The following is a 56,442-nucleotide window of genomic DNA, read 5'->3' as shown; positions in this document are numbered from 1 at the left end:
ATCCGCACTGAACACCTGCAACAGGCGCCGTTCCACGTCATCGGTGAAATAGCCCGGACGCGTGCATACGTGCAGCGCCACGTCGAGCGAGACATAGCGCGGCGCATCGAATTCCAGGTCGTGCCCCGCCAGCCGATGGCTTTCCACGAAGGCCGCCAGGCTTGCCTCGTAGACGGGATCAAGCGTGCCGGCCGCCCCGGGCGCGATGCCCGCGCGCGGGTCCACGGTAATGAACATCGTGTACCAGCTGCCGGTCCACCGCCGCGTCTCCACCGCGCGCTGCACCCCAGGGGCCCGCGTGACACGGTCGGCGTAATCGTGCGCCGTCACGGCCCGCTGCTGGCGCCGGAAGGCCTGCGGCGCATACAGGATCGCTTCATCCAAGGACTGCGGATCGACGCCGCCCACCGCCGGCATCGGATTGCGCACGCGAACCACATCGCCCGCCTGCGCGGCAACGTGCGCAAGCGACTCGGCACCGATATTGCCCTTCGCGCCATTGCCGGTCCGCACCCGCGCCAGCAGGCCTTCGTGCGCGGCTGGCGCGCTGCCGTTCACATCGTCGCCAAAACGCAGCATCGCCACGCCGGCATTGTCGGTTTCCACCACGAAGTCTCGCGCCATCGGACCGCTGCCCAGCAGGTCCCGCTGCGGCGTCCAGGACGGCGCCTTGCCGTCCCGGCGCGCACCTTCCGTGCGCACATCGATCGCCGGCCGCGCATCGCCCGTGTCCCAGACCAGGGCCGACACCGCGCTGCCTTTGGCATCGATCAACACCGGGGGACCGGCGCGGCCATCTGCCCGCAAGGCGCGCACGCGGCTTTGTCGGGTCAGGGGACGCACCTCGGTCTGCGGCAGGCGATAGGGCGCCGCGCGCTGGCCGATGCGCAGCCGTACCGCGGGTGACAAGCGGTTGGCCCGCGGCGCGCTCAGGCCATGATCGGCCAGGCCCACATTGCCGCACGCGCCCGACATGTCGCGCACCAGCACCCCGTCTATGCGCTTGGACAGGCACAGCGCAAACGGCAAGGCGTCGGCGGCGGCCCACCGCACGGTCACATAGGCCTGACCCGTGACCGGATCGCGGCGCAGGGGCCCGGCCTGCCGCGACGTGCCCGCGGTCTTCGCCGCCGGATCCACATGTGTCAGGCGCACCACCCATCGGCGATGCGGATCGGCATCGGCCCGGGCGCCCGTGGTGTCGCCCGCCCGCGCTTCCAGCAGCAACAGATCCCCCGGCATCAGCCGCAAGCGGGCGGCATCGTCATCGCACAAGGTGGCGTCGGTGGCGCCCGCCGGCAGGCAGCCTTCATCGTCGCTCCAGGTGTAGAAGCGCAAGTCGTTGTGCGCCGGGAACACCGTCACCGGCGTGACGAGCTCGAAGGGCTCGGCGCCCGCGGCCAGGGCGGTGCGCAGCGCGTCCGCGGCGGACGAGCCCCCCGCAGCGCCCGCCCCCGCCGGCACCCCGATCGCCGGCGCCAACCCCGGCACCGCGGTCAACAGCAGGGTCCCGTCCATTCCGGTATCCGGATGGCAGCCCTGCAGCGTCAACCCGTCGCCGCCCGGCCCGGCTTCGAACGCCACCCACACCCGTGCGTTGTTGCCATCGTGCAGCGTGTAGTCCAGCAGCCGCGCATGCCGGCGCACCGACACCCGCTGCCGCGCGGTGCCCAGGTAGGCCTCGGTCGCGACGGCGTCCTGGTAGTACGACAGCTCATCCCCCCGATAGGCCAGCGCTTCGGCCAGCGTCACCCACAGGTCCGCCGGATTGCGCTCGGTCCAGTCCGGCATCAGCGTGGCCAGCCGGTCCAGCACCAGCCGCCGCAGGCTGGGATAGTCGCGCGCCAGGTAGTCGATCGGCGGCGGCGCCTCGGTGGCATCAACGCAATTGCGTTCGACCCGGCAATCGAAATCGCTCGGGCAATCCACCTTGAAGCGGAAGGTGATGCGGGCCAGCGCCGGGTCGATGTCGTCGGGTGGCGCATCCGACCCCGGGCCCGCCACCAGCCGCAGCAGGTAGTCCGAAAAATCGCCTTCGGTCGCCAGGTCCACGGTCAGGACCTTGCCGTGCCATGCGATGCCGGTCACGGCCGGATCGCGCACCCGGCTGCCTCCACGCACTTCCACCTGGAAGCGTTTGAGCGGCTGCGCCGGCACCCGATCGAGCGGGTGCACGAACACGACGTGCAACTGCTTTTGCGACGGCGCAACCTCCAGGTAGTCGATGCCATTGATCCAGCGCGGTGGGGTTTCCAGCGCCGCGGCACGTACCGCCGCGACCCGGCCGAGGGTGCTCATGCCGGCACCTCGCGCACGAAGCTTGCGATACGTGCGGACTGCGTGCGCAGCACCGTGTAGCGCACTTCGACCGTCAAGGTCGCGTCCAGGCTGTGCGCCGTCACGTCGTCCACCCGGATCCGGGTGCCCAGCGTCTGCTGCAAGGCGCCCTGCACCAGTGCCTGCAGCGTTGCGACCAGCGCCTCGCTGTTCGGCGCGAACACCAGTTGCAGCAGCCCGCAGCCAAAGTCGGGCCGCATCACGCGCTCGCCGGGCACCGTGAACAGCACCTGTTCGATCAGGTCACGCAGGTGCGCGTCCTCATGCTCGGCGGCCGCGGTGCGGCCCGTGCCATCGACCCGATACGGAAAGGCGATGTCCATGGCCTCAACTCCCGATCACCCGGGTCTGCATGGCCACGGGCAGCAGCGGCGTGCCGGTCGGCGCGCAGATCGCCTGGCTGTCGGCCAGCACCACGGGCATGCCGCCCACCAGCACCCGGGTGGCAGCCGTTACCCACTGCGCCGTCACGCAGGGTCCGTTTCCCGCCGGTGGCACGAAGGCGCAGCCGGCCACCACGTACGGCGCGGCCATCGTCACCACCGGCTGGCCCGACACCATCACGCGCGGGTTGGGGGCGGTCGGCTGCGCGGGCCCGCCATGCATGCACATCACGGTGGCGCCCAGATGAAGCAGAGGTCCTGGCATGGCGGTCTCCTATACGACGACCAGCGCGCCGGCATTGACGGTGACGGTGGGGCCGGTCATCACGATCGACGCGCCCTTGCCGTTCTGGATAGTGATGCCTGTGTCATTGACGATCAGCGTCGCGCCCGTCGTGCTCTTGAGCATGATGCCGCCCGTGGGACCGGGCACGTCACTGATCGTCAGCCCGTTCTGCAGGGCCGTCTGCATCGTGATGCTTTGCACGCCCGGCGGCGCGGCGTTGGCGAGCAGGGGCACTTCGACCGCGCTGCCCCAGAAGCATCCGACCCAGATCGGATAGTCGGGGTCGCCCTGTTCGAACTCGACCCACACGCCCGACCCGATCACGGGCAAGGCCACGAAGCCATTCTGCAGTCCGGCCACCGGCACGCAGGGCATGGCCCACGTCACCGGCAACACGCCGGCCACGTCGGGCACCTGGACCTGCAGCCGGTTCAGCCGCATCGGATCGATGTTGTTCAGCACCATTCCGCGATACTTGCCCAGGTATTTCTCGCTCATGTCGGCACCCGCGGTGTAAGGGAAACAAGTCCGTTGCGGGTCAGGTCGAAGCTTTGCTTGAACTCGCCGCGCTTGAGCGTGCTGGTCACGCTCTTCACAAAATACAGGCCGTCGTAGGCCACCCCCACGCCGCGCACGCCCACCAGTCCGCGTGCCTTGAGCAGACGGCCGTAGCGCAGCACGTCCAGGCTGCCATGCCCGCTGACCGCGTCCTGCGAGGCCCTGGCTTCGGCCAGGCCGCGCGACAGCGCCTGCATGGGCGACAGCTTGGCGGTGTCCTTCAACAGCTTCAGGTTGGCGATCGGCGCGGGCAGCGCGCCAAGCGGCGGCTGCAGCGGATTGAGGTTCGGCACCGGGATCGGAATCGGCAGGCGCGTCAATGCATTCTGGATGAACACCACGGGCAGCACCCCCTTGGTCGGCTCGAAGTTGAAGGTCAGCGACTCGACATTGGTGCGCGCATCCATGTCGACATTGAGCGCGGGCTGCGGAATGCCCAGCTTGAGCTCCGGCCCGAAATACGCGATGTTGATGCCCGGCGCCGGACCGGGTTCGATGTAGAACACGTAGCCGACCGCATCGGCCAGCTGCCGGATGTAGGCCAGGTCGGTGCCCTGCTGCGCCGGGATCTTGTCGATCGGCATCGGCACCTCGGGAAACAGCACCGGGATGGGCAAGGGGATCACCCCGAACGCGGCGTACTTGGCGCACAGCAGCGCCACGCGTGCTTCGATCGGCATGGCGGGCAGCGGCAGCCCGCTGAAGTCCTGCATGTCCATGACCTTGCTGACGTCCTCGCCCGTGACCGTCAGGCTGCCCGCTGCCCCCTGGGTGCCAGGCTGCACTTCCACATTCGTCATGACCCCGTCGAACAGGGCGTGGGGCGTACCGTCCAGCGTGACGACCATCAGGATGCGCAGCGGCGGCGTGCCCATCGACGTGTTGTTGCCCGCCGCCAGCACGAAGATGGCATTGAGCGCCGACCGCGCCGTGATCTGGAAGGTCAGCTGGAACCCGCTGGCGCTGCCTGCCGAGGTCTTGACCTCGACCTTGTCGAGCGCATCGAGCACCACGCGCGGCACGGGCAGCGGAATGACCGGCCCCATCGACAGGCTCAGCTGGATGCCCTGGTTCAGCATGGCTGCCCCCGGTCATTCCGCATCGCCGGCTCCAGCCATGCCTTCGGGCAGGGTGATGGCCAGGGCCGCGGCAGGCTGGCTCGCGACGTTCGCAACCAGGGCTTCGGGCAGCATCGCGCCATTGCCATCGGCGATCCGCCACCATTGCAGGGGATCGCCCAGGTGCTGCGCGGCGATCGTGTCGAGCCGGTCATCCGGCGCGACCGGCACGGTCTTCAGCACACTGAAGGCCGAGGCGGGAGGCAGAAAGCGCCGCTTCAGATAGACCACGGCAAGGCCATCGGGCATCGTCATCTGCGCCGTGGGCACGCCGTAGTAGCGGCTGCCCGGCGCATGCGGCGCGGGTGTCAACGCGTTGGCCTGCAGGAACGCCTGGACCGGATCCATCAGCCTATCCCCCCGATTCCCATCGCAGCGAACGTGCCGGGCTGCGCCTTGGACGCCAGGGCTTCCTTGCCCTGCAAATAGGCCAGGAACAGGCCACCCCCCTTCGATGAAAAGCCCAGGTCGTCCACCGACATGACCCGCATGCCCAGGCTGACCCGCGCGCGGATCGGATTGAGCGACGGGTCGAACGCTTCTTCGGTAATCGAAAAATCGCTGAGCCGCACTGGCACGATCCGGTGCTTGCCCCACACGAACAGGGTCAGCGGCGCCAGCATGGGCGCGATCTCGAGCACCCCGGAATTGGCCGCCCGCTCGACGCCGCTCAGTTGCGACGCGGCCGGCTGCACCAGCGATTCGAGCAGGGCCAGCTGCGGCGCGATGCCATGGGCGGTAGCGGACGGATGCTGCCCGGGTTGCTCGAGCTGATCGGTCGCGTCGATGTCGGCATCCAGCTTGATCGTCTCGACCGCCGGCCCCTTGAAGCGCAGCGGCTCGGTGCGCCCGCCACTGTCCGATCCGGCCGCCTGCGTCTGCAGGGTGCGGGTAAGGGAATCGGCGTTGTACTGCAGCGAGATGATGCGCAGCAGCGCCGCGGTCTTGGGATCCACCAGCACCAGGCCACCCTTGACCACGCGCGGCGAGTTCGGAAAGCCGGTCATGACAAACCGCCTGCCGGCCACAGCCCGACGCCCCGTTCATGCCGGTAGCGGCCGGCCATGAGGTCCCCTGCCGCCTCGTCGATCCAGTCGGCCAGCCCGGCATACAAGGTGCGCCGTTCGGGCGCATCGTGGGCGTACAGCAGCAGCTGCCCCACCGTGCCGCCCGGTGGTGGCGCCTGGTCGATGCAGACCAGATCCCCGGTGCCGCACTCGCACAACGGAATCCACCCGTAATCCCACCAGACCGCCGCCACCGGTCCTTCGGCGCGCACCGGCACGACCGACAACAAGGATCGCGCCACCTCGGACAGCCGCTGCGCCTCGGCGGCGATCTCGGCCGCCGACAACATGCGCCAGCAAGTCGGTTCGGTTGCGCGCATCGGCAACGGAAACCGCCCGTCGACTCCGCCATCGTGCCGCCGCAGCAGCATCTCGACCGATTCGGGCACCAGGCTGCCCAGCTGCTGCACCAGCATCGACAACCCGGCGACCGACACCGGCGGCCGAAAGCCGGGGTCCAGCGGAGGATCGGTGGCGCCGTACCACTGCTCGATGCGCTGCCACGCATCGATGAGGCGGGCGGTGTCGTCGGGGCGTCGATCGCCATCGGGGCGGGGAAAGTCGTCAAGGCGCATGATGATTCTCGTAATAGTCCAGATGCCGGCCGGCGCGGATCGCGTCGATACTCCAGCGTTCGCCGGGCATGCCGGTATCCAGACGAACCTCGTCGAAAAACAGAACCTGGTTGGCCAGCGACGGATCGACTGCGACCTGCCTGGCGCGCTCTTCCTGGATCCGCCATCGCATCTGGGGTCCCGACGACGCATTCGCCGCCGAGTCCAGCAGCTCGAAGTTGTCGGGTCCGTTGAAGTCGCTGCGCATGGCGGGCGGCGCGATTTGCAGTTCGATGATGTGGTCGACCTGCATCTGGACCGACCGGGTGGCCGACCAGTTCGGCACACGAATGCGCGCTTCGCCGCGGGCGCCCGTCAGACCCAGGGCGTGCCCTCGCTCGTACACCGACATCGGGATCGCGTGCGAGCCACCCGCGCGCAGCGCCCTGTGCCAGCGTCCGGACTGACCCGGTTCACCCCGGTCGTAATGCGGGTCCGACCGCAATTGGCCCAGCCAGCGGCGGTACCTCTGCAGATGCGGGGCCTTCTGCAAGGGCAACCACAGTACGAACGGCGGCCGATGCTGCCCTGGCGGATCCGGCTGCGGTTGCGGCAGGGGTTGCGGCAGGGGTTGCGGCGAAGCCGACGGCCCGGCGCCCGCGCCCGGCGCCAGCGGGACAGGAACGGTCTGCTGGTTGGCGGCCGGGGGCGACTCGACCGCCGGCGCAGGCTCCACGGGCGCCGGGCGCGGCTTGGGCACGGGCAGATGGCGCAGATTGTCCGGGACGGCCGGCTCGGCGGGCGCGGGGTGCACCAGCCTTGGGCCAGGTCGTGCCGGCAGGACGTCAGCGTTCGGATAAAACTGGACCGCCTCGGAACCGCCGCCCGCCACCGGGCCTGACGATGCGCCCGACCTCGGGCCCGAGGTCGGCCGGCGCGGCGCAGAGGGCGCTTCAAACGGCATCAGTTTGCCCATGGGCGTGTCCAGAACGACACCGCCTTTCGGTGCTGCCGCCAGCACCTGCCTGGCGTCGGTCAGCGCCTTGGCCGCCGGCGGCAAGCCCTTGGGCGTCGGCAACTTCCCACCGATCAGGAGCGACGCAAGAAAGACCAGCAGGTCGACCGTGACCGCGCCCATCCGCTTGCCGAACTGTTCCCCCGCCTGCTCGATCTGCGCGTCGGTGGTGGCGGCCTCGGATGCCGTCATGACATCGCTCCAGGCTTGCGCCAGGTTCAGGATGGCCGACAGCGTGAATGCGCCCGTCGACAGCACCGCGATGGTCGTTGCCGCGGCGGCCAGCTTGGTGAACACGGGTTCCGGGAACGCCCATAAGGCAAGATAGACGCCCACTGCGGCCACCAGACTGCCAATGAATAGCTTGTCGGTCAGCAGCGCCAGCAACTGGTCGCCCGCACCGGCCGGCATGTACTTGACCGACCGCCGGATCGCATCGGCCAGCCGCGCGGCCGCGGCCCGCTCGCGCGCGGTGTCCGGGTCGCCGCGTGGGCACTTGGGCGTCTGCAATGCGATGCGGTCCTCGGCACTCAGTCCCACATCGGGGCCGATGTAGCCCGACTCCCTGCGGCACGATGCGTTGTACTCGGCCATCTGGTCCGGCGTCTCGACACCCGAACGATCGCCATTGAATCCACCCACGATGTAGACGCACAGCTTGTGCTGGTACAGCGGCGAGCACTCGTCGGCGTCCTTCTGGGTCAGCTCGCCGGGCGTCGCGATCGGGGCGGGCTGCGCGGGCGGTGCCGGCGCCGCGGCCTGGGGTCCCGCTGCCGGCTTGTTGCAGGCGTCGGCCACGCGCTCGCCCGTGGCGGCGGCCGGGCCTCGCTCCTGCAGGTAGTCCGCTTCCGTCATCTGCCCGATGTTCGAACACAGTCCCGGCCACCTCCGCGCGGCTTCGTGCAACTTCGCGCGATGCGCGCGCGACAGATGCTTCAGGACCTGCCTGATCGACGTGGCCGGCTCGCCGTTCAAGTGCTCAGCGGCTGTGGCCCAGTCGGGCTCCGGCTTGCGGTTCATTGCCGCCACATAGGTCTTCATGCTGAACAGCGTGCGCGGCGCGGCGGCGGATCCCGCCCAGGGCGATTGCTGCACGACGTGCGCCAGTTCATGCGCCAGCACATGCCGGCTCGCCGCGCTGTGCAGGTCGGATGCAGACTGGCCGAGCACGATGTCGGCCCCGTGCGCAAAGGCGTGCGCCCCCGCCATGCGTGCAAGCGCGTGCGCGTCGGCGCCGCGGTGCAGCCGGGCGTGGGAAAGATCGGGCCGCAGCGCCGGTGAAAATGTCTGCAGGACACCGTCCGGCACAGGGTCGTGCGGCGTGGCCACCGCGGCGGTCACCGTCGCGGTCATGAGCGGATTGGTGTCGGTGGAGACGTGCCGCGCGGCGCCGCGGGACAGGGACGGCGTGGAGGCGGTGGCGGCGGTAGCGGCCGGGGGCATGGGCGCCGCGGTGGTGGGTGCGGTCGTGGTGGGCGCTGCGGCGGGCCCGGTGCCAGGCAGGTCGGCGACCGGCCCATCATGGACATGCGCGTCGGCAAACCGGTCGGCTTCACGTTCCAGTGATGTCACGCTGGCTGGACGTGGCGCGTGCAACGGCATCGAAGCAAATGACCGGCGCGCGGGCGGGCTGCACGTGGTGCAGGCGCTGGCCGTGGCTGCGGTCGAAGCCGTCCCTGACCTGTTGCCCGAAACGTGAGCCTGCGCGCCGTCCCGTGTCGATGACGAAGGCGTCGCTTTGCCCGCCTTGGCCGCGCACGCACGGCATGGCCTGGCCGCCAGGCCGGATGTCGTTCCGGATGTCTTTCCAGATGTCGTCACCGATGTCTTTCCGGATGTCGCTGCGGATCTCGTCACCGATGTCGTTGTCGATGACAACGACGCAGCCTGCGCCCGTGCGGGCGCACTCACACGCCCTGCCGCTGCGCCGCTCATGGCAACCACCCCCGCGCGATGCCCTGCGCCACGCTGGCGCCCAAAGCGGCGGGTGAATGGCCGGCCGTGACATGCAGGGTGCCGCGCCCTTCCCTGGATGCCCCGGACGCACTCGCCTGCAAGGCAGCCACCACGGTCGCCGCCGACGGCATGGCATCGACGCGTTCCCGCAATGCATGCGCCAAAGTGTCCTGCAAGGCCCGCGCCACGGCCTCGCCCTCGGACGCGTCGATGCCATGCAGCCTGAGGCGGTCGATCCGCAGCACGATGCGTGTCATACCCACCCCCGCGTTTCCGTATCCGACACCGGACGGTCGAACCGCGTGCCATCCGTGCGCACCGCAGTAAGCACATGCGCCATCCTGACCGGCCCGCCCTCCGCGGCCGCCAGGAACGCCGCGCCCAAGGCCATGTTCTGGATCTGTCCGCCCGAGGCTTGCAGCCGGGCCAGCTTCTCGAAGGCCAGGCTGTCGGTCGGGGTGGCCTGCGGAAATGCGCGGCGCCAGATCGCCTCGCGCTCGGCGGTTTCGGGAAACGGAAACTGCACCACGAAACGCAGCCGCCGCATGAACGCACTGTCCAGTGCCGCCTTGTGATTGGTCGTCAGGATGGCAAGACCGTGATAGGTTTCCATCCGCTGCAACAGGTAGCTGACTTCGACATTGGCATAACGATCATGGCTGTCGCGCACCTCGCTGCGCTTGCCGAACAGCGCGTCGGCTTCATCGAACAGCAGGATGGCGCCGCTTTCCTCGGCGGCGTCGAACACCCGCCGAAGGTTCTTTTCCGTCTCGCCGATGTACTTGCTGACGACGCCCGACAGGTCCACGCGGAACAGGTCCAGCGACAGCTCGGTGGCCAGCACTTCAGCCGCGAAGGTCTTGCCGGTGCCGCTGTCCCCTGCGAACAGCACCGTGATGCCCAGCCCGCGCCCGCCTCGATCGGCAAAGCCCCAGGTTTCAAGCACCTGGCGCCGATGCCGCACGTGCGCCACGATCTGCGCCAGCGTGGCCTTCTGCGCCGCAGGCAACACCAGGTCGTCCCAGGTCGCGCGGTCGGCGATGCGATGCGCCAGTTCGCCCAGGCTGGCCGAGGCGCGCTCGCGGCATGCCCGCCACAACGCACCGTCGGCAAGCGATGGGGCGGCCAGGGCCGCCGCTGCGGCGCCCGCAATGCCGCGAGCGCTCAACCGGAACTGCCCTGCGACGGCCTCGACGTCGGCCTCGATCTTCGCCTCATGCCCTGCTGCGGCATTACCCAATGCGGCCGTCCACAACGCACGCTGCTCGGCGGCGGACGGCCGGTCCACCGCGTGCAAGCGCGTGTCCCGCCGCAGCGCCACCGGCGTGCGGGCGCCCATGAAGATCAGCCCGCCCACCGCTTCGGCAAACGCCTTGGCGCGTGTCATGACCGACGGGTCCGTCGCGGCCGCAGAGCCGCCCGCTATCTGCCCCAAGCCACCGCCCACCTCCTCGTCACAGTCGATCAACAACGCGCCCGCGCCAAGCGCCGCTTCCCGTTCCCACAGCACCGCGACATCGGCCAGTTCCGCAAAGCTGGCCGGCAAGGCCTGCGCGTTCAACGCATGCATCCGCAAGCCGAGCACATCCGCGCACCGCGCCGCGACATCTTCCCGGCCCGACGCATCGTCGCCATGAAAAAAAATCAACGGCGCGGGGGTTGACCTGTCGGCCGCACCCGGCTCCTGCGTTCCCTGTGCCTGCGTCCCCTGTGCCTGGGCACCCTGTCCCTGCGTCCCCTGTGCCTGGGCACCCTGTCCCTGCGTCCTCTGCTCCTGCGCCCTCCCCTCCTGCGCCGTCTCCTCGGGCCCCGCCAACTGGCGCGCCACGGCCTGCGCCAGCGCCTCGTGCGACCCGGCCATCCGCAGTGGTGGCGACACCGCGCGGAGCAAAGGCAGCAGCCGCGCATCCATCAGGTTCATGCCGGCCAGGTAGTGCAGCACCCGTTCATCCAGCCGCAGCCGCGCGGTGACCAGCGCCGCGTCGGCATCGACCTCGATCAGCCGCCACCGGCGCAGCGGCTGCGTGCGCGCGAGCGCGCTCCAGTGCGGATCCGGCAGCAGGTTCAGCGCCAGGCCAAAGGTGGCCCACGGATGCTGCGGCTGCCCGACGGCATGCCCACACAGATCCGCCAGTTCCGCATCCATCTCGGCGCCGGCCACCAGCAGCAGCAACGACCGCTCGAACGCGCTCAGTGCAAACGCGTCGGTCAGGGTATCGATCGGCGCGCGAGCCGGCATGGCGTCGTGCGCGGCATGCAGCGCGGCTTGCGCATCGGCCTCGGCAGCGTCGGCATCGGTGGCGTCCACCCCATTGCCATCCACTTCCCCCAAACGCGCTTTCCATACGCCAAACTCCGCCGCCAGCAGGGCCTGGTTGGCGGTGGTCCACGCGTGGAGTCGGTCGTCGGCGCTCATTGAATGGCTACCCGTTGATCCAGGAACGTGGGCGTTGCAGGCGGGTCGGCCGACAGGTCGACGATCGGGCTGTCGATGCCATCGATCCGCAGCCGCGCCAGGTGGTTGCCAACGGGCGCATCCGGAATCAGGAAGCGCAAGGTCCGGGTCGGCAGGGTGCTTTCAAGCGGCAGGTACTGTGCGCTCCCCAGCACCAGTACCGCTTGCTGGCCGGCGCGCAAGGCCGGCATGAAGTCGATGGCGAACGCGGCGCTGCCTGCCGCGTCACGCGTCACCGTCATGGGTAGATTGGCGATGTGCGGCGCAAGCACCAGCGCCACGTCATTGGTCGATCGCGGCCGCGATTCTGCCGGAGGTGTCACGCGCACCCGCACCCGGTACATGCCTGCAGGCAAGGCCTCCGCCAAGGACGCATCGAGCACGAACCGCACGTGCGTGGCGGCGTCTGGCGTAGCGGCCATCGCGGGCACGACCTGATCGATGTCATGGCGGTCATGACTGAGCACCACCTCGCGCGCGCTGCCTTCCAGGCGCTGCCCCTGCAGTTCGATCACGTCGCCGATGCGTGCAACGGGTTGCCGCAGTGGCGGCACGGCCAGCGTCAGCATCGGCGCGGGCGGGGCCAGTGTGGGCGTCACCACCACCCCGCGGTCCCGGCCCGAGACCGGATCGACCGTGCCGCGGCTCAGCACCGGCAAGGGCGAGCGCGTCGGCTCGCTGGCTTCGATCAGCACGACCGACGCCAGGTACCCAGCCGTCGGCCGAAAATGGCTTTGAATGGCGGACCAGATTTTTGACGAGTCCTCGCCGGTCAGATACTCGGGCGTCAGCTTGACCAGCTCCACCTGATCCGCCAGCCCCGAGGCCGCCAGCGCGCGCAAGGCCGGGGTCGCCGCCCCGCCCCCCGCGGGCGTCAGCGCGGCACGGATGCGCTCGCGCGTCAGCACGGGGGTTTCATGCAGCACCTGCATGGCAACGCCCAGCAGCATGTCGGCATGCAGATCACCGCCGCTGTAGGCCGACACCAGGTAATGCAGATCAAGCGCCAGGGGCGGGTTCGACAGCCGCGTCCTGCCCGACACGTCCCGCGACGGCAGCGCGTCATTGCGCCACCCAAGGTTGGGCGTGACCGCATACAGGAACAGATTGAGCTGCGACGTCTCGGACGCGCTTCCCGACACCACACGGTCGGGCGCCAGCACACTGACGGTCGCCGCACTGCCCAGCACGCCACTCAGGTTCGCGCGGATCAAGCCGTCGTTGAGCAGGTCGCGCAGCACGGCCGTGACCGCCGCGATGGCCAGCGCGGAGCTCATGTCCCGCTCCGTTGGCGACGTGACAGATAGGCGTCGAGCGACATGGCCGCGGCCGATGCGGCCGTCGCCTGGGCCGGCTTGGCGGCAGGCGCGCGCACGGCCGTCACGTCGATGCGGCCGATGTGAATGGTGATCTCGGTTTCGGCGCCGTGGGCGTTGGACGGCCCGTGTGCCGCAGCGATGTCGGTGGCCAGGTCATGGGCGATGGCGCGCACGGTCGCCTGCATACGCGGATCCGAAAGCCCACTGATCGTTGCTGTCGACAACGATCCGTTCGACGCCAGCAGGCGTGGCGGGTAGACAGCGCCGCGAGCAGACGGGTTGAACGCCGCATGATCGTCGGCACCTGACCAGATGCTGTCGACACCCTGGCCGCCGCCCGCCGCATTAGACATGCCACCCGCGCCATTCCATGGCCCCGACACGTTGCGTGGCGACACTGCCCCATCCGTGCCTGCATCGCCCGGTGCGGCCACGACTGACGGTGACACGTTGGTTGTAAAGGACAACGATCCGCTTCCGGACTGCGACCCGGCGCGCACGCCAAGCAACGGTGCAGGCACCGCCCTGCCGTCATGTGAAGACGCACGCGACGCGTTGCCGTTGCCGTTGCCGTTGCCGTTGCCGTTGCCGTTGCCGCTTCCCAGGCCGGAACCCGTGCCATTGCCGCCGGCCGATGCATCCGTGCCATAGGCATCCCTGCCATAACCCTCCGTGCCGTACCCATCGGTGCCATAGGGATCAAACCCAGACGCTTCACGCCCCTGCCCATCACTGCCCAGCGCACCCAATCCGCGCACATCATCCCCCCGCGCCAGATCCCCCTGCCCACCAACGCCCCACGCATCGACCCCATACGCCGCAGCCTGACCACCGTGTCCTGCACCCCCGGCCCCTTGCCCACCCCCGCCGCGCCACCCGCCCCGCCACCCGTCGCGTCCAGCCACCGCTCCACCCGACGCAAGCCCGGGGATCCTTCCGCCCAGCCGCGCATCCGACCGCGCCGTCACGGCAGTACCTGCCGCGCGCGTGGCCAGACGATGCAGGATCCCGTTCATGGCGACACCATGGCCATATAGGCCGCGCGGCGCACCGGACTCAGCGCAAGGGTCTCGCTTTCGGTCCACCCGTACGCCACCGCCAGCACGTGCACCATGCGCAGCAGCGCCTTGCCCTGCGCTTCGATCTCGTCCCACAGCACCACCGTGGCATCCAGCGTGGCCAGCACCGGCTTGCCGCACTCCGTGCAGATCACCTGCAGTCCCACATCGGCGTTGGGGTCCAGGGCTTCGAACAAGGCTTCGATTTCCGCCAGGTCCGCGTCGAGCAAGGACGCCGGCGCCGACGCCGTCATGCAGCGTTGCAACAGGCGCCGCGCACCGTCCTCGGCATCGGGCACGTCAGCCACCGCCGCCAGGTCGCGTAAGGTCGGCGGCCGCAGTCCGTGCGCGGCGTCAACCACCTGCGCCGCCGCGTCCCCGGGCAACACCTCGGAGGTCATGACCGACACCGCCAGCCGCGCGCCGCAGAATGGGCAATCCACATGGCTGTCGATCCGCCCGCCAAAGGTGGCTTCGCGCAGCCGCAACACGCTGCGGGTGACTTCGCCCAGGGGCAGGTCGACGATCGTGTCGGCCGGCAGATCGCTGCGCGCCCGAGCGCATAGCAGCGCGCTGCGGTCGAGCGGATGCCGGTGGGCGCCCTCGTCCCACAAGGCAAGCACATCGTGCGGCGTCAGGGCGCGCATGGCTCATGCCTTCAGACGGCGGGTTCGGTGTAGGTCGGCTCGGACGGCTCGACCACGTCGTAGTCGCGCTCCCACCCTTCGTTCTCGAGCTTGATGTGCTGGATCGCAATGGCACTCGCACTGGCGTCCAGGTCGGGCAGCGCCTGGTATTCGGACACCCAGCAGCGATACACCTTGTAGGCCAGCACGCACTGCCCGGCCTCGTTGTAGACCTCGATGATCAGGTCCTTGCGAAAGTCCTTGAGCGACACCTCGGCCCCCAGGCCCGACCCGTAGTTCCAGACCTTGTTGGCCCACTTTTCGAACTCGGTGTCGTGCGTCACGCCGCGTTCCAGTGTGATCGCGTCGTACTTGGTCCGGCCGGGCGACTTGCGGGTGGTCGACGGATCGCCCCCCTCGCGGTGTTCGACCGGCTCCGTGCTGCGCTTGAGCGCACCCACCTTGGTCACGCCGGCCACATAGCGGCCATCCCACTTCACCCGGAATTTGAAGTTCTTGTAGGGGTCGAAACGTTGTGCGTTGACGCTGAACTGGGCCATGGCGACCGCCTCCCGGTTGGGTCCGAATCAAACATCCTGCTGACGGAAACGTGCATGGATCCCCTCGCGCTAGGTCGCGATCTGCCCGGCCATCTGCTGGATCTGGATGACCACGAATTCCGCCGGCTTGAGCGGCGCAAAGCCGACCGCCACGTTCAGCACGCCAAGGTCGATGTCATGCTGGGTCGTGGTCTGGGCATCGCAACGCACGAAGTAGGCGTCACGCGGCGACGCACCCTGAAACGCGCCCTGCCGGAACAGTCCCTGCATGAAGGCCCCCACGTTCAGGCGAACCTGTGCCCACAGCGGTTCGTCGTTCGGTTCGAACACGACCCATTGCGTGCCGCGATACAGGCTTTCTTCGATGAACAACGCCAGCCGCCTGACGGGCAGGTACTTGTATTCGTCGGCGCTTTCATCGGCGCCGCGCAGCGTACGCGCGCCCCACACGATCCGGCCGTTGACGCCGAACGATCGCAGGCAGTTGATGCCCAGGGGATTGAGCTGCCCGTTTTCCAGATCATTCATGTTGATCTGCAGGTCCTGCACGCCGGTCAGCGAGGCGTCGAGCCCGGCCGGCGCCTTCCACACCCCGCGGGACGCGTCGGTGCGCGCGATGACGCCCGCGATGATCCCCGATGGCACGAAAGTATCGATGCGGCCGTCCAGCAGCGGATCGGCCTGGCGCACGCACGGAAAATACAGCGCCGCGTTGCGTGCCGACGGGCCGGTCAGGTTGAGCGCATTGCGGCCCTGCATGGCATTGCGGATCGACTCGTCAACCGGCGTGGCCCAGGCCGGGTCCGGATCGACGATCAGCACGGCGCGGCGTTCCACGCAGTAGTCCAGTGCCGCGCTGTACACGGCCGCCGAGGGCATGACGTAGGTCGATGGCAAGGCAGACGTATCGCGGCCCAGCGGCGGGATGCACAGCAGGTTGAACAGGTCGGCTTGATCCAGGGCATACAGGCCGGTCTTGGGATCGCGTTCCCCCAACACGTGGCTGTCATCGAGCTCGCCGCCATCGTCGCCCGATCCCGCGTCGGCATCGACCCACACGGCCTTGCGCTGTACGCCGGTGCCGGTGGTGAACTCCGGTGGCCGGTCCGCCGGCAGGTCGCCCTTGACGCGAACGTAGATCGACTGGCGCTCGAGCAGCTGCGGCAGATAGCGCGGGTCGCCCGGCGTGAGCGAGACGGACCCGAAGCGCTCCGTCGAGAATTCATCCCGTCCGGGCCTGTGCCGATATCGCACGATCAGATTGAAGGTGGTGGACGGCGTGGGGGGCGACGTGACCGGCATGGCCAGGTCGGTGTCGTGATCCACGGTAGCGCTCAGCCGGTTGCCCCATGCACCCGGACTGGACGCTTCCAGCACCAGCCCGACCGGCGGGCTGGCGTCGTTGCCCAGCATGATCGTGGCCGCGCGGGCGGTATCCGGTGCCACCCGAACCACCAGCGCGAGCGAGCCGCCGTTGGCATAGAAGTCGCGCACGGCATAGCTCATCGGGCAGGTCAGGTCGAGACCGCCGAATCGCCGTTCGAAATCCGCGAATCCGGTCAGCATCCGGGGGGCGTCGACCGGTCCGGCAACGGCGCGTCCGACGAAGGCGGTGACCGACGTCGCCACGCCGGTAATGGTGCGAACGCCGCTGGGGACTTCCTGGATGTAGACACCGGGATAGGACAAGGCCGCTGGCATGAAATGCTCCCTCAAAGGCCAAACCGGCCTATAGTCTCCCTCAGCTTTGCGCCGACGGGCACTCCCATTTGGGGGGGAAATGGACGGCGACCTGGGGGTGACCATGACGCGCATCGACACGGTTCATCGGGCGATCCGGCACATCTATGAAGCCGCGCTGGCGCCCGGGCAATGGCCTGGCGCCGTCACCGCCGTCGCCCATGCGATCGGCGGCCACAAGGCCATCCTCAGCGCCCAGGGCAGCGGCGTGCCGGGCATGGCGGTGATGTCGGGCTGCGACGCACCGCCGCCCTGGATCCGGCGGGAAGTCGAACATGGACTCATCCGCTGGACCCACGCCTGCCCGCTGGGCAAACCGCTGCGCCAGCACGCACTGATGGCCGACGCGGCCTTCCGGCGGTCCGCCCTCTACAACGACATCATCCGGCCGGCTGGCGGCTTCTATGGCATTGCCGCGCCGCTGCTGCGCCTGCCCGACCACCAGGTCTATTTCGCGGCAGGCCGCGAACTGGGCGCCGTCGATTTCAGCCCGAACGATGTGAACGCTGCCCGCCGCATCGTGCCGCACCTGGCTGCCGCGATCGAGGTGCAAAGCCGGCTCGACCTTGCCGACCGCCGCGCCCGGGACGCGTACGAGGTGATTGCCCGGCTGGACTTCGGCGTGATCCTGCTCGATGCGCGGATGCGGCCGATTTTTGCCAACCCGCGCGCCGAGCTGCTGGCACGCGACAGCGACGGGCTGGTCCTGACGCGGCACCAGGTGTCGGCCATGGCCGCGAGCGACGCCCGCGCGCTGCAGGATGCGATCGCCGCGGCGGTAGGCATCAACAGGCGGTGCAGCAGCGCCGACGGCATGCCGGCCGTGCCGCTGGCGCCGATGCGCCGTGCCGTGGCCCGCCGTCCGCCGCTTGCCCCATTGGTCGTGCGCATCCTGCCGGTGGACGCGTCCGATGTGCCGGAGGGCATCAGCACGGCCACCCGCGTGATCCTGTTCGTAATGGAGCCCAACCGGCCGCCCGGCATCGACCCGGTGCTGCTCGCCACGACTTTTCGTTTCACGCGGCGCGAGGCCGCCCTGGCGATCCTGCTGGCGCGCGGCATGGACCTGGCCGAGGCGGCCGAAGAGCTGGGAATTGCCAAGGGGACGGCGCGAAGCTACCTGAAGCAGGTGCTGGCCAAGACCTATACCCACCGTCAGGCGGAAATGGTGTCCGTGGTGCTGCGGGTCGGGATGGAGGTGTCGCGCTGATGTGTCGCTGATGTCGCACAAGGTCTGGCGACGGATGACAAGCGGCTGGCTGCGGACCCGTCGATATCTGGATGAATATCTGACGAAAATCCGAGAAATTGGTGCGCCCGGCTGGGATCGAACCAGCAACCCCTGCCTTCGGAGAGCAGTACTCTATCCATTGAGCTACGGGCGCTAAGTCGACTATTGTAGCTTGCATTCGCGCGTTCGTCCTGCGGTCCGATCCGGCTTTGCAGATTTCCTGTCGTGTCGCGGCTGCAACGCCACTGCGCAAGCGGGCTTACCCGGGGGAACACCAATCAAGCACCCCGTGAGTCCATCCCGCTATAATCAGGCGGTTGTGTGCAAAAAATGAATCGGCCGCCATGCTCGCGCTCTGGAAGGAGACCCCAGAGCAGCATGCCCTCGGCGCCGGAATAAAAGCAGTCAAGACCGTATCATTCCCCCGTAACCGTCCCGTGCCGCGCTCCCCTGTCCCGGCCGGTGGACCTGCAGGATTTCGCAATGAGCAACGCGCATCACGACCACACGCAAGATCACCAATCGCCGATCCGGACGCCTCGTCAGCTGATCACGGTGATCGTTCTGTCCCTTGTGGCACCGGTCATCATCATCATCCTGCTGGTCCACTTCGTCGTGAACGGCACGCGAACCAACGCCGGTGCCGATGCACAGACGCCCGCCGCGATCGACGCGCGCATCGCGCCAGTGGCCGGCTTCGAAATTCGTGACGCCAACGCGCCGCGGGTGTTCCAGACGGGCGAAGCGGTCTACAAGGCCGTGTGCGCCACCTGTCATGCCGCCGGCGTTGCCGGCGCGCCTAAATTCGGCGACAACGGTTCCTGGGCCAAGTACATCCAGACCGGCCTGGAAGAGATGGTCAAGGTAGCCATCGCAGGCAAGGGCGCCATGCCCGCCAAGGGCGGCAACCCCGACCTGGATGACTTCGAAGTGGCGCGCGCGGTGGCCTACATGGCCAATGCCAGCGGCGCCAGCTTCAAGGAACCCGAAGCGCCCGCCCCTGCAGCGCCTGCCGCCACGGCCGATGCGTCGGCGGCTCCCGCCGCGGCAGCTGCTGCCCCGGCCGCGGTGCCCGCACCGGCTCCGGCAGCGCCCGCCACGCCGGCTGCGGCGCCAACGTCCCCCGCCGCGGCTGCCGCCCCCGCTGCTGCCGCTCCGACTGCCGCCGCCTCCACCGGCGACGGCAAGAAGCTGTATGACAGCGCCTGTTTCGCCTGCCACGGTACCGGCGTTGCCGGCGCACCCAAGTTTGGCGACAAGGCCGCCTGGGCCAAGTACATCGCCACCGGCATGGACACCATGGTCGCCACGGCAATCGCCGGCAAGGGCGCGATGCCACCCAAGGGCGGCGCCGCCAATGCAACCGAAGCCGACATCCGCGCCACCGTCCAGTACATGGTCGACGCCGCCAAGTAAGCCGCTCCGCGCCTGGCCAGACCGGGCACCGGGCACGCAGGCAACAAAAAACCCCCGACGGGCTCGCCCTCGGGGGTTTTTTTATCTGCGCCTGCAACCCAGCAGGGCAGACGCCCTCACGCCGTACCCGTGTCCCCCGCCTTCAAGGCCGCCACATCGTCCGCCCCCCAGCCCAGCACTTCCTGCAGCACCTCGTCGGTATGCTGACCCAGCACCGGCGGCGCCGCGCGGTACTGCACGGGCGTGTCCGAAAAGCGCAGCGGGCTGGCGACGCTGGGGGCCGTGCCGGCCGCGGCGTGCGGCAGGTCCAGGCGCAGTCCGCGCGCCTGCACGTGCGGGTCGGCAAACACCTGTTCGATGGTGTTGATCGGACCGCAGGGCACGCCCACTGCCTCCAGCCGCTCCAGCCAGTAATCCCGCGGCCTGGAGGCCATGATCTCGGCCAGTTGGGGCACCAGCACGTCACGGTTGATCGTGCGTGACTGGTTGGTCTGGAAGCGCGGGTCGGACGACAGATGCATGGCGTCCATCGCCACGCAGTAGGCGCGAAACTGCGTATCGTTGCCCACCGCAACAATCAGGTGCCCATCGGACGCCGGAAACACCTGGTAGGGCACGATGTTCTGGTGGGCATTGCCGGACCGCCCGGGGGCCTTGCCCGTGGTCAGGAAGTTCATGTTCTGGTTGGCCAGCATGGCCACCACGCTGTCGAGCAGCGCGATGTCCAGCCGCTGCCCGAGCCCGCTCTGGTGGCGCTCCTGCAAGGCCGCCAGGATGCCCACGCTGGCGTACATGCCGGTCACGATGTCGACCACCGCCACGCCGGCCTTCTGCGGTCCCGCGCCCGGCAGGCCGTCACGTTCGCCCGTGATGCTCATCAGGCCGCCCAGGCCCTGGATCATGAAGTCGTATCCCGGCCGGCTGGCGTAGGGGCCGCTCTGGCCAAAGCCGGTGATCGAGCAGTAGATCAGCCGAGGGTTGATCGCCTTCAGGCTCTCGTAATCGAGGCCGTATTTGGCCAGTCCGCCCACCTTGAAGTTTTCCACCAGCACGTCACTGACCGCGGCCAGCTCGCGCAGCACGCGTGCGCCCTCTGGCGTTGCCAGGTCCACCGCCACCGACCGCTTATTGCGGTTGGCGCACAGGTAGTAGGCGGCGTCGCGGGTGTCGTTGCCTTCGGCGTCCTGAAGGTAAGGCGGTCCCCAGGAACGGGTGTCATCGCCGCTGCCGGGCTTTTCGATCTTGATGACATCGGCGCCCAGGTCGGCCAGATTCTGGGTGCACCAGGGGCCGGCCAGAACCCGCGTCAGGTCAAGAACGCGAATGCCCGCCAGGGGAAGGGAACGTTGAGTCATGCGATGCCCGATTGCGCCAATAACGGGCGTAACGATATCAGAGCACCGCGATCCGGCCCATCACCGCTTTGCGAACGCGCGCCGCGCCGACGTCCGGAAGGTGATCGAATAGCGCAGTGATCGGGTGGGCGAGACGCTGTGCTGCCAGTCCCAGCGCGCCGGACCCCGCAGCAGATAGATGGATCGCGGGGCCAGCGTTTGTTTCAACACGACGGGCTTCACCCCATCGGCCCGAGGCATGGGCTGCCCATCCCGCCGATACGGCCGAAAGCGCATCGTGGCTTCAGCGGCCAGCGACACCCCGACCACGTCTTCGAAATCGGGCACGTCGCGATGCCATCCCAACGGGGTCCCTACGGAATACTCCGCCACCAGGATCTGCGTGAACGCGTCGGCCGGCAGGCCCACCCACGCGGCGATACGGTTCCGCAGCGGCAGCACCCATGGGGCCGGCGCATCGGTGTCTTGCAGCTGGTTGCGATCGAAGTCGAAGCGCCCGCCATAGCTGACGACGCGCCGCTGCGCGACATAGCTCTTGTAGCGCATGGCTTCGAACGGCAAACCCGCCATCTGACCAAGCAAGTCAGCTTCTTCGTCAGGGCTCAGAAACCCGGCTTCGTAGCGAAAGCCCGGCGGGCCAGGAAGCGGCGGGGTGGGCGCGCCAAGCGCATCGTCATCAAATAGCGATGCCTGGCCCATTGGTGAGGTTGGCATGACGGCTCCACCACGCCTGACACGCTCAGTCGTCGCCGTCGCCGTCGCCGTCGCTCTCGCTCTCGCTGACGCTATCGCCCGCACCGGGCACGCCCGTGCCGGCGGCATCGGTGCGGATCGAGGTATGGTCGCGATGATCGCGCACCTTGCCCAGGGCGCTGTCCAGCGCGCGACGGGCCTTGCTCTCGGCGCCGTTCAGCGCCTGCTCGAGCGTCGGCGCATTGTGGCTGACGGCAACCGCTTTCTGTCCGATGACGTGGGCTTCGATCATGCAGCGCTTGTCGTCCGCGCCGCCCTTCTGGCTGTTCTCGTCCGACAAATGCACTTCGATGCGTCGCACATCGTCGGTAAAGCGGCCCAGATTCCTGCGGATCTCACTGTCGGCCCACTGTTCGAGCTTGACCCGGTTTTCCATGCCATTGCCAGTATTGATATGAATTTCCATGAGGCTCTCGTGCTGGGTTTCGGGAAGACACTCCCCGCAAGCCACGTGCCCGAAGGCAACTCAGCAGTAAGGCCTGGATACCCCTGGATATGCGGCGTCACGGCTCCATGGCGCCGGGGCGCCGCATGTAAGAACTGCATGGCCCGGACAGCCCTTCGTCATCCGTTCAGCGGGCAAGCGTCAATTGCCGCACCCGATCCAGCAGGTTGTCCACCGTGAACGGCTTGGTCAGCACCTGCATGCCGGGCTCCAGCACCCCGTCGCCGATCAACGCGTTCTCGGCATAGCCGGTAATGAACAGCACCTTCAGGTCCGGACGCTGGGCGCGCGCGGCATCGGCCAGCTGCCGGCCGTTCATGCCACCGGGCAGGCCCACGTCCGTCACCATCAGATCCAGCGCCACATCGCTCTGCAGCACCGTCATGGCCGACGGGCCGTCTTCGGCCTCGATGGGCAGCATGCCGGCATCCTTCAACACCTCGGTCACCAGCATGCGCACGGTGATCTCGTCATCGACGACCAGCACGCGCGCGCGCCGCACCGGAACGGCGGCTGCGGCGTCCCCGGCGGACTCGCTGCCTTCGCTCGAGGCGCCGTCAACACGCGGAAGGAACAGGCTCATGGTCGTGCCCTCGCCAAACGTGGACTCGATGCGCAGCACGCCGCCCGATTGCCGCGCAAAGCCGTACACCATCGACAGGCCCAAGCCCGTGCCCTGCCCCAGGGGCTTGGTCGTAAAGAACGGTTCCACCGCGCGCGCCACCGTGTCGGGCGTCATGCCGATGCCGTCGTCGGTCACGCTCAGCGCGACATAATCCCCGGCCACGAGCCCCAGTTCGGACGCCAACCCGGGCGCGATCGACCGGTTGGCGGTGGCGATCGTCAACCGGCCCCCATGCGGCATGGCGTCGCGCGCGTTGATCGACAGGTTCAGCAGGGCGTTGTCCAGCTGCACGGCATCGACCATCGTCAACCACAGCCCCGGCGCCAGCAGCACCTCCACCGGAATCGCCGGACCGACCGTGCGGCGCAGCAGCTCCACCATGTCGTGCACCAGCCGGTTCATGTCGGTGGGCTGCGGATCCAGCGTCTGCCGGCGCGCAAAGGCCAGCATGCGATGCGTCACGGACGCGGCACGCTGCGCGGCGCCCTGGGCGGTGTCGATATAACGTTCGGTACTGGCGCGGTCCAGCGTGCCCAGGTGCAGCCGTCGCCGCATCAGTTCGAGCGACCCGCTGATACCCGTCAGCAGGTTGTTGAAGTCATGCGCCAGACCGCCGGTCAGCTGGCCGATTGCTTCCATTTTCTGCGACTGCCGCAGCGCCTCTTGCGCCCGCAGCAGTTCCGACGTGCGCTCTTGCACCCGATGTTCAAGCGTCTCATTCATGAGCCGCAACGCCTCTTCGGCGCGCACGTTCTCGGTGACTTCATAACCACCGGTAAAGATGCCGATGATGTCCCCGACATCGTTGCGCACGGGGTGATACAGAAAGTCCAGATAACGGGGCTGCGCCTCGCCGGCCATCTGGATGGGAAAGCCGTGCATCACGATGGGCTCGCCGGTGGTGTAGACCGCATGCAGCAGCTCGTAGAAGCCCTGGCCTTCCAGCTCGGGAAATACATCGCGAATGGCCTGGCCGACGAAAGGACGCGGCCCGAACAGCGCCTGGTAAGAATCGTTGACATAGTCAAAGATGTGCTCGGGCCCGTACAGCAGACCGGCAAAGCCCGGCATCTGCTGCAGCAGTAGACGCTGGCGCTCGCGCTCGCGATCGGCCTGTGCCCTGGCCTGCACTGCGCTCGTCACATCCACCACGGTGCACATCATGCCGACGATGTTGGCGTGGTCATCCCGCACCGGCATGTAGGTAAAGGTCCACCAGGTCGGCTTGCGCACGCCATGGCGCACCATGGACAGGGGCATCTCTTCGATGCGCGTGCCCTCGCCCGCCAGCGCCCGGATCACGATCCATTCGATGTCGTCCCACACGTCGGACCACAGCTCATGAAAAGGACGGCCCATGGCTCCTTCGACCCGCTCCAGCAGCATCGGCGCATAGGCATCATTGAAAAAAAAGCGCAGGTCCGGCCCCCATGCCAGGAACATGGCCTGGGGCGAATCCATCCAGGTGGCAAGCGTGCTTTTGATGACGGTGGGCCAGGAATCGACGGGCCCGAGCGGCGTGGCCGACCAGTCGATGCGCGTGAACCGGGCGCACGTGGCGTCGCCGTTGTTCAGAAAGGCGGACAGGCCCTGGTCAACCATAGTGCGGATCTCGTAGAGGCGGCTGGCGACATGCCGGCGCAATCACCGCGGCATGGCCGGGCGTGGGCTACTTTACCGCTTTTAGGGTCGTGTCCGGACCGCGTCTCCCCCATCCGGGGGTTGGGATGCGGCCGCGCCGATGCCATACTCGGCACTTGATATCCCGGCAACCGGCCGCCTGCCACCGCCTTCAGCAAGGAACGTCATGAGCTCGTCCTGCACGCATACGTCCAGCATCGCCCACGTCACCCCCAGCGCCCTTGGCTGCGAAGAATGTCTCCAGTCCGGCAGCATGTGGGTTCATTTGCGCCTGTGCCGCACCTGCGGCCACGTCGGCTGCTGCGACGACTCGCCCAATCGCCATGCCCGCGCGCACTTCAACGCCACGCAGCATCCGATCATCGAAGGCTACGATCCGCCCGAAGGCTGGGGCTGGTGTTTTGCGGACAAGGTCGAGGTCGACCTGCCGGATCAGACCCCGCACAACGGGCCGATTCCGCGGTACGTGTAAGGGCGCTGGCCGGGCAGCCCGGTCAGAAGGCGGCGGTCAGGCAAGGCGGGTTCCTCCAAGCCGTCCTGGCTGCCTCAGCCGCCTTTGTTCAGCAGCGCCTTCAGCATCCCGAGCCGGTCTTTCGCGCTCATGGCAGGCGTGGTGTCGACCATCTTGTCGCCGCCCAGACCCATCTCTTCAATGAATCGCGACGGCTCGCGCGCGACGTCTTCCCGGCCGCGCTTGCGCTTCTTGCACCACGTCACATGCAGGCTGCGCTGCGCGCGCGTGATGCCCACGTACATCAGCCGCCGCTCTTCCTGCACGCGGGCGACCAGCGACTCCGCCGCCTTGGCCGGGTCGCCTTCCTCGTCGTCCTTGCCCAGGTGCGGCAGCAGGCCTTCTTCGACACCCACCAGATACACGTGGGGGTATTCCAGGCCCTTGGACGCGTGCAGGGTCGATAGCCGCACCACGTCCGGATCTTCTTCGTCGTTCTTTTCGAGCATGGTGATCAGCGCAATGTGCTGCACCAGTTCGACCAGCGTCATGTTGTCTTCTTCGGCTTTGCGGCGCAGCCAGCCGGTCAGGTCCAGCACCGTCTGCCAGCGCGTCTGCGCGCCGCGTTCATCGAACGTGTCGTACAGATAGCGTTCGTAGTTGATGGCGCGCAGCAGGTCGTCCAGGATCTCGCCCGCGGGCTCGGCCGACGTGATGGCCTCGCCACTGGCGCCCCGCCCCGCACGCCACTGCATGCGGTGGATGAATTCGCCAAACTCGCGCAACTGGCCCAGTTGCCGCGCGGCCAGACGCTGCTCCAGGCCCGTCTCGAAAATCGCCGCGAACAGCGGGATCTCGCGCTCGCCCGCATAGTTGCCCAGCACTTCCAGCGTCGCCTGTCCCACGCCGCGCTTGGGCGTGGTGATCGCGCGGATCATGGCCGGGTCGTCTTCGTCGTTGGCGATCAGCCGGAGATAGGCCAGCACGTCCCGCACTTCGGCCTTGTCGAAAAAGCTCTGGCCGCCCGACACCATGTACGGAATCTTCAGGTTGCGCAGCGCCTGTTCCATGACCCGCGCCTGGTGGTTGCTTCGGTACAGGATCGCAAAGTCCTTCCACTGCGCCTTCTTTTCGAAGCGCGCGGCCGAGATGCGCACGGCCACCGATTCGGCTTCGGCTTCCTCGCCATCCATGGGCACCACCATAATGGGATCGCCCGCGCCCAGGTCGGACCACAGCTTCTTGTCGAACAGCTTGGGGTTCTTTTCGATCACCCGGTTGGCGGCGGCAAGAATGCGCTGCACCGACCGGTAGTTCTGTTCGAGCTTGATGACCTTCAGGTTCGGATAATCGGTGGTGAGCTTGGCCAGGTTCTCGATCGTCGCGCCGCGCCACGCGTAGATGGCCTGGTCATCGTCGCCCACCGCCGTGAACATGGCGCGCGGCCCGGTGATCAGCTGCACCAGCCGGTACTGGCAGGCATTGGTGTCCTGGTATTCGTCGACCAGCATGTAGCGCAGGCGGGACTGCCAGCGTTCGCGCGCTTCGTCGTCCCGTTCCAGCAGCTGCGCCGGCAGGCGGATCAGGTCGTCGAAGTCCACCGACTGGTAGGCCCGCAGCGTGGCGTTGTAGCTGCGGTAGGCACGCGCGGCTTCCCGCTCGCCTTCGGTGGCGGCAATCCGTTCGGCTTCATCGGGCTCGACCAGCGCGTTCTTCCACAACGAGATCGTGTTCTGCACGGCGCGCAGGCGGCCCTTGTCGGTGGTGGCGATCAGGTCCTGCACGATGCCCAGTGCGTCGTCGGACGCCAGGATCGAAAACGCCGGCTTGAGCCCGACCTTCTTGGCTTCTTCGCGCAGCAGCCGCACGCCCAGCGAGTGGAAGGTGCTGATCGTCAGGCCCTTCAACTGGTTCGGCGCCGCGACGGATTTGACCCGCTCGGCCATCTCCTTGGCCGCCTTGTTGGTAAAGGTCAGCGCGGCCACGTTGCGCGCGTTGTAACCACAGTCGCGCAGCAGGTAGCCGATTTTCTGGGTGATCACGCGCGTCTTGCCGCTGCCAGCGCCCGCCAGCACCAGGCACGGACCGTCCAGATGCCGCACCGCCTCGCGCTGGGCATCGTTCATGCCCCCGGCCACGGGCGGCAGCACGAACGGCTCGGCCGGCCCGCCCTTCGCGTCGAGCTGCGACTGCGCGCGGTCCAGCTTGCGGACCGTCGAGGACACGGGAGGAACGTCGGGAGTCGATGGAGCAGTCATGCGGGTACACCAGAGGGAAAGCTTGCGTTTGCCCCGTCGCGCGGGGCCGGGTCATCACTGTGCTGGGGTCATCACGTTGCCGGGGTCAGATTTCCAGCGGGTCGACTTCCAGATGCCACCGCACCCGGGCCGCTGACGCCAGGGCCGGCAGGCGCGCGCCCCACACGTGCAGGAAGTGCTGCAGCGCCGGCCGGTGATCGCTTTCGATCAGCAGCTGCGCCCGCTCGACATTGGCCACCCGCACCACACGCAGGGGCACTGGATCATAAAGCGTAATCCGGGCCAGGGCCGCGCGGGTCGCTTCGTCGGCGCCGTCCAGCATGCCGTCTTCGGACTCGGCGCGGGCCTGCCCCAGAAAGCCCACGGCCTGCGCCAGCTCGGGCGCTTCGGCCGTCAGCAGGGCCTGGAAGGCGAATGGCGGCAGGCCGGCCGCCTTGCGCTCGTCCAGCGCGTACCGCGCAAAGCCGTCGTAATCGTGCTTGATGAGCGACTGATACAGCGGCTGTTCCGGATATCCGGTCTGCACGAACACCTCGCTGGCGACGCCACTGCGCCCCGCGCGCCCGGCCACCTGCATCAGCTGCGAAAACAGCCTTTCAGGCGCCCGGAAATCGTGCGAGAACAGCATCGCGTCCGAATTGAGCACGCCCACGAACCCCAGGTTCTGGAAGTCATGCCCCTTGGCTACCATCTGCGTGCCGACCAGGATATCGATCTCTCCGGCATGCATCTGCGAAAACAGCGCGTGCGCACTGCCTTTGCGTCGCGTGCTGTCGGCGTCGATCCGGGCGATCCGCGCGGTTGGGAACAATTCGGCCAGGTGTTCCTCCAGCCGCTGCGTGCCGCGGCCCATGGGTTGCAAGTCCTGGTTGCCGCAATCCGGGCAGGCCGGCGGCACGCGTTCCTGCCAGCCGCAGTGGTGGCACCGCAGTTCATGCCGCGCGTGGCTACCCCGTTGCGATGCCGACCGATGCAGCACCATATAGGCCGAACACCGCTTGCACCCGCTGACCCAGCCGCAGGCCTCGCAATGCAGCACCGGCGCATAACCCCGGCGGTTCAGGAAGATCAGCGATTGCTCGCCCCGCGCCAGTCGCTCGCCCACGGCGGTCAGCACGTGCGGCGACAGCCCTTCCTTCAGCTTGATCTGCCGCGTGTCGATCAGCCGGATCTTGGGAGGCGCGGCGGCCTGCGCGCGGTCGGGCAAGGACAGTTTCAGGTAGCGGCCGCTTTCGGCGTGCTGCCAGGTTTCCAGCGACGGCGTGGCCGACCCCAGCACCACCGGAATACCCAGGTCGCGCGCCCGCCAGATCGCCAGGTCCCGCGCTGAATAGCGCAAACCTTCCTGCTGCTTGTAGGACGGGTCGTGTTCTTCGTCCACCACGATCAGCCCCAGGTTCGGGATCGGCGTGAACAGCGCCAGGCGCGTGCCCACCAGCACCCGCGCCTGCCCACGCACGATCCGCAGCCAGGCCGACAGCCGCTCGCCATCGGCCAGGCCGCTGTGCAGCACCGCCACGCCGTCCTTGCCCGCCGTCGCTTCCAGCCGGCGGCGCAGCACGCCTTCGAGCTGCGGCGTCAGGTTGATCTCCGGCACCAGCAGCAGCACCTGGCGGCCCGCCGCCAGCACCCGTTCGGCCGCATGCAGGTAGACCTCGGTCTTGCCGCTGCCGGTCACGCCATGCAGCAGGACGGGCTTGAAACCTTCCAGCGTGGCCAGGGAGTCGACAGCTTCCTGCTGTGCCCGGCCCAGCACGGGGCGCGTGATAGCAACGGGGCTGCCGGCGGGATCGAGCGGAGGATCGCAGGCTGCGGAGGCTGCGGGGGCGGTCCTGTCCACAGGCGCATCCACAGGGTTGTCCACAGCTTCGGTCAAAGGGACGGATGCCGACGACGTCGCAAGGTCTGCCGTGCGCGCCGGCACCTCGGCGACCGCGGCGTCAGACAGGTCGACAATCCTGTCGTCGGCCACGTCGGGGTTGCCTGCGCTGTCTTGCGCGTCGGCATCGCGCTCGCTCGCTTGCGCAATAGCGTCGCCTGCGCCTTTTTGCGCACCAGCATCGCCCGGGCCTTCTTGCGTATTCGCATCGCCTGCGCCTTCTTGCGCATTTGCATCGCCTGCGCCTTCCTGCTGCGGATCAACGACGGCAGGCTTGCTGCCGGCCTTGGCGGCGGCTTTCGCTGCCTTGTCAGCCGCCGTGGCCGCCTTCTCGGCCGCCCGCGCCAGTTTGTCGGTCGCCCGAGCTTCCTTCGCCGCCGCCTTGGCCGCCGCCGCATCCGCCCGTCCGGCGCGTTCGTCCAGGCGGGCAATCGGTCCATCACCCGACCGCACGCCGTCGTACGACGAGGGTTTGCGCAGCGGCCCCGGCAGCGCCGGCAGCATCACCTCGCCCAGCGGGCGCTGGTAGTACTCAGCGGCAAAGCGCGCCAGCCGCAGCCAGTCTTCCGGCAAGGGCGTCAGGTCGTCCAGCACCCGGATCACGTCGCGCAGCTTCGATTCGTCCAGCGCGGGCGTGGCGGGCAGATCCACCACCACGCCGATCAGGTCACGGCGCCCGAAGGGCACCACCACCCGCTGGCCGACCTTGACCGCCTGGGCGACGCGGTAGTCGAACAGTCCCGGCACCGGCACATCGAGCGCAACACGCACCCATCCGGTTGAGGATTGAGCCTCGGAATCCGCAGAAATCGATAACGCACTGGTTTGGGTCATTGCGAGTCGGCATAGAGCAATCGACGGGCAGTCACTCATGCATCAGGAGGATGGGAAAAAAAGGCCGTAGGGGGTTCAAGCTTGGCCTGGCCCCGAAACCGGCATCACACTTAAAGTAAAACCTCGGAGTGCCCCCTAAACCACTGCGTGAACGGCACATTTTGTTGTCCCCAATCCGCCTGTGGACAACTTTGGGGACAACACCGGTGCAACTCTCGGGCTAGCGTCCGGAAGGCTTAGCACATCCTCCGGCCAGTCTGGAAAACTTTTTTAATTTCCCTTATCGATCAACAACTTAGGCTTGAAATTAATAGGCTTCGCACATATTTGTAAGCGTGCATGAAAGACGTCAACAATGTGAATAAGTCACCGCCCGCATATCCCGCCGGCCATACCACGGGGCAGACCGAACTGCAAATCCGTGCCATCCCCCGAGGTGTAGGCCGCCTTGGGACACGCCGGCATGGTCGCTACCCGATAGCAGCGCGGGTCAGCTCGTTAACCCGTTAACCCGTTAGCCCAGCAACCCTGCAAACCCTGCGGCAACCCGCTGCACCCCGGTTGCGCGGGATCAGGCGCGCATGGCCCGGCTGTGCCTGTGCACGGCATCGACCAGCGTCACCACCGCTTCGGGCGGCGTGAACTGCGAGATCCCGTGCCCCAGGTTGAACACGTGCCCGGGGTGGTTGCCGAAACTGTCCAGGGTGCGGATCACTTCGGAACGGATACGGTCTTCACCGCCAAACAGCGTCATGGGATCCAGGTTGCCCTGCAGCGCCACACGACCGCCCACCCGCTCGCGCGCCTTGCCGAGGTTGACCGTCCAATCCAGCCCGATCGCATCACAGCCCAGATCGGCAATGTCGTCGATCCACAAGCCGCCGCCCTTGGTGAACACCACGGACGGCACCGACCGGCCATCGTTTTCGCGAATCAGCCTCGCCAGCGCCTTGCGGGTATAGGCCAATGAAAATTCCTGGAACAGGCCGTCGGCCAGCACGCCACCCCAGCTGTCGAAGATCATGACGACCTGGGCGCCTGCCTGGATCTGCGCGTTCAGGTAGACCGCCACCGCTTCCGCATTGATCTCAAGGATCCGGTGCATGAGGTCGGGACGCTGATACATCATGGTCTTGACGGTGCGGTAGTCGCTGGACCCCGCGCCTTCCACCATGTAGCAGGCCAGCGTCCACGGGCTGCCCGAGAACCCGATCAGGGGCACCTTGCCCGCCAGTTCGCGGCGGATCTGCGTGACCGCGTCGAACACATAACGCAGTTCGTTCATGTCAGGCGCGGCCAGCGCCGCCACATCGGCCTCGGTGCGCAGCGGGCGCGCAAAGCGCGGGCCTTCGCCGGTCTCGAAACTCAGGCCCAGGCCCATGGCGTCGGGGATGGTCAGGATGTCCGAAAACAGGATGGCGGCGTCCAGCGGAAAGCGCGCCAACGGCTGCAGCGTGACTTCGGTCGCGTAGTCCGGGTTCTTGGCCAGGCCAAGAAACGAGCCGGCCCGCGCGCGCGTGGCGTTGTATTCGGGCAGGTAGCGGCCGGCCTGGCGCATCAGCCAGACGGGCGTGTACTCGGTCGGTTGGCGTGCGAGGGCCCGCAGGAAAACATCGTTCTGGAGTGTAGGGGCGGACACGGAAGAGCCCTCGGCTTGGGGAAAGACGGGGATTTTACCCTTGCGCAGGCGCCCGCCTGCATCGGGGGAGGACAAAGCCGTCATACCGTTACGTCTTGACCAGCTGCGCTCAGGCAAACTTCATCATCAGCAGGCCGCCCACCAGCAACCCGATGCCTGCCCAACCTGCCAGCTGGATACGCTGGCCGAACATCCACCAGCCCACCAGAGCAGTGGCCAGAATGCCCAGGCCGCCCCACGTGGCGTAGGCCAGCGTAAGCGAAATACCGTCCAGCGACAGATACAGGCAGCTGAAGGCCGCCAGCACCAGCGCGATCGACAGCACACCGTAGCCACGCCGCTTGAAGCCTTCGGACAGCTTCAGGAAGATGTTGGCCGTGACCTCGAACACCACGGCGCACAGCAGCATGGCGCCGTGGAACCAGGTGTAGGTGTCAAGCATGGCTGGGGCTCCAGGCCAAAGGCAGCACGGCGAGCGGGCCTGGCCGGACCTGCGGCCCGGGCTGATCGACGCGTTCCTTGGCCACCGCACGTTCGCTGGCAATACCGCGCTTGAGCAGCACGATGCCGCCCAGCACCGCGGCAATGCCGAGCGCCTTGCCGGCGCTCAGGCTTTCGTTGAACAGCAGCAGGCTGATCAGCGCGATCGACACGATGCCAACCCCTTCCCAGATGGCGTAGGCAACGCCCATGGGAACGCGTTCGACCGCCAGCGACAGCGCGTAATACGACAGGGCCAGCAGCACGAACATGCCAAGCAGGCCGCCGGGGTGGCCACTGGTGCTGCCCCATTTCATGAGGCTGGTGCCGGTGACTTCCGCCGCGATGGCGAGGAAAAGAAAAAACCAATGACGCATGACAAACTCTCTTTCTAATTATGGGCAGTGCGGCCAGACCCGTAGGCCCGGCGAGGGAACTGCAGCCGCGCAAGACGCGCGGCATGAACGCCGGCGCGCGATAAACGCATGCAGGCGATGGCGCCAGACGGTGTGTCCGGCTTTTGCGTTTTGACGGATTGTTACCCGTTCAGCAACAATATTGCAGCCATGGCGGCGTACGGCAACAAGACGATCGCTGCGGCGCAGAGACACTGGCGCAGGGTCGGCTTGAAGGCGGCAACGGGTGCGGATACCGACGGCATCGCGGAGGTGTTGACGGTGGTCATGATGAGTCTCCCAAGAACACGCACAGGCGCAACGAAGCAACGCACAGGCATGCGGGACGTGGTTCTTCGAACAGGAGTCGTCGTACGGAACCAGGGCGTGCGACATCGAAGCGGGCCCACCTGCATGCAGGCGGCTACCCTCCGACGCAAGGCACTAACGCTCGGGAGACGGCAGCAAAGACGGCAGGAAATGCAGGGCCTGGCGGATACGGGCAGGACGGCCATTGCGGGCGTCGGCACCAGCCAACCCGACGACGGAAGTCGTCAGCGAAGATCCGGCGTAAGCCGGTACTGTCTTGGCAGGGCGCCTTGCGCTCGCGCCGCAACTCAGCGGGCTGAACATGGGGTCGCTCCTTAAATGAGGACGCAGTAATCGATACAAGAAGTATACGTAGCCATTGCTTGCATGCGGCGACGGCATTGTTTGATAAATTTGAACAATGGATAAACTGACTCCCATCCGTGCCTTCCTTGCGGTCGCCGACGCAGGCAGCTTCACGGGCGCCGCCCGCAAGATGGGCGTGTCACGTTCGGCAGTCACCGGCCATGTGCAGGAACTGGAACAGCACCTGGGCGTGCGCCTGCTGAACCGGACCACGCGCCGCGTCTCGCTCACCCGCGAAGGCGAACGCTACGCCGAGCGCGCCGGCCTGCTGCTGCAGGGACTCGCGACACTCGACGCCGAAATCCAGACCCGCAGCGGCCGCACCGAAGGCCATCTGCACGTCGAGATGTCGGAATCGGTGGCCAACGCCCGTGTCCTGCCGCGCCTGCCCGAGTTCGTGCGCGCCTACCCCGACGTCTCGCTGCGCATCTCGCTCAACGAAGGCGCGGTCGACCCCAGTGTGTCGGGCGCCGACATCGGGCTGCGCGTTGGCCTGCTGCGCGATTCGCCGCTGCGCTTCAAGCTGCTGGGCCGGGGCAACTACATCATGGCTGCCAGCCCGTCCTATCTGGCAATGGTCGATGCGCCCCGTCACCCGAACGAGCTGCGGCGGCACCGCCTGATCGACTTCTGGGATGCCGAATCCGGCCGCCCCTTCGACTGGCAGCTGGTCAAGGGCAAACAGACCGTCACCTTCGCAGCCAAGGGCGACCTGACCGTCGACAATGCCCGCGCGGGCCTGACCTGCGCGTTGGCCGGCCTGGGGGTGTATGAAGACCTGGACTTTCTGCTGGCCCAGCCCCTGGCTGAAAAGCGCCTGGTACAGGTGCTGCCCGACTGGCGCCGCCCGGGCCCGCCCATCGCCGCGCTGTTCACCGCACAGCGGCCCACGCCCCCGCACGTCAAGGCCTTCGTCGACTTCCTGGCGTCGGTGTTCGGCTCATCGCGCAGCTGACAGAACACGCACCCGTCTACCGGAACAGATCCGCGCCAATCTCGTGCTTGCGCATCAGCTCCCAGAAGGCGCGCCGGTTCTTGTTCGCTGCCTTGGCTGCCTGCGAGATATTGCCCTGATGCAGCAACAGCAGTTCGTTGACGTACTGCCGTTCGAACTCGGTCACGATGCGCGCCTTGGCGGCCCGAAACGGCTCGCCCGCGGCAGGGGACAAGAAGGTCTGCACCATCTGGTCTATCCTGGCCGCCGACATGCGCGCCCGGTCGACCGCAGAATCGTTCAGCACCGACACGGCCGGACTGGCGGCCACGCGCTGGGCCAACCGGATCTTCAGTTCTTCGGTGCACACCGGATGCCGCAGGAAGTCGGCCATGCCCAGCGCCAGCAGGTCCTGCAAGCCGGCGGCCTTCAGATCGCGCGAGATCCCGACCAGGGGCGTGTCGATCACTTCGCGTGCATTGGCCAGCGCGAGCCGGGTCCATGCCAGCGTATCGAGCGCGATGGGCAGCAGGCAGACGTCGTATCGTTTGAGTTGCAGCGCGGCCTTGCGCAATACGTCGGCCGACCAACCGGTGTCGCGGACCCGACCCGATGGCCATGCCGTGCCGTCCAGCCCCAACGGATGCAGCTTGAACCGCCCGTTTGGCAGGACGTCGGGCGCCAGCAAGGGATCCACCCAGTGTTTGTGCGCCGGCACCATCAGCACTGCGCAATCGATCGATGCTCTCATCGCGTTCTCCTGCCTGTCCAAAACCCCAGACTAGGCACGAACGAAACCCCTCTCAATCAGAGATGAGCACAAAGGGGCCGGCACGTAAGCGCCATTGGGATCGGACCCTTGCTGGCGGGGCCTCTGGCGCAAAAGGGTGCCTTCTGTTGACCGTTGCAAAGGACTTGCCGGGCGCGGATCGACTTAAAACACAGGCCCGGAACCGGACCCTCTCACGGGAAACAGCGCGCGGCAAGCCGGGCCGGGCCCCCCGTCTGCATGATCGGTACACATCGTGCAAATTGCAGGCCGTGCGGGCACCGGTTGCCCAAGGGCAGGCGGCGCCTTCGAACAGCATTCCACCCGCCTATTTCGTCCTGATTACGGATGGATGTTTTTGTCCATGGTGACAAGCGCCAAGACCCCGCGCTCCCCGCACAATGCCCGGCATGACTGCCGCCCTGGCCCTTGCCGCCCGTATCCTGACTGACTTGCATGACCAGCGCGCCGAGCCTGGCCGCCCCTTGCGCGCCCAGGCCCTGGCCGATCAGTGGGGCTTGTCCCGATCGCCCGTCAACAGCGCGCTGGCCCTGCTGCACGCACGCGGCCTGATCGCGCACGCACCCGGCCAGGGCTATGCGGTGGGGCGGCCGTTCATGCGGCATCAAGGCGTCGACCCGGACGCCCACCTGTCCGCCCTGCTTTATCAGCTCGACCCCTCGGGGGCCGGCACGCCGCCATCGCTGACCGACCTGTGCCGCGCCATTGCCGACGACCGGCGTGCTGGCGTCTTGCCAGGCACTTTCAGCGAAGCGCAACTGCAGTCCCGCTACGGCCTGACGCGAGGCCGGCTGGCCGCCCTGCTGGGCCTTCTTCAGCACGACGGCTGGGCCGATCGCAACGCCGGGCAGGGCTGGACGTTTTCGTCGCTGCTCACGTCGCCCGACGCCCTGCTGCAGGCCACCCGCAGCCGGATGCTGCTCGAGCCCGCGGCCCTGAAGGAGCCGGGGTACCGGCTCGCCCCGGACGCCCTTGCCCGATGCCGTGAGGCCGAGCAACGTATCGTCGACCGGCACGCGTCCGCCCAGGACCTGCACGAGCGCGGCGTGCGGTTCCACCAGACGCTTGCCGCGGCCTCCCGCAACCGCTTCCTGATCGACGCGCTGAACCGCATCCACCGCCTGCGCACCGCCCTGCCCCACGGCGCCATCCAGGATCCCGGGCGCACCCGCCAACAGGCTGCGGAACATCTGGCCATCCTGGACGCCATAGAACGCGGTCGCCTGAAAAACGCCGCGACCCTGCTGCATCGTCACTTGCGCGCCGTCCACGACGCGCTGGAACACAGCCTGGCATTGACCGCTGTTCATAAGCCCCTGGACAGCGCCATGCTGCAGCGCAAAACTGTTGACATGCTTTCGGGCACTCGGCAGACTGTGATCGATTATCCGACATAAAGTCGATTTTCTCGACGCGTGTCATTCTTGCTGTCGCCTCGCAGGCGTCCCATACGACAGGTGGAGTGCGGCCACCGTCGTATACGAAATACCAAGCCACTGCGGGCATCTGGAACAGGGGGTGTGGGTGAGTGCCAGCGTCTGCCAGCTGTATCACGTCGTCTCGGAAAACTCCGTATCCGCGAGTCCTGCATGGGCATCGTGATCTTCGATGGGCTTGCCTACGGCATGCTGCTGTTCCTGATCGGCGTCGGTCTGTCGATCACCCTGGGGCTGATGAACTTCGTCAACCTGGCCCACGGCGCGTTCGCCATGGTGGGCGGATACGCCGCCAGCCTGGCCATGACGCACTGGCAGGTCCCCTTCCTCGCCAGCCTTGCTCTGGCCTTCGTGGCCGCCGCCCTGGCTGGCGCGATCCTCGAATGGGTGTTCTTTCGCCGCCTGTACCGCGCGCATCCGCTTGATCACGTGCTGCTGTCGATCGGCATCGTCTTCGTGGCGGTGGCCGGCGCCACCTATCTGTTCGGCCCGGGCATGCAGCCCTTTCGGCCGCCGGTCTGGATGCAGGGGCAGGTCTCGCTGCTGGGGCTCGAGGTGGGCGCCTATCGCCTGTTCCTGATCGGGGTCGGCATTGCCATTCTGTTGCTGCTCATGCTGCTGCTGGAAAAGACCCGCTACGGCGCCATGGTCCGCGCCGCCGTGGACAATCAGCGCGTTGCCAAGGCGCTGGGTGTGCGGGTCGAGCGCCTGTTCTTCCTGACCTTTGCCTTCGGCTGCGGCCTGGCGGGGCTGGGCGGCGCGTTGGGGCTGGGCATTCTGGGCCTGGAGCCGACCTTCGCGCTCAAGTACATGGTCTATTTCCTGATCGTGGTCTGTGTCGGCGGGGCCGGCACCCTGCTTGGCCCGTTTGTGGCGGCCGTGCTGGTCGGCATCGTCGACGTGGCCGGCAAGTACTACTACCCCGAAGCCGGCGCCTTCCTGATCTACGTCGTGATGGTGCTGGTGCTGCTGGTCCGCCCGCGCGGCCTGATTCCCAAACGAGGCCAGGCATGATCGCCCTTACCCGCCGCACCGTGACCGGGCTGGAAATCGTTTTCTGGCTTGCCCTGGCCGCCAGTTATGTCGTCTTTCCTGGCAAGCTGGTGCTGATCACGCAGATCCTGATCGCAGGCCTGTTCGCCGTCGGCCTGGACATTGCCCTCGGTTACGCCGGCATCCTGACCGTGGGCCATGCCGCCTTCTTCGGCATCGGGGCCTACGGCGCCGGCCTGTTGGCCAAACACGGATGGGGCGAGCCGTTCTCGGGCCTGCTGCTGGCCGCCGTCGTATGCCTGGCCATCGGCTACCTGCTCAGCTACCTGATCGTGCGGGGCGCCGACCTGACCCGGCTCATGATCACCATTGGCGTGTGCGTGCTGTTCGGCGAACTCGCCAACCGGCTGAGCGATATCACCGGCGGCGCCGACGGCTTGCAGGGCATCGAGATGTGGCCCGTGCTCGGCCAGTTCCGCTTCGACATGTATGGCAAGACCGGCTTTGTCTATGCGTTCGTGATCGTGCTGCTGATCTTCCTGGCCGTGCGCCTCATGCTGCGGTCCCCGTTCGGCATGGTGCTGCGGGGCATCCACGACAACCGCCGCCGCATGCTGGCCATCGGTTCTCCGGTCGATGCGCGCCTGCGCCTGGCCTATGCCTTTTCGGCGGCCATCGCAGGCATCGCCGGGGCCTTGCTGGCGCAGACCACACAGTTCGTCGGCTTGGAAATGCTGAGCTTCAACCGGTCGGCCGAAGTCCTCATCATCCTGGTCCTGGGCGGCACCGGCCGCCTGTATGGCGGGCTGATCGGCGCCCTGCTCTACATGACGGTGCACGACCTGTTCTCGGACTTCGACCCGAAATTCTGGATGTTCTGGCTGGGCATCTTCCTGATCGCCGTCGTCATGCTGGGCCGTGGCGGCGTGCTGGGCGGACTGTCGCGCGTGGTCGCGATCAAGGACGAACGATGAAGGACGCACTATGAGCGCGCCCACCCTGCGCACGGATCGCCTGACCAAGAAGTTCGGCGCCTTCACCGCCGTCGATGGCGTGACGCTGACCGTGCCACCCGGCAGCCGCCATGCGCTGATCGGGCCGAACGGCGCGGGCAAGACGACGCTGATCAACCTGCTGACGGGCGTCATTGCGTCCACGGGCGGCAGCATCCATCTGGACGACGACGACATCACCCGCATGCCTGCCGATCGCCGCGTGCATCGCGGTCTGGTGCGGACCTTCCAGATCAATACGCTGTTCCCGAGGCTCACTCCGCACGAAGCCACCGCGCTTGCGATTGCCGAGCGCGACGGTGTGGGCCGGGTGTTCTGGCGCAGCTTTCGCGGCAACACCGCGATCCATGACGAGGCCGATGACCTGCTGACGCGGTTCGGGCTGGGCGCGCATGCCCGCACCGTGACGTCGCAACTGGCCTATGGACGGCAACGGCTTCTGGAGATCGTGCTGGCCCTGGCCGCCCGGCCCAGCATTCTGCTGCTGGATGAGCCCGCCGCAGGCATACCCGAAGACGAAAGCGGCGAGGTGTTCGAGGCCATTGCCGCCTTGCCGGAATCCATGACGGTGCTGTTCATCGAGCACGATATGGACCTGGTGTTCCGCTTTGCACGACGCATTTCGGTGCTGGTTGCGGGCGCCGTCATCGCCGACGGCACGCCCGACGAGATCGCGAACCATGCCGACGTGCGGCGGGCGTACCTGGGCAGTACTGAGGTAGGCCATCCCCCGGGGCTGCCGAAGGAAGCAGCCGGTTCCGTCACCCGCGCCGCCGACGCTGGCGGCGCTGCCACCGGAGCCGTCCATGCCTGACTTCCTGCACATGGAAGGCCTCACGGCCGGGTACGGCCAGGCGGTCGTGCTGAACGGCCTGACGCTGTCGGTAAACCGGGGGGAGACGCTGGCCATCCTGGGCCGCAACGGCGTCGGCAAGACGACCCTGCTCGAAACGCTGATGGGCAACACCGCCGTCAAACGCGGCGCCATCCACTGGCTGGGCCAGGACATCACCCGCTTGAATCCGGCCGACCGCGCGCGTCGCGGCATCGGCTGGGTGCCGCAGGAACGCGAGGTCTTTCCGTCCCTGACCGTGCAGGAAAACCTGCAGGTGGTCGCCCTGCCCGGCGTATGGAACACGGCGCGCGTCTATGAGCTGTTTCCGCGCCTGCGTGAACGCCGCGGCAACTACGGCGGCCAGCTGTCGGGCGGCGAACAACAGATGCTGGCGATCGGCCGCGCGCTCATGACCAATCCGCAACTGCTGTTGCTGGATGAGCCGATGGAAGGCCTGGCGCCCATCATCGTCGAAGAACTGGCGGACGCGATTCGCGCCATGTGCCAGCGCGACGGCCTGACTGCGATCGTGGTCGAACAGCATCCGGTGCTGGCACTGTCGATGTCGCACCAGGCCATCGTGCTTGAGCGCGGCAGCATCAAATATCGCGGCAGCAGCGCCGACCTGGCGGGCAACCCGGCCTTGCTGGGCGAACTGTTGGGCGTGGCATCCCATCGCAACGCCGGGCAACCTTCTGCAGACGACGCAGCACACGCCGCGGCAGGGCCGGCAGCAGCGCAACCCTTGGCGGCGCAACCCTTCGCGGCTCACCCCGCAGCACCTACAGCACACTGACAATCATGCGGAGCAACATCATGGGCATCACATTGAAGACGGGTCTGGGCAGTGGCATCGTCATCGCAGCGGCAATGGCCGGCATGCCGGCAGCGATGGCACAAGACGTGGTCAAGATCGGTCTCATCGCCGAAATGTCGGGCCCCTTTGCCGAGTTCGGCAAGCAGATGGAAGCCGGCATCAAGGTCTACCAGAAGCAATTCGGCGAGACGGTCGCGGGCAAAAAAGTGGTCGTCGTGATCAAGGATGTGGGCGGCCCGAATCCCGAGGTTGCCAAACGGCACGCGCAGGAACTGGTCGTACGCGACAAGGTGCAATTCCTTGCGGGCTTCGGCTTCAGTCCGAACGCGCTGGCGGTGGCGCCGGTGGCCACGGAATCCAAGACCCCCATGATCGTGATGAACGCCGCGGCGGCTGAGCTGACGGCCCGGTCTCCGTACATGGTGCGGGTGTCGTTCTCGTTCCCGAACATCGTGCCGCCGATCGCGCGCTGGGCCGTCGATCAAGGCTACAAGACGGCGTACTCCGTGGTGGCCGACTACTCGCCCGGGCAGGACGTCGAAAAATCCTTCGCCGCCGCGTACAAGGCGGCAGGCGGCGAGCTGGTCGGCTCCGTCCGCACGCCGATCACCACGCTCGACTTCTCGCCCTACATGCAGAAGATCAAGGACGTGAAACCGGCTGCCGTCTTCACGTATGTGAACGCTGGCGACGTCGCGCCCGCCTTCATGCGCGAGTTCCGCAACCGCAAGCTGGCCGACGTGGGCTCGGTGCTCATCGGCACGGGCGACATCACCGACGAAGCCGCGATCGATTCGATGGGCGACGATGCGCTTGGCGTCGTCACCGGCTACCCGTATTCGATGGACCACGACTCGCCTGAAAACAAGAAGTACGTGCAGGACTTCAAAGCCTTGCGCGGCGCCACGGCGCGGCCCACCATCATGTCCGTGGCGGCCTACGACGGCATGGCCGCCATCTACGAAGCACTGCGCAAGACCGGCGGCAAGGGCGACGGCGATGCCATGCTGGCGGCGCTCAAGGGCCTGAAACTGACCAGCCCGCGCGGCCCCATTCAGATCGATGCCGGCAACCGCGACATCATCCAGCGCGTGTACATGCGCAAAGTCCAGAAGGTCGACGGCCGGCTCGCCAACGTCGAGTTCGCCACCATCGAACCCAAGGCCGAGACGAAGTAAGGAGGTCACGATGCCTTCCCAAGGATTGCACGCCCTGAGCATCGCGCAATTGCGCGATGCCTATGCGTCCGGGACCGCGACACCGGTGGACGTGACCGAAGCGCTGTTCGATGCGATCGGGTCCGACCCGGTCAATGCCTTTTGCGTGCTCGACAAGACCGCGGCGCTGGCGATGGCCGAGGCCTCGGCGCAGCGGCATCGGCACGGCGCGCTGCTCGGCCCGCTCGATGGCATTCCGGTGTCGATCAAGGACCTGATCGATGTGGCCGGCTACCCGACGCGCCGCGGATCGACGGCCACATCGGACGCCCCTGCCCCGAACGATGCCCCATCGGTGCGGCGCTTGCGCGAAGGCGGCGCCGTGCTCTTCGGCAAGACCACCACGTCGGAATTCGGCTGGGCTGCAAATTCCGAATCCACGGCCACCGGCATCACCCTGCACCCGACCCGGCTCGGCAAATCGCCCGGCGGCTCCAGCTGCGGCGCGGCCGCGCAGATTGGCCGCCGGTGGGGACCGCTGGCCCTGGGCAGCGACGCCGGCGGGTCGATCCGCATCCCGGCGTCCTTTTGCGGCCTGGTCGGCTTCAAGCCGACCTTCGGCGCGATCCCGCTCGGCCCGCAAAGTGCGTTTGCCGAGTTCGCGCACCTGACGCCCTTGACGCGATCGGTAGAGGACTGCCGCATCGCGATGGACGTGCTGAGCTTTGCAGACCCGCTGGATCCGTATTCGATGTATCCGCGGGGAATCACGGCGCGGTCATCGGCACACCGGACTGACGCGACGCCACAAGGCAATGAATCCCGTGCCGCAGCTGGAGCGGCCGGCCAGGCTCCCGTCCTCGGCTATTGCATCGACATCGGCCCGGACGCTGGCCTGGACCCGGCCATTGCCGCCGCCGTCGAGGCGCAGGTGGAAACGCTGCGCACGCAGGGCTATCGCATCGAAGCCTTCCGCTTCGACTGGGCCGCGCTGGCCATCGACTTCTGGAACGTGTGGCTCAGCCGCATCCATGAATCCTTCGTGACCCTGGCGGTGCACATTCGCGCACAGTTCGATCCGCGCCTGCAGGCCTGCTTCGACGCGGGCGCCTCGCTCACCGCCGACACGCTGGCCCGCAGCCGCGTGCGCCTGCGTGAAGCATCCACTGAACTTGCCCGCGCTTTTTCCCGCATCGACCTGCTGCTGACGCCGGCCGCTTCCAGCGGCGCGTTCGACATTGGCAAGCTGTGCGCGCAGGGCCATCCCAAAGCGGCCGAGATCGCGCGCACGCACAACTGGCCGCTGGCCAGCCCCTACGCCTTCCCGTTCAACCTGACCCAGCAGCCCGCCCTGGCCCTGCCGCTGGGCACGACCGCCGACGGCCTGCCCTTCGGCCTGCAGGTCGCGGGCCGCAAATTCCACGACGACCAGGTGCTCGCCTTCGGGGCGCAGCTTGAGTCGTCACGCGCATCATCGGAGACGCCGCATGCCTAAGATTCTTGTCCAGTCCGCGCAGGCCCCGGTTACCGGGTTTACCGACGCCAGCAAACCGTCGCCACTCGCCCAGGCCATCCGCGCGGGCGACTTCCTGTATGTCTCGGGCCAGGGCCCACTCGACCCCGCCACGCGCGAAGTCGTGTCCGACGACATCGCCGAACAGACGCGACGCACGCTGGCGAATCTGGTGTCGGTGCTCGAGGCCGGCGGCGCCACGCTGGCGCATGTCGTCAACATGCGCGTCTGCCTGCGCGACACCGCCGATTTCCCCGCCTTCAACGAAGCCTTCCGCGACGTCATGAATGGCGAAAAAGTCACCCGTACCTGCATCGGCGGCACGCCGCATCGCAAAGGCGTCAAGGTCGAGATCGACTGCGTCGCCTACCTGGGCTGACCCCCGGCCCAACTCGACCCGACGCCGCACGCTGACGTCACCCCGTGACCTCAGCTCCCAAGGAGACCCCCATGTTCCAGATGCCCATCGTCGACCTTCTGAAGGAAGGCGAAAAACTCAGTGCCACCGGCAAGCGTGTCAGTGTGCTGTGGCAGGCGCCCGAGTCGCTCGTGTTCGTGGCCCGCGGCCGCGAATACCGCAGCGAATTCCACATCAATCCCAGCGACGAAATGATGTACATGATCAAGGGAGAGATGAACCTGCATTACCGTACCGCCGACGGCAAGGAAGAGATCGCCGTGCTCAAGGAAGGCGCCGTCATCTACACGCCCGCCGGCATCCCGCACTCGCCCCGCTTTCCGCCCGATGCCTACTTGCTGGTGCAGGAACGCGCGCGGCAGAAAGGTGAAATCGACCGCTTTCAATGGTTTTGCCAGAAGTGCGATCACCCGCTGCACGAAGAAAGCTTTACGGTGGCCGACTACAACGCCGACCCCGTGTCCAAGGCGTACAGCTATTTCTTCGAGAGCGAAGAATTCCGCACCTGCAAGGCCTGCGGCACCGTCATGCCCGCGCCCGAATCGACCTGACGCGGATCACGGCATGACAGGCGCAGCGCTTTCGCCATCCCCCGTCATTCAACTGGGCGCCGCGCGCATCACCCGGGTCGAAGACTTCCTGGGCCTGGGGTTTGCGCCCGCCGCCATGTTCCCCGCCATCACGCCCGACCACCTGGCGGCCGAGATGGCGTGGCTCGCGCCTGGCTACTACGACCCGGGCGCCAACCAGCTGCGCACCAGCATTCACAGCTGGCTCGTCCGCACCGACCGACACACCATTCTTGTGGACAGCTGCATCGGCAACCACAAGACGCGTCCCAGCATCGACCGCTTCCATCAGCGCAACGAACCGTGGCTGGACCGCCTGAAAGCCGCTGGCGCCGCGCCGGAAGACATCGACTTCGTGATGTGCACGCACCTGCACGCGGACCACGTCGGCTGGAACACCCGGCTGGATGCCCAAGGCCGATGGGTGCCCACCTTTCCGAATGCGCGGTATCTGTTTTCGCGCAAGGAACTGGCGCGATGGGACCCGCGCATCCACGGCCATGTGGCGCGACCGATCAACGAGAACGTGTTTGACGACAGCATCCTGCCCGTGCTCGAAGCCGGTCTGGTGCAGGAAGTCGATGACGGGTTCGACCTCGACAACCTGATGCGCGTGGAGGCCGCGTATGGCCACACGCCGGGCCACATGAAGATCCGACTCAAGTCGGGCGCCGACGAAGGCATCTTTTCGGGCGACGTGATCCATCACCCGATCCAGGTGCCGCATCCCACCCTGTGTTCGGTGTTCGATGAAGATCCAGAGCTGGCGCTGCAGGTGCGGCTGGCCGTGCTGCAAGACTGCGCGGCGCGCGACGCGTGGCTGTTTCCGGCGCACTTCCCCGAGCCGCATTGCTGCCGGATCGGCGAACAAGGCGGGCGGTTCACGTTGCGCTGGTAGGCAGGTCATCGACAACGCCTCGTAAGCCGTTCGTCACGACGGGCTGCCGTGGCGGCCCGTTCATCGCACAAAAAAAACGGCCGCCCCAAGGTGTTTCCACCCCGGGACGACCGTTTTTTATTCCGCGCCGCCGACCACCCGGCGCGGACCGTTCAATTACGCCGCGGATTCACGCCGCAGAGTCACAACACAAATCAGTTGCGATTGCCGCGCAGCTTGCGAATCGCCGCCAGCTGAGCCGCCAGCATGGCCAGCTCGGCCTCGACCACAGCGATCTCGGTCTTGTCCTTGGCGTTGCGCAAGGCTTCTTCGGCCTGTGCACGCGCCTTGGTCGCCTTCGCTTCGTCCAGCTCGCCGCTACGGATGGCCGTGTCGGCAAGCACCGTCACGACACCCGGTTGAATCTCGAGCAGACCGCCAGCCACGAAGATGTCTTCTTCGGTGCCATCGGTGCGCGAAATCCGCACGGTACCTGGACGGATGCGCGAGATCAGCGGCGTGTGGCCGGGCAGAATCCCGAGCTCGCCCGCTTCACCGGGCAGGGAGACAAACTTCGCCTCGCCCGAGAAGATCGAGGCTTCCGCACTGACCACGTCAACATGTAAAGTTGCCATAAGATCCCTTCAGAGAGGTGCCGAAAAAATCCTTATTGGATCTTCTTGGCTTTCTCGAACGCTTCGTCGATCGTGCCGACCATGTAGAACGCCTGTTCGGGCAGTGCATCGCACTCGCCGTCGACGATCATCTTGAAACCACGGATGGTTTCCTTCAGTGGCACGTACTTGCCAGGTGCGCCGGTAAACACTTCGGCCACGTGGAAAGGCTGCGACAGGAAACGCTGGATCTTCCGTGCGCGGGACACTGCCTGCTTGTCTTCCGGCGACAGCTCGTCCATACCCAGAATCGCGATAATGTCGCGCAATTCCTTGTAGCGCTGCAGCGTCGATTGCACGCCACGGGCCACGTTGTAGTGCTCCTCGCCCACGACTTGCGGGTCGAGCTGACGGCTGGTGGAGTCGAGCGGATCGACGGCCGGGTAGATACCCAGCGCGGCGATATCACGCGACAGCACGACGGTCGAGTCCAGATGCTGGAAGGTCGTTGCAGGCGACGGGTCGGTCAAGTCATCCGCAGGGACGTACACGGCCTGGATCGACGTGATCGAGCCGGTCTTGGTCGACGTGATGCGCTCTTGCAGCTTGCCCATTTCTTCAGCCAGCGTCGGCTGATAGCCCACGGCCGAAGGCATACGGCCCAGCAGTGCCGACACTTCGGTACCGGCCAGCGTGTAGCGGTAGATGTTGTCGACGAAGAACAGGATGTCACGGCCTTCGTCACGGAACTTCTCGGCCATCGTCAGGCCCGACAGCGCCACGCGCAGACGGTTGCCCGGGGGCTCGTTCATCTGACCGAACACCATCGCCACCTTCGATTCCTGGATGTTCTCCAGGTTGATGACGCCGGCTTCTGCCATTTCGTGATAGAAGTCGTTGCCTTCGCGGGTACGTTCACCCACGCCGGCAAACACCGACAGACCTGCGTGCTGCTTGGCGATGTTGTTGATCAGCTCAAGCATGTTCACGGTCTTGCCCACGCCGGCGCCGCCGAACAGGCCGACCTTGCCGCCCTTTGCGAACGGGCAGACCAGGTCAATCACCTTGATGCCGGTTTCGAGCAGCTCGACCGACGGCGACAGATCGTCGAATGCCGGTGCTTGCTGGTGAATGGCGCGACGCTCGTCGGTCGCGATCGGACCGGCTTCGTCGATCGGACGGCCGAGGACGTCCATGATGCGGCCCAGCGTCGCGAGGCCGACCGGCACGGAAATCGGTGCGCCATTGGCGGCAACCGACATGCCACGACGGAGACCGTCGGACGAACCCATGGCGATCGTGCGAACGATACCGTCGCCGAGCTGTTGTTGCACTTCGAAGGTCAGGCCTTTTTCTGCAAACGACTGGCTGTCGTCGGCGAGGGTCAGGGCTTCATAGACCTTGGGCATGCTGTCGCGGGGGAACTGAATGTCCACCACGGCACCGATGCACTGAACGATGGTTCCGTTGCTCATATCGATTCCTCGATTGCTGTTTCCAGGAGTGTTCGCGTCGGCTTAGACAGCCGCCGCGCCACCCACGATTTCCGAAATTTCTTTGGTGATGGCTGCCTGACGGGTCTTGTTGTAGACCAGTTGCAGATCGCCGATCACCTTCTTGGCGTTGTCCGATGCAGCCTTCATTGCCACCATCCGCGCCGACTGCTCGGACGCCATGTTTTCGGCAACGGCCTGGAACACCAGGGCTTCGACGTAGCGCAGCAGAAGTTCATCGATGACCGACTGTGCGTCGGGTTCATAGATGTAGTCCCACGAGTAGGCCCGCTTTTCGGCCTCGCTCTGTTCGAAGCGGTCCGCCGACAAAGGCAGCAACTGCTCGACCACCGGTTCCTGCCGCATGGTGTTGATGAAGCGGTTGTACGCGATGTACACCACATCCACCTTGCCCTCGGCATACGCGTCGAGCTGCACCTTGATCGCGCCGATCAGGCGATCCATGTTGGGCGCATCGCCCAGCTGGACCACTTGCGACACGACGTTGGCATTCACGCGGGACAGCAGGTTCGCACCCTTGTTGCCGATGGCAGTGGTTTGCGGCTTGATGCCCTTGGCGTGAAACTCTTTCAGGCGTGCCAGCACCGCGCGGAGCACGTTGGTATTCAACGCGCCGCACAGTCCCTTGTCGGTCGTGACGACAATCAGGCCAGCGGCCTTGATGTCGCTGCGACGTGCCAGGAACGGGTGCTCGTAATCGGGGTTGGCCTGAGCCATGTGCGCAGCAATGTTGCGCACCTTGTCGGCGTATGGGCGAGCCGCGCGCATCCGTTCCTGCGCCTTGCGCATCTTGGACGCGGCGACCATTTCCATCGCCTTCGTGATCTTGCGCGTGTTTTGCACGCTCTTGATCTTGGTACGGATTTCCTTGATTCCGGGCATGTGTCTTCCCCTGTCCGTGATTAGGGACGCAAGCTATGCGCCCCAAAAATCCCGCTTCAGAAGGCTCCGTTTTTCTTGAAATCCTTGACGGCGTCGTGCATGGCAGCGTCGTCGTCCTTGGAGATTTCCTTGGTGTCTTCAATGCGGCCCACCAGCGCGGCGTACTTCGACTTCAGGTAGTCCTTCAGGCCCTTTTCAAAAGCCAGGACATCCTTGACTTCGACGTCGTCGATATAACCGTTGTTCGCTGCAAACAGCGACACAGCCAGTTCCCACACTTGCAGCGGCTGGTACTGAGGCTGCTTGAGCAGTTCCACCACGCGGCGGCCACGCTCCAGCTGGCGACGGGTCGAATCGTCCAGGTCGGAAGCGAACTGCGCGAACGCAGCCAGTTCACGGTACTGCGCCAGGTCGGTACGGATACCACCGGCCAGCTTCTTGATGACCTTGGTCTGCGCAGCGCCACCGACTCGCGACACCGAGATACCGGCGTTGATAGCGGGGCGGATACCGGCGTTGAACAGGTCCGATTCCAGGAAGATCTGGCCGTCGGTGATCGAGATCACGTTGGTCGGAACGAAGGCGGACACGTCGCCGGCTTGCGTTTCGATGATCGGCAGCGCGGTCAGCGAACCGGTCTTGCCGGTGACTGCGCCCTTCGTGAACTTCTCGACGTAGTCTTCGTTCACGCGAGCCGAACGCTCCAGCAGACGCGAGTGCAGGTAAAACACGTCGCCCGGGTAGGCTTCACGGCCTGGCGGACGGCGCAGCAGCAGCGAGATCTGGCGATAGGCCCAGGCCTGCTTGGTCAGATCGTCATAAATGATCAGCGCGTCTTCGCCGCGGTCGCGGAAGTACTCGCCCATCGTGCAACCCGAGTAGGCCGAGATGTACTGCATCGCGGCCGAGTCGGAGGCCGTGGCGGCCACGACGATGGTGTATTCCAGCGCGCCGTGCTCTTCGAGCTTGCGGACCACGTTGTTGATCGTCGAAGCCTTCTGGCCGATCGCGACGTACACGCAGGTGACGCCCTTGCCCTTCTGGCTGATGATCGTGTCGATGGCGACCGCGGTCTTGCCGGTCTGACGGTCACCAATGATCAGCTCGCGCTGACCACGGCCGACCGGCACCATGGCGTCGATAGCCTTGACGCCCGTCTGCAGCGGCTGCGACACCGACTTGCGTGCGATCACGCCCGGCGCAACCTTTTCGATCACGTCGGTCATCTTTGCGTTGATCGGGCCCTTGCCGTCGATCGGGGTGCCCAGCGCGTTGACAACGCGGCCACGCAGTTCCGGACCCACCGGCACTTCCAGAATGCGGCCCGTCGTCTTGACGATGTCGCCTTCGGAAATGTGGGTGTATTCGCCCAGAATCACCGCACCGACGGAATCGCGCTCGAGGTTGAGCGCCAGACCGAACGTGTTGTTCGGGAATTCAAGCATTTCGCCCTGCATCACATCGGACAGGCCGTGGACGCGGGTAATACCATCGGTCACGGAAACGACCGTGCCCTGAGTGCGGATGTCAGTCGAATTGCTCAGGCCCTGAATACGGCTCTTGAGCAGTTCGCTGATCTCGGACGGGTTGAGTTGCATATCGACTCCTGGAATCCTTTCTCTCGGTGCGGTTCAGTTGAACGCAGCGACCGACTATGCGACTAGAGCGTCGCGCATACGATCAAGCTGCGCACGCACGGACGTATCGAGCACCTGATCACCCACTGCCACGCGCACACCGCCAATCAACGATGCATCGACGCTAACCACGGGTTTGATTTTCACGCCAAACTTCTTTTCCAGCCCGGCGACCAATTCGGCCACCTGAGCGTCGGCCAGCGGAAACGCGCTGACGATTTCGGCATCGGCTTCGCCCTGGTGGCGGTTCTTGAGCCACAGGAACTCGGATGCGATTTCCGGCAACAACAGCAGACGACCGTTCTCGACCAGCAACGCAAGGAAATTGCGCGCATCGATCGACAGAGGCGTCTTCAAGGTCGACGCGAACAATTCGACGCGTTGCGCGCTGTCGAATTGCGGGTCGGCGACGGCGCTGCGCACTTCAGGGTGCGACGCGGCCTGCGCCATCTCGGCGACCAGTTCGGCCCAAGCGGTCAAGCCTGCGCTATCTGCACGGGCGACGCCGAACAGCGCTTCAGCGTAGGGCCGGGCGATGGTGGACAGTTCAGCCATGTTGGCTCTCGATGCCTGATACGGTTAGCGAGGTGATTCGCAAACGCGAGGCGCACGCCATGGCGTGCGTCCGCGCGGGTTCTTTTTTTAAAGCTGCGCCTTGAGCCGGCCGAGCATCTCGGCATGCGTCTGGGCGTTCACTTCGCGCTTGAGGATTTCCTCGGCGCCTTTGATTGCCAGTGCGGCCACCGCATCGCGGAGGCTGTCGCGGGCACGCTGCGCTTCTTGCTGCGCATCCTGCTTCGCTTGCTCCAGGATCCGGGCGCGTTCGAGTTCGGCGTCCTTCCTGGCTTGTTCGATCAGTGCAGCAGCCTGCTTTTCGGCTTGAGCCAGACGGGTCTGGTTGTCAGCCTTCGCGGACGCTTCCACCTGACCTACGCGGGCCTGGGCCTGCGCGAGATCAGCCTTGCCTTTCTCAGCGGCGGCGAGGCCTTCCGCAATCTTCAACTGACGCTCTTCGATGGCTTTCATCAACGGCGGCCATACGAATTTCATCGTAAAGAGGGCCAGGACGAAAAACACCAGCGTCTGGAAGATCAGTGTCGCGTTCAGATTCACGGTATTTCCCTCTTCGGAAAAGAACATCATCCCTGGTGCCGGCAACTAGGCCTGGCACCACGGAGCGGTCATGTCGAAGTTGAGGCTTAGCCGACGAACGGGTTGGCGAACGCGAACAGCATGGCGATACCCACGCCGATCAGGAATGCCGCGTCGATCAGACCAGCCAACAGGAACAGCTTGGTTTGCAGTGGGTTCATCAGTTCAGGCTGACGAGCCGATGCTTCGATGTACTTGCCACCGACGATCGCGATACCCAAGCATGCGCCAATGGCACCCAGACCGATGATCAAACCGCAAGCGAGAGCGACGAAAGCGACGTTGGTCATGACAACTCCTTGATAATGAATCAGAGACCGAAAGATTAAAAAATAACGATAGACAACACGAACTGCTTTACTGAATCAACGAGGCCGGAACACGCACCCCGCCGACGATTCCTTTAGTGCCCTTCGTGAGCCTGGCCGACATATACCAGCGTCAGCATCATGAAGATAAAGGCTTGCAACAGCACGATCAGGATGTGGAAGATCGCCCAGACCGAACCTGCCAACAGATGGCCGACGCCCAGGACGACGCTTTGAGCGTTCCATCCGGCCCAGGCACCGCCCAGGAGTGCGATCAGCATGAAAATCAATTCGCCGGCAAACATGTTGCCGAACAGCCGCATGCCCAGGGACACGGTCTTGGCTGCGTATTCAATGATGTTCAGAAGGAAGTTCGCCGGGGCCAGGATGACGGCGCCGATACCGTGCGCGTGGAACGGCGCGGTGAACAGCTCTTTCACGAACCCGCCCGGGGTCTTGATCTTCAGGCCGTAGTACAGCATCAGCAGCAGCACGCCGAACGACATGCCGATGGTTGCGTTCAGGTCGGCGGTCGGGACGATGCGGTGGTAGTGGATGGCTTCACCCCAGCCCAGCGCATTGATGATGTAGTGCGGCAGGTCGACCGGCAGCAAGTCCAGCGTGTTCATCAGGATGATCCAGAGGAACACGGTCAGGGCCAGCGGCGCGACAAAACGGCGCGACACTTCGTTGTGAACGATGTTCTTGGCCTGCTCGTCAACCATTTCGACCAGCATTTCGATGGCGGCCTGCATCTTGCCGGGCACGCCCGACGCGGCGCGGCGCGCACCCAGCCACATCACGAAGCAGGCGAGCACGCCCATCGAGATGGACCAGAACAAGGTGTCGTAATTGACGATGGAAAAGTCGGCAATGACGCTTTGTTTTTGACCGGTGCTGTTCAAGTGTCCAAGGTGATGGACGATGTACTCGGATGCGGTCGGCGCTGCGGTGGAAGCCATGATGGGGTTTCGATCCTACGACCAGATTTACGAAAATACGGTGCTTGTCTTGAACCTGACGGCATGAGTCAGGTCAGTACTGCATTGGGTAGTGCAAGAACAGTGAGCCGTGCAAAGAAGGGACTTTCAGGCGCCCTGCGGATCCTTGCGTCCGAAAGCCAGGGCAAGCCACTGGCTTTTCAGTGCAAAGATCAGCCCCGCCAGGAACGCTGGCCAGACGAGGACTTCATGACCCACGCTGGCGGCCGCGACAATCAGCAGCCCCGCGAATGCGATCTTGAAGAACTCACCGAGAAAAAACGTTACGGGATTGGCCCCACCCGGCTTGTTAACACTCACGATCAGCCTGAATGCGAACAAGGCGTTGGGGATGGCATAGACCGCCGCGCCGATCAGGGCCGAAACCCCTGCGGCGGCGCCTGCGACCACCAGGGCGACCAGCGCCACGGTGATGCTGACTGCCATCTGCACGACAACCGCGTTGAACAGCCCCCGGATGGCCGCCTTTCGCTGCGCTGCGTGCTCCGATTCGGTTAGCCGGATCGGTTCACTGACGTCTGCCGGGCGGCCTGCTGCTGCCGTACCGCCTTCCAACGTCGTACTGTTTGTCGTACCGTTTGCCGACTCTTCGTCTTTCCAGGATGGTGGCCAGCGCGCATCCACTTCGTCCGGACCGAAAAATCTGGGTTCCCCGCGTTTGAGTTCACCCTGCATATTTTCCGATCGGGCGGCTTCCGCTGCTTTGGTCTGATCCATCCCCGTCCTCACATCCCCTGCCCTTCAGCCACACCTGCAAGCGGAAATTCAAGCACCTTGCTGCTCAAGGTCTGGGAATCGTCGCTTTCAGTGAACCGTCACTTGCAGTGAACGGTACCTTTTACCGGCAATTCCGCACCAGACCGGCGCTAAAGTTGTCTTGGACCGCATCCCGCAGGCACCAGGCAAGAGCATTGTGAGTGCCCCCTAGCCAACTACATTTACCTCGGCAAACCCAAAGAGTATAGCGGGAACTTGTTCGGCGATCAAACCAAGTTCTTAAAAGTCGTTGATAATCAACCAACTGCGTGGATCTTGTTGAGTAAGCTCCTCAATAACCACGCCGCCTGTGTGGCGCTCACCTGACAATCCGCTGAGTGGCCGACATGATGCCCTAAAGTTGTTCATTGGAGTTGATTGTGGAGTTCCGCCAGATCCAATACTTCATTTGTCTGTTCGAAGAAGGATCGGTCACCCGGGCCGCGCGCCGCGTCCATGTCGTGCAGCCGGCGCTCAGCGTCCAGATCGCCAAGCTCGAAGAAGAACTGGGCCAGCCCCTCTTCACCCGCAGCCCCCGCGGCATGGAACCCACCGACGCCGCGCACCGCATGTATGAGCTGTACCTGCCGCTGATGCGCGACTTTGCCCACGCGCGGGAACAGATGCTGTGCCGGGACGGCGAGATCACCGGACAGGTCACCATCGGCATGATCACCTCGCTGGCCGAAGGGGTATTGTCCGAAACCCTGACGGAGTTCGCCCGCGCCTATCCCAAGGTCCGGGTCAGCGTCGCCAACGGCCGGCTGCTCGAATGGGTATCGACAGGGCAGATCGACGCCGCCATCGTGGATATGCCCCGCCAGCCGCTCACGCTCAACGTCGAGGCCATCGGTGACGAAGAGATGGTGTTGATGGGCCCGCCCGACGGTACCGCGCCCTGGTCACCCATCCCGTTCGCCGATCTGGCCGCCCTCCCCCTTGTCACCACGACCCGCCAGCACGTCTTGCGCCGGATCCTGGACGACTATGCGCAATCGCTGAAGCTGACGATCACGCCTGCGGTGGAAGTCGATTCCATTATTACAACGGTCAAGCTGATTGCCGCCACGGGCATGTACGCAGTGCTGCCCCGCAGCGCGGCCAGCAACCGGCTGGCCGATCGCGAAGTGCATGTACGCCGGATTGTCGACCCGACGCCGGTGCGGCAGATCGCCTGCGTGACCCACCCGCGCCGTCCGATCAACACGGCCACCTCGCTGTTCGTCGAAATGCTGGCATCGCACATGAACGGCCGCCCATCGACCGGAGAAGTGCCCCCCGTCGGCATGGGTAGTGACCCGGACATCACCGATCGCTATACCGCCGATCATAATTAATCATGACCGAATGGTGCTCGGCGCAGGGTTTGCCGAGGCCGAAACGACTTAGAATTTCCCGGACCGCTACATAGAGAGCGCCATCCCCCGAGCCGATTGCCGGCCCGGTCATGAGACACGCCGCGTCCCCGCGGCCCCCCGTACACCCCTGTCCGAATCGGCGCCGTCTGGCCGAGGCGTCCTGCCGTCCGCGCATGTGCCCGCGAGCCACCCGCCGGCCGGCCCGGCCGCGGCCGCCATCGTCGGGCAGCCTTCAGTCGCGATGGAGACCGCCATGAAGACCCTGCTTTCCACCCTTTTTGTTGCTGCGGCCCTGGCTGGCAGCGCCGCCACGGCCTGGGCGGCCGACGCCTACCCATCCAAACCCGTGCGCGTGATCGTGCCCGTCACGGCTGGCGGCGGCGTCGATACGCTGGCCCGACTGCTGGCGCAGCACCTGCGCACCGAACTGGGCGGCGAACCCTTCATTGTCGAGAACAAGCCGGGCGCCGGCGGCAATATCGGGCTGGACCTGCTGGCCAAGTCGGCCCCCGATGGCTACACGCTGGCAGTCGTGCCCAACACCATGACGATCAACCAGACGCTGATGGCCAGGCTGCCGTTCGACACCGTCAAGAGCTTTGCACCGATCGGGCAGATCGCCACATCGACCTCGATCATCGGGTCACGCGCGGGCCTGCCGCCCAAGACACTGCAGGAACTGGTGGCGTACGCCAAGTCGCGCCCGGGCACCTTGACCTTCGGCGGCTGCGATACCGGGTCGATCCTGCATCTGTCGGGCGAGATGTTCAAGCAGCAGGCAGGCGTCGACATCACGCACGTGCCCTACAAGGGCTGTGCCGCCTCGATTCCGAACGTGCTGGGCGGGCAGGTCGACCTGATCTTCATCACGCTGTCGAACGTGGCCAACTACCTGCCGCAAGGCCGCATCCAGGCCTACGCCGTGGCAAGCAGCAAACGCTCGCGCTTCGCGCCCGACATCCCGACCGCCGCCGAACAGGGCTACCCGGGCGTGGCCGTCGACATCTGGTACGGCATGCTGGCGCCCGCGGGCACCCCGGCCGACATCGTTGCAAAACTCAACAAGGCGCTGAATGCCGTGCTGGCCAAACCGGAAGTGCAGTCGTCCATGGCGACCGCCTACATGGAGCCAGCCGGTGGGTCGGCAGAGCAATTCGGCTCGCTGATCAAGACCGACATCGACCGGTACGGCGCCGTCATCAAAAAGGCCGGCATCAAGATCGACTGATCTCCCGGGCGCCAAAGGTGGACGTTCGCAACGAGTTGATGACCTCAACCGCTCGCGAACCCCGCTTTCAGCGACCCGGATTCACCCTTTCCTTATTTGATAGGAACCCGCATGGCGAAGCTCAAACTGTCTTTTGGTTGCTGGAACTACGACCGCACACGCGCATTGATGGACGGCACGGTGCAGCCCGACGGCATCGACCTGAACTACCTGAACATGCCGGTGGAAGAGACCTTCTTCCGCATGCTGCGCAATCAGGAATTCGACGTGGCCGAAATGTCGCTGTCGTCGTACTCGGTGTCCTTGTTCAAGCCCGACCAGCCCTTCATCGCCATCCCGGTGTTCCCGTCGCGCTTCTTCCGCCATTCGTGCATCTTCGTGAACGCCGACGCGGGCATCAAGGAACCGAAGGACCTGATCGGCAAGCGCATCGGCGTGCCCGAATACCAGATGACCGCGCCCGTGTGGATCCGCGGCATTCTGAGCGAGCATTACAACGTGCCGGTCGACAGCGTGACCTATTACTCGGGCGGCGAGGAAGAACCCGGCCGCGACGAAAAGCTGAAGCTGTCGCTGCCGCCCAATATCAAGGTCGAACCCATCGGCCCGACAAAGACGCTGTCGCAGATGCTGCTCGACGGCGAGATCGACGCCCTCCACACCGCGCGCATGCCGTCGTCGTTCATCCATGGCAAGGGCAAGGTGCAGCGCCTGTTCCCGAATTTCATGGAGGTCGAGCGCGACTATTACCGCAAGACCAAGATCTTCCCGATCATGCACACGCTGGTGATCCGTCGGAAACTGTACGAAGAAAATCGCTGGATCGCGCAGTCGCTGTTCAAGGCGTTCGCCCAGGCGCAGAAGATTGCGTATGACGATCTGCGCGAGACGGCTGCCCTGAAGACGATGATGCCGTGGCTGCTGGCGGATATGGAAAACGTGATCCGCGAGATGGGAGAAGATTATTGGCCGTACGGGCTGGAGCGCAATCAGGAGACGTTGCAGACGTTCTTGCGCTATCACCATGAGCAAGGACTGTCGCAGCGGTTGTTGAAGCCTGAGGAGCTGTTTGCGCCTGAGACGTTTGAGGCGTTCAAGATCTGAGTTTTTTGTTCTTGCTACCAGCTGGGGGGTCTTTTTTCCAGCTGGGGGTCTTGATCCTGGCTGGGGTTCTTGCGGGGCGGGCGTGGAGAGTTCGGTTGAAAGGCCGAGCTCGCTACCCCGGCCTTCGCCGGGGCTTCACGCGTCGCAAAGCCTTCCAACCGAACTCTCCACACCCACCTTTGCGATGGGGAGGACTCTTTGCATTTTTTGGGGGAGCGGGCTGCGGAGGCTGGCGTGCTCGGGCGACCATGCGTCGTGACTGCGCGAAGGCGGGCGCACCAGACAACCGGTGTCGAGCAGACCCTCATTGCAAGAATGCAGCCACGCCAAACGCTCCACACCTTGCCACCAACTGCACCCACTACGCTGCCCAACAACACTAAGAAGTTTGAACCAGAATTCTTCCGAGGCCTTGGGGCGTGCGGGG

53 protein-coding genes, 1 tRNA gene and 1 pseudogene (1 of these 55 running past the window's edge) are annotated in these 56,442 nt (G+C 66.1%); 17 read left to right on the top strand and 38 right to left on the bottom strand.

The features are described from left to right. The 17 genes from IE116_RS17750 to IE116_RS17670 form a co-directional block, all read right to left on the bottom strand. Positions 1 to 2,298: the 5' portion of a putative baseplate assembly protein gene (locus IE116_RS17750; RefSeq protein ID WP_189614235.1), read on the bottom strand. The gene continues 279 nt to the left of window position 1, outside the view; only the first 2,298 of its 2,577 coding nucleotides appear in the window; its start codon is at positions 2,296 to 2,298; its stop codon lies off the left edge, out of view. Further along, a complete protein-coding gene (locus tag IE116_RS17745) occupies positions 2,295 to 2,660 on the bottom strand; it encodes a GPW/gp25 family protein (RefSeq protein ID WP_189614234.1) in 366 nt (121 codons plus the stop codon). The genes IE116_RS17750 and IE116_RS17745 overlap by 4 nt, the downstream gene beginning before the upstream one ends. 4 nt (positions 2,661 to 2,664) lie before the next feature. Continuing rightward, positions 2,665 to 2,985, bottom strand: a complete 321-nt coding sequence (locus IE116_RS17740) for a hypothetical protein (RefSeq protein WP_189614233.1) — start codon at positions 2,983 to 2,985, stop codon at positions 2,665 to 2,667. Positions 2,986 to 2,994: 9 nt separating this feature from the next. After that, positions 2,995 to 3,504 (bottom strand): phage baseplate assembly protein V, encoded by a 510-nt coding sequence (locus IE116_RS17735; protein ID WP_189614232.1) that lies wholly within the window; start codon positions 3,502 to 3,504, stop codon positions 2,995 to 2,997. Then, positions 3,501 to 4,643 carry a hypothetical protein gene (locus IE116_RS17730; RefSeq protein WP_189614231.1) on the bottom strand — a complete coding sequence of 381 codons (1,143 nt, stop codon included), beginning with the start codon at positions 4,641 to 4,643 and terminating at the stop codon, positions 3,501 to 3,503. Before IE116_RS17730 ends, IE116_RS17735 begins: the two co-directional genes overlap by 4 nt. Positions 4,644 to 4,655: 12 nt before the next feature. After that, positions 4,656 to 5,030: a LysM domain-containing protein gene (locus IE116_RS17725; protein ID WP_229828270.1), complete on the bottom strand. Its 375-nt coding sequence runs from the start codon at positions 5,028 to 5,030 to the stop codon at positions 4,656 to 4,658. Further along, positions 5,030 to 5,689: a hypothetical protein gene (locus tag IE116_RS17720; protein WP_189614230.1), complete on the bottom strand. Its 660-nt coding sequence runs from the start codon at positions 5,687 to 5,689 to the stop codon at positions 5,030 to 5,032. Before IE116_RS17720 ends, IE116_RS17725 begins: the two co-directional genes overlap by 1 nt. Next, positions 5,686 to 6,324 (bottom strand): SMI1/KNR4 family protein, encoded by a 639-nt coding sequence (locus IE116_RS17715; RefSeq protein ID WP_189614229.1) that lies wholly within the window; start codon positions 6,322 to 6,324, stop codon positions 5,686 to 5,688. The genes IE116_RS17720 and IE116_RS17715 overlap by 4 nt, the downstream gene beginning before the upstream one ends. Beyond that, positions 6,314 to 8,890, bottom strand: a complete 2,577-nt coding sequence (locus tag IE116_RS17710) for an eCIS core domain-containing protein (protein ID WP_189614228.1) — start codon at positions 8,888 to 8,890, stop codon at positions 6,314 to 6,316. The genes IE116_RS17715 and IE116_RS17710 overlap by 11 nt, the downstream gene beginning before the upstream one ends. Beyond that, positions 8,871 to 9,326, bottom strand: coding sequence for a hypothetical protein (locus IE116_RS17705; protein WP_189614227.1), 456 nt, complete (start codon positions 9,324 to 9,326; stop codon positions 8,871 to 8,873). The genes IE116_RS17710 and IE116_RS17705 overlap by 20 nt, the downstream gene beginning before the upstream one ends. Continuing rightward, on the bottom strand, positions 9,250 to 9,531 hold the full coding sequence (locus IE116_RS17700; protein WP_189614226.1) for a hypothetical protein: 282 nt from the start codon (positions 9,529 to 9,531) through the stop codon (positions 9,250 to 9,252). The genes IE116_RS17705 and IE116_RS17700 overlap by 77 nt, the downstream gene beginning before the upstream one ends. Then, positions 9,528 to 11,690, bottom strand: a complete 2,163-nt coding sequence (locus tag IE116_RS17695; protein ID WP_189614225.1) for an AAA family ATPase — start codon at positions 11,688 to 11,690, stop codon at positions 9,528 to 9,530. Before IE116_RS17695 ends, IE116_RS17700 begins: the two co-directional genes overlap by 4 nt. Further along, on the bottom strand, positions 11,687 to 13,006 hold the full coding sequence (locus IE116_RS17690; protein WP_189614224.1) for a Pvc16 family protein: 1,320 nt from the start codon (positions 13,004 to 13,006) through the stop codon (positions 11,687 to 11,689). The genes IE116_RS17695 and IE116_RS17690 overlap by 4 nt, the downstream gene beginning before the upstream one ends. Next, the gene (locus IE116_RS17685; RefSeq protein ID WP_189614223.1) at positions 13,003 to 14,064 is read right to left on the bottom strand and encodes a hypothetical protein; all 1,062 of its coding nucleotides are present in this window, start codon (positions 14,062 to 14,064) and stop codon (positions 13,003 to 13,005) included. Before IE116_RS17685 ends, IE116_RS17690 begins: the two co-directional genes overlap by 4 nt. Continuing rightward, entirely contained in the window at positions 14,061 to 14,753 is a 693-nt protein-coding gene (locus IE116_RS17680; protein WP_189614222.1) for a hypothetical protein, read from the bottom strand. Before IE116_RS17680 ends, IE116_RS17685 begins: the two co-directional genes overlap by 4 nt. 11 nt (positions 14,754 to 14,764) lie before the next feature. Next, positions 14,765 to 15,292: a phage tail protein gene (locus IE116_RS17675; protein ID WP_189614221.1), complete on the bottom strand. Its 528-nt coding sequence runs from the start codon at positions 15,290 to 15,292 to the stop codon at positions 14,765 to 14,767. Positions 15,293 to 15,361: 69 nt separating this feature from the next. Beyond that, positions 15,362 to 16,993, bottom strand: coding sequence for a phage tail sheath family protein (locus IE116_RS17670; RefSeq protein WP_189614220.1), 1,632 nt, complete (start codon positions 16,991 to 16,993; stop codon positions 15,362 to 15,364). Positions 16,994 to 17,072: 79 nt separating this feature from the next. On the opposite strand from IE116_RS17670, the gene IE116_RS17665 reads away from it, so the two are divergent. Continuing rightward, positions 17,073 to 18,242 (top strand): helix-turn-helix transcriptional regulator, encoded by a 1,170-nt coding sequence (locus tag IE116_RS17665; protein WP_229828268.1) that lies wholly within the window; start codon positions 17,073 to 17,075, stop codon positions 18,240 to 18,242. 99 nt (positions 18,243 to 18,341) lie between these two features. On the opposite strand, the gene IE116_RS17660 is transcribed toward IE116_RS17665, so the two are convergent. Then, positions 18,342 to 18,417 (bottom strand) — tRNA-Arg (locus tag IE116_RS17660). 329 nt (positions 18,418 to 18,746) lie between these two features. On the opposite strand from IE116_RS17660, the gene IE116_RS17655 reads away from it, so the two are divergent. Continuing rightward, complete coding sequence (locus IE116_RS17655; RefSeq protein ID WP_189614219.1) at positions 18,747 to 19,679, top strand: c-type cytochrome; 933 nt, start codon at positions 18,747 to 18,749, stop codon at positions 19,677 to 19,679. Between the two features lie 116 nt (positions 19,680 to 19,795). On the opposite strand, the gene IE116_RS17650 is transcribed toward IE116_RS17655, so the two are convergent. From IE116_RS17650 to IE116_RS17635, 4 genes are all read right to left on the bottom strand, one after another. Then, complete coding sequence (locus tag IE116_RS17650) at positions 19,796 to 21,034, bottom strand: CaiB/BaiF CoA transferase family protein (RefSeq protein ID WP_189614218.1); 1,239 nt, start codon at positions 21,032 to 21,034, stop codon at positions 19,796 to 19,798. 60 nt (positions 21,035 to 21,094) lie between these two features. Then, positions 21,095 to 21,748, bottom strand: coding sequence for an alpha-ketoglutarate-dependent dioxygenase AlkB (locus tag IE116_RS17645; protein WP_229828265.1), 654 nt, complete (start codon positions 21,746 to 21,748; stop codon positions 21,095 to 21,097). Between the two features lie 25 nt (positions 21,749 to 21,773). After that, complete coding sequence (locus IE116_RS17640; protein WP_189614217.1) at positions 21,774 to 22,193, bottom strand: HPF/RaiA family ribosome-associated protein; 420 nt, start codon at positions 22,191 to 22,193, stop codon at positions 21,774 to 21,776. A 166-nt stretch (positions 22,194 to 22,359) separates the two neighbouring features. Further along, positions 22,360 to 24,459, bottom strand: coding sequence for a PAS domain-containing protein (locus IE116_RS17635; protein WP_189614216.1), 2,100 nt, complete (start codon positions 24,457 to 24,459; stop codon positions 22,360 to 22,362). A 205-nt stretch (positions 24,460 to 24,664) separates the two neighbouring features. Between IE116_RS17635 and IE116_RS17630 the strand changes: the two genes are divergently transcribed. After that, positions 24,665 to 24,970, top strand: coding sequence for a UBP-type zinc finger domain-containing protein (locus tag IE116_RS17630; protein WP_189614215.1), 306 nt, complete (start codon positions 24,665 to 24,667; stop codon positions 24,968 to 24,970). Between the two features lie 74 nt (positions 24,971 to 25,044). Here the strand turns inward: IE116_RS17630 and IE116_RS17625 are convergent, their stop codons facing one another. From IE116_RS17625 to IE116_RS17595, 6 genes are all read right to left on the bottom strand, one after another. Beyond that, the gene (locus tag IE116_RS17625; RefSeq protein ID WP_189614737.1) at positions 25,045 to 27,075 is read right to left on the bottom strand and encodes a UvrD-helicase domain-containing protein; all 2,031 of its coding nucleotides are present in this window, start codon (positions 27,073 to 27,075) and stop codon (positions 25,045 to 25,047) included. A gap of 217 nt (positions 27,076 to 27,292) precedes the next feature. Further along, the gene (locus tag IE116_RS17620; protein ID WP_229828263.1) at positions 27,293 to 29,920 is read right to left on the bottom strand and encodes a primosomal protein N'; all 2,628 of its coding nucleotides are present in this window, start codon (positions 29,918 to 29,920) and stop codon (positions 27,293 to 27,295) included. Between the two features lie 571 nt (positions 29,921 to 30,491). Continuing rightward, positions 30,492 to 31,559 carry a uroporphyrinogen decarboxylase gene (gene hemE / locus IE116_RS17610; RefSeq protein ID WP_229828260.1) on the bottom strand — a complete coding sequence of 356 codons (1,068 nt, stop codon included), beginning with the start codon at positions 31,557 to 31,559 and terminating at the stop codon, positions 30,492 to 30,494. Between the two features lie 109 nt (positions 31,560 to 31,668). Then, positions 31,669 to 32,001 carry a multidrug/spermidine efflux SMR transporter subunit MdtI gene (gene mdtI / locus IE116_RS17605; RefSeq protein WP_189614213.1) on the bottom strand — a complete coding sequence of 111 codons (333 nt, stop codon included), beginning with the start codon at positions 31,999 to 32,001 and terminating at the stop codon, positions 31,669 to 31,671. Further along, positions 31,994 to 32,416: an SMR family transporter gene (locus IE116_RS17600; RefSeq protein WP_189614212.1), complete on the bottom strand. Its 423-nt coding sequence runs from the start codon at positions 32,414 to 32,416 to the stop codon at positions 31,994 to 31,996. Before IE116_RS17600 ends, mdtI begins: the two co-directional genes overlap by 8 nt. A gap of 161 nt (positions 32,417 to 32,577) precedes the next feature. Beyond that, on the bottom strand, positions 32,578 to 32,724 hold the full coding sequence (locus IE116_RS17595; RefSeq protein ID WP_189614211.1) for a hypothetical protein: 147 nt from the start codon (positions 32,722 to 32,724) through the stop codon (positions 32,578 to 32,580). A 440-nt stretch (positions 32,725 to 33,164) separates the two neighbouring features. On the opposite strand from IE116_RS17595, the gene IE116_RS17590 reads away from it, so the two are divergent. After that, positions 33,165 to 34,064, top strand: coding sequence for a LysR family transcriptional regulator (locus IE116_RS17590; protein ID WP_179582492.1), 900 nt, complete (start codon positions 33,165 to 33,167; stop codon positions 34,062 to 34,064). 16 nt (positions 34,065 to 34,080) lie between these two features. On the opposite strand, the gene IE116_RS17585 is transcribed toward IE116_RS17590, so the two are convergent. After that, complete coding sequence (locus tag IE116_RS17585) at positions 34,081 to 34,794, bottom strand: hypothetical protein (RefSeq protein WP_189614210.1); 714 nt, start codon at positions 34,792 to 34,794, stop codon at positions 34,081 to 34,083. A gap of 428 nt (positions 34,795 to 35,222) precedes the next feature. Between IE116_RS17585 and IE116_RS17580 the strand changes: the two genes are divergently transcribed. The 10 genes and pseudogenes from IE116_RS17580 to IE116_RS17535 all read left to right on the top strand — a co-directional run bounded on the left by IE116_RS17580 (position 35,223) and on the right by IE116_RS17535 (position 44,482). Then, positions 35,223 to 36,230 carry a GntR family transcriptional regulator gene (locus tag IE116_RS17580; RefSeq protein WP_189614209.1) on the top strand — a complete coding sequence of 336 codons (1,008 nt, stop codon included), beginning with the start codon at positions 35,223 to 35,225 and terminating at the stop codon, positions 36,228 to 36,230. Positions 36,231 to 36,422: 192 nt separating this feature from the next. Next, complete coding sequence (locus IE116_RS17575) at positions 36,423 to 37,283, top strand: branched-chain amino acid ABC transporter permease (protein WP_189614208.1); 861 nt, start codon at positions 36,423 to 36,425, stop codon at positions 37,281 to 37,283. After that, positions 37,280 to 38,236: a branched-chain amino acid ABC transporter permease gene (locus tag IE116_RS17570; RefSeq protein WP_189614207.1), complete on the top strand. Its 957-nt coding sequence runs from the start codon at positions 37,280 to 37,282 to the stop codon at positions 38,234 to 38,236. Before IE116_RS17575 ends, IE116_RS17570 begins: the two co-directional genes overlap by 4 nt. A 10-nt stretch (positions 38,237 to 38,246) precedes the next feature. Then, positions 38,247 to 39,089: an ABC transporter ATP-binding protein gene (locus IE116_RS17565; protein WP_189614206.1), complete on the top strand. Its 843-nt coding sequence runs from the start codon at positions 38,247 to 38,249 to the stop codon at positions 39,087 to 39,089. Then, positions 39,082 to 39,777 (top strand): annotated as a pseudogene (locus IE116_RS17560) (ABC transporter ATP-binding protein); the annotation flags it as partial. The gene IE116_RS17565 and the pseudogene IE116_RS17560, both read left to right, overlap by 8 nt. 149 nt (positions 39,778 to 39,926) lie before the next feature. After that, positions 39,927 to 41,105, top strand: a complete 1,179-nt coding sequence (locus IE116_RS17555) for an ABC transporter substrate-binding protein (RefSeq protein WP_189614204.1) — start codon at positions 39,927 to 39,929, stop codon at positions 41,103 to 41,105. A gap of 10 nt (positions 41,106 to 41,115) precedes the next feature. Beyond that, positions 41,116 to 42,579: an amidase gene (locus IE116_RS17550; RefSeq protein WP_189614203.1), complete on the top strand. Its 1,464-nt coding sequence runs from the start codon at positions 41,116 to 41,118 to the stop codon at positions 42,577 to 42,579. Then, complete coding sequence (locus tag IE116_RS17545; protein ID WP_189614202.1) at positions 42,572 to 42,976, top strand: RidA family protein; 405 nt, start codon at positions 42,572 to 42,574, stop codon at positions 42,974 to 42,976. The genes IE116_RS17550 and IE116_RS17545 overlap by 8 nt, the downstream gene beginning before the upstream one ends. 71 nt (positions 42,977 to 43,047) lie before the next feature. Further along, positions 43,048 to 43,566 (top strand): 3-hydroxyanthranilate 3,4-dioxygenase, encoded by a 519-nt coding sequence (locus IE116_RS17540; RefSeq protein ID WP_189614201.1) that lies wholly within the window; start codon positions 43,048 to 43,050, stop codon positions 43,564 to 43,566. Between the two features lie 13 nt (positions 43,567 to 43,579). Further along, positions 43,580 to 44,482 carry an MBL fold metallo-hydrolase gene (locus IE116_RS17535; protein WP_189614200.1) on the top strand — a complete coding sequence of 301 codons (903 nt, stop codon included), beginning with the start codon at positions 43,580 to 43,582 and terminating at the stop codon, positions 44,480 to 44,482. Between the two features lie 194 nt (positions 44,483 to 44,676). Here IE116_RS17535 and IE116_RS17530 read toward each other — a convergent pair whose 3' ends face one another. The 9 genes from IE116_RS17530 to IE116_RS17490 all read right to left on the bottom strand — a co-directional run bounded on the left by IE116_RS17530 (position 44,677) and on the right by IE116_RS17490 (position 52,286). Next, positions 44,677 to 45,096 carry a F0F1 ATP synthase subunit epsilon gene (locus tag IE116_RS17530; protein WP_189614199.1) on the bottom strand — a complete coding sequence of 140 codons (420 nt, stop codon included), beginning with the start codon at positions 45,094 to 45,096 and terminating at the stop codon, positions 44,677 to 44,679. A gap of 32 nt (positions 45,097 to 45,128) precedes the next feature. Next, positions 45,129 to 46,550 (bottom strand): F0F1 ATP synthase subunit beta, encoded by a 1,422-nt coding sequence (gene atpD, locus IE116_RS17525; protein ID WP_179582524.1) that lies wholly within the window; start codon positions 46,548 to 46,550, stop codon positions 45,129 to 45,131. A gap of 42 nt (positions 46,551 to 46,592) precedes the next feature. Beyond that, the gene (gene atpG, locus IE116_RS17520; RefSeq protein WP_189614198.1) at positions 46,593 to 47,471 is read right to left on the bottom strand and encodes a F0F1 ATP synthase subunit gamma; all 879 of its coding nucleotides are present in this window, start codon (positions 47,469 to 47,471) and stop codon (positions 46,593 to 46,595) included. Positions 47,472 to 47,527: 56 nt separating this feature from the next. Further along, the gene (gene atpA, locus IE116_RS17515) at positions 47,528 to 49,069 is read right to left on the bottom strand and encodes a F0F1 ATP synthase subunit alpha (protein ID WP_189614197.1); all 1,542 of its coding nucleotides are present in this window, start codon (positions 49,067 to 49,069) and stop codon (positions 47,528 to 47,530) included. Between the two features lie 54 nt (positions 49,070 to 49,123). Then, complete coding sequence (locus IE116_RS17510; protein ID WP_189614196.1) at positions 49,124 to 49,663, bottom strand: F0F1 ATP synthase subunit delta; 540 nt, start codon at positions 49,661 to 49,663, stop codon at positions 49,124 to 49,126. An 87-nt stretch (positions 49,664 to 49,750) separates the two neighbouring features. Further along, positions 49,751 to 50,221, bottom strand: coding sequence for a F0F1 ATP synthase subunit B (locus tag IE116_RS17505; protein WP_179588451.1), 471 nt, complete (start codon positions 50,219 to 50,221; stop codon positions 49,751 to 49,753). Positions 50,222 to 50,307: 86 nt separating this feature from the next. Next, positions 50,308 to 50,550 carry a F0F1 ATP synthase subunit C gene (gene atpE / locus IE116_RS17500; RefSeq protein WP_124692009.1) on the bottom strand — a complete coding sequence of 81 codons (243 nt, stop codon included), beginning with the start codon at positions 50,548 to 50,550 and terminating at the stop codon, positions 50,308 to 50,310. Between the two features lie 113 nt (positions 50,551 to 50,663). Next, complete coding sequence (gene atpB / locus IE116_RS17495; RefSeq protein WP_189614195.1) at positions 50,664 to 51,530, bottom strand: F0F1 ATP synthase subunit A; 867 nt, start codon at positions 51,528 to 51,530, stop codon at positions 50,664 to 50,666. Positions 51,531 to 51,656: 126 nt separating this feature from the next. After that, the gene (locus tag IE116_RS17490) at positions 51,657 to 52,286 is read right to left on the bottom strand and encodes an ATP synthase subunit I (RefSeq protein ID WP_229828258.1); all 630 of its coding nucleotides are present in this window, start codon (positions 52,284 to 52,286) and stop codon (positions 51,657 to 51,659) included. Positions 52,287 to 52,705: 419 nt separating this feature from the next. On the opposite strand from IE116_RS17490, the gene IE116_RS17485 reads away from it, so the two are divergent. From IE116_RS17485 to IE116_RS17475, 3 genes are all read left to right on the top strand, one after another. Continuing rightward, positions 52,706 to 53,662 carry a LysR family transcriptional regulator gene (locus IE116_RS17485; protein WP_189614194.1) on the top strand — a complete coding sequence of 319 codons (957 nt, stop codon included), beginning with the start codon at positions 52,706 to 52,708 and terminating at the stop codon, positions 53,660 to 53,662. Between the two features lie 274 nt (positions 53,663 to 53,936). Beyond that, a complete protein-coding gene (locus IE116_RS17480; protein ID WP_189614193.1) occupies positions 53,937 to 54,911 on the top strand; it encodes a Bug family tripartite tricarboxylate transporter substrate binding protein in 975 nt (324 codons plus the stop codon). Between the two features lie 111 nt (positions 54,912 to 55,022). Continuing rightward, on the top strand, positions 55,023 to 56,015 hold the full coding sequence (locus tag IE116_RS17475; protein ID WP_189614192.1) for an ABC transporter substrate-binding protein: 993 nt from the start codon (positions 55,023 to 55,025) through the stop codon (positions 56,013 to 56,015). Positions 56,016 to 56,442: the final 427 nt, after the last annotated feature.

It is taken from the genome of Pigmentiphaga litoralis, assembly GCF_014651835.1.
GTDB classification, from domain to species: domain Bacteria; phylum Pseudomonadota; class Gammaproteobacteria; order Burkholderiales; family Burkholderiaceae_B; genus Pigmentiphaga; species Pigmentiphaga litoralis.
The sequence above is the reverse complement of the archived record's forward strand: the minus strand, read 5'-3'. Positions and strand labels throughout refer to the sequence as shown.

Bases quoted from the DNA above. Each gene is read 5' to 3' on its own strand.
- IE116_RS17745 (WP_189614234.1), bottom strand. From the start codon at position 2,660: ATGGACATCGCCTTTCCGTATCGGGTCGATGGCACGGGCCGCACCGCG.
- IE116_RS17740 (WP_189614233.1), bottom strand. From the start codon at position 2,985: ATGCCAGGACCTCTGCTTCATCTGGGCGCCACCGTGATGTGCATGCAT.
- IE116_RS17735 (WP_189614232.1), bottom strand. From the start codon at position 3,504: ATGAGCGAGAAATACCTGGGCAAGTATCGCGGAATGGTGCTGAACAAC.
- IE116_RS17730 (WP_189614231.1), bottom strand. From the start codon at position 4,643: ATGCTGAACCAGGGCATCCAGCTGAGCCTGTCGATGGGGCCGGTCATT.
- IE116_RS17725 (WP_229828270.1), bottom strand. From the start codon at position 5,030: ATGGATCCGGTCCAGGCGTTCCTGCAGGCCAACGCGTTGACACCCGCG.
- IE116_RS17720 (WP_189614230.1), bottom strand. From the start codon at position 5,689: ATGACCGGCTTTCCGAACTCGCCGCGCGTGGTCAAGGGTGGCCTGGTG.
- IE116_RS17715 (WP_189614229.1), bottom strand. From the start codon at position 6,324: ATGCGCCTTGACGACTTTCCCCGCCCCGATGGCGATCGACGCCCCGAC.
- IE116_RS17705 (WP_189614227.1), bottom strand. From the start codon at position 9,326: ATGTCACGGCCGGCCATTCACCCGCCGCTTTGGGCGCCAGCGTGGCGC.
- IE116_RS17700 (WP_189614226.1), bottom strand. From the start codon at position 9,531: ATGACACGCATCGTGCTGCGGATCGACCGCCTCAGGCTGCATGGCATC.
- IE116_RS17695 (WP_189614225.1), bottom strand. From the start codon at position 11,690: ATGAGCGCCGACGACCGACTCCACGCGTGGACCACCGCCAACCAGGCC.
- IE116_RS17690 (WP_189614224.1), bottom strand. From the start codon at position 13,006: ATGAGCTCCGCGCTGGCCATCGCGGCGGTCACGGCCGTGCTGCGCGAC.
- IE116_RS17685 (WP_189614223.1), bottom strand. From the start codon at position 14,064: ATGAACGGGATCCTGCATCGTCTGGCCACGCGCGCGGCAGGTACTGCC.
- IE116_RS17680 (WP_189614222.1), bottom strand. From the start codon at position 14,753: ATGCGCGCCCTGACGCCGCACGATGTGCTTGCCTTGTGGGACGAGGGC.
- IE116_RS17675 (WP_189614221.1), bottom strand. From the start codon at position 15,292: ATGGCCCAGTTCAGCGTCAACGCACAACGTTTCGACCCCTACAAGAAC.
- IE116_RS17670 (WP_189614220.1), bottom strand. From the start codon at position 16,993: ATGCCAGCGGCCTTGTCCTATCCCGGTGTCTACATCCAGGAAGTCCCC.
- IE116_RS17665 (WP_229828268.1), top strand. From the start codon at position 17,073: ATGGACGGCGACCTGGGGGTGACCATGACGCGCATCGACACGGTTCAT.
- IE116_RS17655 (WP_189614219.1), top strand. From the start codon at position 18,747: ATGAGCAACGCGCATCACGACCACACGCAAGATCACCAATCGCCGATC.
- IE116_RS17650 (WP_189614218.1), bottom strand. From the start codon at position 21,034: ATGACTCAACGTTCCCTTCCCCTGGCGGGCATTCGCGTTCTTGACCTG.
- IE116_RS17645 (WP_229828265.1), bottom strand. From the start codon at position 21,748: ATGCCAACCTCACCAATGGGCCAGGCATCGCTATTTGATGACGATGCG.
- IE116_RS17640 (WP_189614217.1), bottom strand. From the start codon at position 22,193: ATGGAAATTCATATCAATACTGGCAATGGCATGGAAAACCGGGTCAAG.
- IE116_RS17635 (WP_189614216.1), bottom strand. From the start codon at position 24,459: ATGGTTGACCAGGGCCTGTCCGCCTTTCTGAACAACGGCGACGCCACG.
- IE116_RS17630 (WP_189614215.1), top strand. From the start codon at position 24,665: ATGAGCTCGTCCTGCACGCATACGTCCAGCATCGCCCACGTCACCCCC.
- IE116_RS17625 (WP_189614737.1), bottom strand. From the start codon at position 27,075: ATGAACGATGCCCAGCGCGAGGCGGTGCGGCATCTGGACGGTCCGTGC.
- IE116_RS17620 (WP_229828263.1), bottom strand. From the start codon at position 29,920: ATGACCCAAACCAGTGCGTTATCGATTTCTGCGGATTCCGAGGCTCAA.
- mdtI (WP_189614213.1), bottom strand. From the start codon at position 32,001: ATGCTTGACACCTACACCTGGTTCCACGGCGCCATGCTGCTGTGCGCC.
- IE116_RS17600 (WP_189614212.1), bottom strand. From the start codon at position 32,416: ATGCGTCATTGGTTTTTTCTTTTCCTCGCCATCGCGGCGGAAGTCACC.
- IE116_RS17595 (WP_189614211.1), bottom strand. From the start codon at position 32,724: ATGACCACCGTCAACACCTCCGCGATGCCGTCGGTATCCGCACCCGTT.
- IE116_RS17590 (WP_179582492.1), top strand. From the start codon at position 33,165: ATGGATAAACTGACTCCCATCCGTGCCTTCCTTGCGGTCGCCGACGCA.
- IE116_RS17585 (WP_189614210.1), bottom strand. From the start codon at position 34,794: ATGAGAGCATCGATCGATTGCGCAGTGCTGATGGTGCCGGCGCACAAA.
- IE116_RS17580 (WP_189614209.1), top strand. From the start codon at position 35,223: ATGACTGCCGCCCTGGCCCTTGCCGCCCGTATCCTGACTGACTTGCAT.
- IE116_RS17575 (WP_189614208.1), top strand. From the start codon at position 36,423: ATGGGCATCGTGATCTTCGATGGGCTTGCCTACGGCATGCTGCTGTTC.
- IE116_RS17570 (WP_189614207.1), top strand. From the start codon at position 37,280: ATGATCGCCCTTACCCGCCGCACCGTGACCGGGCTGGAAATCGTTTTC.
- IE116_RS17565 (WP_189614206.1), top strand. From the start codon at position 38,247: ATGAGCGCGCCCACCCTGCGCACGGATCGCCTGACCAAGAAGTTCGGC.
- IE116_RS17555 (WP_189614204.1), top strand. From the start codon at position 39,927: ATGGGCATCACATTGAAGACGGGTCTGGGCAGTGGCATCGTCATCGCA.
- IE116_RS17550 (WP_189614203.1), top strand. From the start codon at position 41,116: ATGCCTTCCCAAGGATTGCACGCCCTGAGCATCGCGCAATTGCGCGAT.
- IE116_RS17545 (WP_189614202.1), top strand. From the start codon at position 42,572: ATGCCTAAGATTCTTGTCCAGTCCGCGCAGGCCCCGGTTACCGGGTTT.
- IE116_RS17540 (WP_189614201.1), top strand. From the start codon at position 43,048: ATGTTCCAGATGCCCATCGTCGACCTTCTGAAGGAAGGCGAAAAACTC.
- IE116_RS17535 (WP_189614200.1), top strand. From the start codon at position 43,580: ATGACAGGCGCAGCGCTTTCGCCATCCCCCGTCATTCAACTGGGCGCC.
- IE116_RS17530 (WP_189614199.1), bottom strand. From the start codon at position 45,096: ATGGCAACTTTACATGTTGACGTGGTCAGTGCGGAAGCCTCGATCTTC.
- atpD (WP_179582524.1), bottom strand. From the start codon at position 46,550: ATGAGCAACGGAACCATCGTTCAGTGCATCGGTGCCGTGGTGGACATT.
- atpG (WP_189614198.1), bottom strand. From the start codon at position 47,471: ATGCCCGGAATCAAGGAAATCCGTACCAAGATCAAGAGCGTGCAAAAC.
- atpA (WP_189614197.1), bottom strand. From the start codon at position 49,069: ATGCAACTCAACCCGTCCGAGATCAGCGAACTGCTCAAGAGCCGTATT.
- IE116_RS17510 (WP_189614196.1), bottom strand. From the start codon at position 49,663: ATGGCTGAACTGTCCACCATCGCCCGGCCCTACGCTGAAGCGCTGTTC.
- atpE (WP_124692009.1), bottom strand. From the start codon at position 50,550: ATGACCAACGTCGCTTTCGTCGCTCTCGCTTGCGGTTTGATCATCGGT.
- atpB (WP_189614195.1), bottom strand. From the start codon at position 51,530: ATGGCTTCCACCGCAGCGCCGACCGCATCCGAGTACATCGTCCATCAC.
- IE116_RS17490 (WP_229828258.1), bottom strand. From the start codon at position 52,286: ATGGATCAGACCAAAGCAGCGGAAGCCGCCCGATCGGAAAATATGCAG.
- IE116_RS17480 (WP_189614193.1), top strand. From the start codon at position 53,937: ATGAAGACCCTGCTTTCCACCCTTTTTGTTGCTGCGGCCCTGGCTGGC.
- IE116_RS17475 (WP_189614192.1), top strand. From the start codon at position 55,023: ATGGCGAAGCTCAAACTGTCTTTTGGTTGCTGGAACTACGACCGCACA.